42 protein-coding genes (2 of these 42 cut by a window edge) are annotated in these 57671 nt (G+C 67.0%); 32 read left to right on the forward strand and 10 right to left on the reverse strand.

All coding sequences use genetic code 11. From position 1 onward, the window contains the following. From ACXRVZ_RS09680 to ACXRVZ_RS09715, 8 genes are all read left to right on the forward strand, one after another. Positions 1 to 69: the final stretch of a hypothetical protein gene (locus ACXRVZ_RS09680; RefSeq protein ID WP_458232350.1), read on the forward strand. The gene continues 2106 nt to the left of window position 1, outside the view; 69 of the gene's 2175 nt are visible here — the last part of the coding sequence; its start codon lies beyond the left edge, outside the window; its stop codon occupies positions 67 to 69. A gap of 52 nt (positions 70 to 121) precedes the next feature. Continuing rightward, complete coding sequence (locus tag ACXRVZ_RS09685; RefSeq protein ID WP_457421175.1) at positions 122 to 346, forward strand: hypothetical protein; 225 nt, start codon at positions 122 to 124, stop codon at positions 344 to 346. Then, a complete protein-coding gene (locus tag ACXRVZ_RS09690; protein ID WP_457421173.1) occupies positions 343 to 2646 on the forward strand; it encodes a hypothetical protein in 2304 nt (767 codons plus the stop codon). The genes ACXRVZ_RS09685 and ACXRVZ_RS09690 overlap by 4 nt, the downstream gene beginning before the upstream one ends. 38 nt (positions 2647 to 2684) lie before the next feature. Further along, entirely contained in the window at positions 2685 to 3449 is a 765-nt protein-coding gene (locus tag ACXRVZ_RS09695; protein WP_457421171.1) for an ABC transporter ATP-binding protein, read from the forward strand. Beyond that, a complete protein-coding gene (locus ACXRVZ_RS09700; protein ID WP_458232351.1) occupies positions 3446 to 4966 on the forward strand; it encodes a hypothetical protein in 1521 nt (506 codons plus the stop codon). The genes ACXRVZ_RS09695 and ACXRVZ_RS09700 overlap by 4 nt, the downstream gene beginning before the upstream one ends. A 250-nt stretch (positions 4967 to 5216) precedes the next feature. After that, positions 5217 to 5345, forward strand: a complete 129-nt coding sequence (locus tag ACXRVZ_RS09705) for a hypothetical protein (RefSeq protein WP_457421167.1) — start codon at positions 5217 to 5219, stop codon at positions 5343 to 5345. Between the two features lie 47 nt (positions 5346 to 5392). After that, positions 5393 to 8263 carry a beta-galactosidase GalA gene (galA, locus tag ACXRVZ_RS09710; RefSeq protein ID WP_458232352.1) on the forward strand — a complete coding sequence of 957 codons (2871 nt, stop codon included), beginning with the start codon at positions 5393 to 5395 and terminating at the stop codon, positions 8261 to 8263. A gap of 46 nt (positions 8264 to 8309) precedes the next feature. Further along, positions 8310 to 9251 (forward strand): PA14 domain-containing protein, encoded by a 942-nt coding sequence (locus ACXRVZ_RS09715; protein WP_458232353.1) that lies wholly within the window; start codon positions 8310 to 8312, stop codon positions 9249 to 9251. Between the two features lie 210 nt (positions 9252 to 9461). Here the strand turns inward: ACXRVZ_RS09715 and ACXRVZ_RS09720 are convergent, their stop codons facing one another. The 3 genes from ACXRVZ_RS09720 to ACXRVZ_RS09730 form a co-directional block, all read right to left on the reverse strand. After that, positions 9462 to 10937 (reverse strand): tryptophan halogenase family protein, encoded by a 1476-nt coding sequence (locus tag ACXRVZ_RS09720; RefSeq protein ID WP_457421161.1) that lies wholly within the window; start codon positions 10935 to 10937, stop codon positions 9462 to 9464. A gap of 155 nt (positions 10938 to 11092) precedes the next feature. After that, a complete protein-coding gene (locus ACXRVZ_RS09725) occupies positions 11093 to 14182 on the reverse strand; it encodes a TonB-dependent receptor (RefSeq protein WP_458232354.1) in 3090 nt (1029 codons plus the stop codon). A 43-nt stretch (positions 14183 to 14225) separates the two neighbouring features. Further along, the gene (locus tag ACXRVZ_RS09730; protein WP_458232355.1) at positions 14226 to 15746 is read right to left on the reverse strand and encodes a hypothetical protein; all 1521 of its coding nucleotides are present in this window, start codon (positions 15744 to 15746) and stop codon (positions 14226 to 14228) included. Between the two features lie 380 nt (positions 15747 to 16126). Between ACXRVZ_RS09730 and ACXRVZ_RS09735 the strand changes: the two genes are divergently transcribed. From ACXRVZ_RS09735 to ACXRVZ_RS09815, 17 genes are all read left to right on the forward strand, one after another. Beyond that, positions 16127 to 17668: a tryptophan halogenase family protein gene (locus ACXRVZ_RS09735; protein WP_457421155.1), complete on the forward strand. Its 1542-nt coding sequence runs from the start codon at positions 16127 to 16129 to the stop codon at positions 17666 to 17668. A 170-nt stretch (positions 17669 to 17838) separates the two neighbouring features. Continuing rightward, positions 17839 to 18513: a hypothetical protein gene (locus tag ACXRVZ_RS09740; RefSeq protein WP_457421153.1), complete on the forward strand. Its 675-nt coding sequence runs from the start codon at positions 17839 to 17841 to the stop codon at positions 18511 to 18513. A 29-nt stretch (positions 18514 to 18542) separates the two neighbouring features. Then, complete coding sequence (locus ACXRVZ_RS09745) at positions 18543 to 19232, forward strand: hypothetical protein (RefSeq protein ID WP_457421151.1); 690 nt, start codon at positions 18543 to 18545, stop codon at positions 19230 to 19232. Continuing rightward, entirely contained in the window at positions 19216 to 20238 is a 1023-nt protein-coding gene (locus ACXRVZ_RS09750; RefSeq protein ID WP_457421149.1) for a sensor histidine kinase, read from the forward strand. The genes ACXRVZ_RS09745 and ACXRVZ_RS09750 overlap by 17 nt, the downstream gene beginning before the upstream one ends. Continuing rightward, positions 20235 to 21002 carry a LytR/AlgR family response regulator transcription factor gene (locus ACXRVZ_RS09755; RefSeq protein WP_457421147.1) on the forward strand — a complete coding sequence of 256 codons (768 nt, stop codon included), beginning with the start codon at positions 20235 to 20237 and terminating at the stop codon, positions 21000 to 21002. Before ACXRVZ_RS09750 ends, ACXRVZ_RS09755 begins: the two co-directional genes overlap by 4 nt. 330 nt (positions 21003 to 21332) lie before the next feature. Continuing rightward, complete coding sequence (locus ACXRVZ_RS09760; protein ID WP_457421145.1) at positions 21333 to 22994, forward strand: GH35 family beta-galactosidase; 1662 nt, start codon at positions 21333 to 21335, stop codon at positions 22992 to 22994. After that, the gene (locus tag ACXRVZ_RS09765) at positions 22991 to 24304 is read left to right on the forward strand and encodes a GDSL-type esterase/lipase family protein (RefSeq protein ID WP_458232356.1); all 1314 of its coding nucleotides are present in this window, start codon (positions 22991 to 22993) and stop codon (positions 24302 to 24304) included. Before ACXRVZ_RS09760 ends, ACXRVZ_RS09765 begins: the two co-directional genes overlap by 4 nt. 292 nt (positions 24305 to 24596) lie before the next feature. After that, positions 24597 to 26063 carry a nucleoside hydrolase-like domain-containing protein gene (locus ACXRVZ_RS09770; protein WP_458232357.1) on the forward strand — a complete coding sequence of 489 codons (1467 nt, stop codon included), beginning with the start codon at positions 24597 to 24599 and terminating at the stop codon, positions 26061 to 26063. Positions 26064 to 26091: 28 nt separating this feature from the next. Further along, positions 26092 to 27915, forward strand: a complete 1824-nt coding sequence (locus ACXRVZ_RS09775; protein WP_458232358.1) for a hypothetical protein — start codon at positions 26092 to 26094, stop codon at positions 27913 to 27915. A 142-nt stretch (positions 27916 to 28057) separates the two neighbouring features. Further along, the gene (locus ACXRVZ_RS09780) at positions 28058 to 29818 is read left to right on the forward strand and encodes a glycoside hydrolase family 9 protein (protein WP_457421137.1); all 1761 of its coding nucleotides are present in this window, start codon (positions 28058 to 28060) and stop codon (positions 29816 to 29818) included. A 60-nt stretch (positions 29819 to 29878) separates the two neighbouring features. Continuing rightward, positions 29879 to 31453 carry a GH39 family glycosyl hydrolase gene (locus ACXRVZ_RS09785; protein ID WP_457421135.1) on the forward strand — a complete coding sequence of 525 codons (1575 nt, stop codon included), beginning with the start codon at positions 29879 to 29881 and terminating at the stop codon, positions 31451 to 31453. Positions 31454 to 31463: 10 nt separating this feature from the next. Continuing rightward, positions 31464 to 32381 (forward strand): ThuA domain-containing protein, encoded by a 918-nt coding sequence (locus tag ACXRVZ_RS09790; protein ID WP_457421133.1) that lies wholly within the window; start codon positions 31464 to 31466, stop codon positions 32379 to 32381. A 372-nt stretch (positions 32382 to 32753) separates the two neighbouring features. After that, positions 32754 to 33074: a LacI family DNA-binding transcriptional regulator gene (locus ACXRVZ_RS09795; protein WP_457421131.1), complete on the forward strand. Its 321-nt coding sequence runs from the start codon at positions 32754 to 32756 to the stop codon at positions 33072 to 33074. Next, complete coding sequence (locus ACXRVZ_RS09800; protein ID WP_457421129.1) at positions 33035 to 33595, forward strand: substrate-binding domain-containing protein; 561 nt, start codon at positions 33035 to 33037, stop codon at positions 33593 to 33595. The genes ACXRVZ_RS09795 and ACXRVZ_RS09800 overlap by 40 nt, the downstream gene beginning before the upstream one ends. Before the next feature lie 764 nt (positions 33596 to 34359). Continuing rightward, a complete protein-coding gene (locus tag ACXRVZ_RS09805; protein WP_458232359.1) occupies positions 34360 to 37530 on the forward strand; it encodes a TonB-dependent receptor in 3171 nt (1056 codons plus the stop codon). Positions 37531 to 37644: 114 nt separating this feature from the next. Next, complete coding sequence (locus tag ACXRVZ_RS09810; RefSeq protein WP_457421125.1) at positions 37645 to 40530, forward strand: glycosyl hydrolase 115 family protein; 2886 nt, start codon at positions 37645 to 37647, stop codon at positions 40528 to 40530. Next, the gene (locus ACXRVZ_RS09815; RefSeq protein ID WP_458232360.1) at positions 40527 to 42119 is read left to right on the forward strand and encodes an alpha-N-arabinofuranosidase; all 1593 of its coding nucleotides are present in this window, start codon (positions 40527 to 40529) and stop codon (positions 42117 to 42119) included. The genes ACXRVZ_RS09810 and ACXRVZ_RS09815 overlap by 4 nt, the downstream gene beginning before the upstream one ends. Before the next feature lie 48 nt (positions 42120 to 42167). Here the strand turns inward: ACXRVZ_RS09815 and ACXRVZ_RS09820 are convergent, their stop codons facing one another. Beyond that, a complete protein-coding gene (locus ACXRVZ_RS09820; RefSeq protein WP_457421121.1) occupies positions 42168 to 43268 on the reverse strand; it encodes a LacI family DNA-binding transcriptional regulator in 1101 nt (366 codons plus the stop codon). 552 nt (positions 43269 to 43820) lie between these two features. Here ACXRVZ_RS09820 and ACXRVZ_RS09825 point away from each other — a divergent pair. Together ACXRVZ_RS09825 and ACXRVZ_RS09830 are read left to right on the forward strand one after the other, a co-directional pair. Next, a complete protein-coding gene (locus ACXRVZ_RS09825) occupies positions 43821 to 45365 on the forward strand; it encodes a glycoside hydrolase family 43 protein (protein WP_457421119.1) in 1545 nt (514 codons plus the stop codon). Between the two features lie 164 nt (positions 45366 to 45529). Beyond that, complete coding sequence (locus ACXRVZ_RS09830) at positions 45530 to 46108, forward strand: rhomboid family intramembrane serine protease (protein WP_457421117.1); 579 nt, start codon at positions 45530 to 45532, stop codon at positions 46106 to 46108. On the opposite strand, the gene ACXRVZ_RS09835 is transcribed toward ACXRVZ_RS09830, so the two are convergent. Next, the gene (locus tag ACXRVZ_RS09835; protein ID WP_457421115.1) at positions 46105 to 46965 is read right to left on the reverse strand and encodes an SDR family oxidoreductase; all 861 of its coding nucleotides are present in this window, start codon (positions 46963 to 46965) and stop codon (positions 46105 to 46107) included. The genes ACXRVZ_RS09830 and ACXRVZ_RS09835 overlap by 4 nt on opposite strands. A 73-nt stretch (positions 46966 to 47038) precedes the next feature. Between ACXRVZ_RS09835 and ACXRVZ_RS09840 the strand changes: the two genes are divergently transcribed. From ACXRVZ_RS09840 to ACXRVZ_RS09850, 3 genes are all read left to right on the forward strand, one after another. Beyond that, entirely contained in the window at positions 47039 to 48067 is a 1029-nt protein-coding gene (locus ACXRVZ_RS09840) for a CDP-6-deoxy-delta-3,4-glucoseen reductase (protein ID WP_457421113.1), read from the forward strand. A gap of 71 nt (positions 48068 to 48138) precedes the next feature. Further along, on the forward strand, positions 48139 to 48867 hold the full coding sequence (locus ACXRVZ_RS09845; RefSeq protein WP_457421111.1) for a 2OG-Fe dioxygenase family protein: 729 nt from the start codon (positions 48139 to 48141) through the stop codon (positions 48865 to 48867). A gap of 86 nt (positions 48868 to 48953) precedes the next feature. After that, positions 48954 to 50009 carry a Leu/Phe/Val dehydrogenase gene (locus tag ACXRVZ_RS09850; RefSeq protein WP_457421109.1) on the forward strand — a complete coding sequence of 352 codons (1056 nt, stop codon included), beginning with the start codon at positions 48954 to 48956 and terminating at the stop codon, positions 50007 to 50009. Between the two features lie 36 nt (positions 50010 to 50045). Here the strand turns inward: ACXRVZ_RS09850 and ACXRVZ_RS09855 are convergent, their stop codons facing one another. Genes ACXRVZ_RS09855 through ACXRVZ_RS09870 form a run of 4 tightly spaced genes read right to left on the reverse strand, consistent with a single transcriptional unit; the run spans position 50046 to position 53595 of the window. Next, the gene (locus tag ACXRVZ_RS09855) at positions 50046 to 50759 is read right to left on the reverse strand and encodes an ABC transporter ATP-binding protein (RefSeq protein WP_458232361.1); all 714 of its coding nucleotides are present in this window, start codon (positions 50757 to 50759) and stop codon (positions 50046 to 50048) included. A 14-nt stretch (positions 50760 to 50773) separates the two neighbouring features. Continuing rightward, a complete protein-coding gene (locus ACXRVZ_RS09860) occupies positions 50774 to 51559 on the reverse strand; it encodes an ABC transporter ATP-binding protein (RefSeq protein ID WP_457421105.1) in 786 nt (261 codons plus the stop codon). A gap of 13 nt (positions 51560 to 51572) precedes the next feature. Then, the gene (locus tag ACXRVZ_RS09865; protein ID WP_457421103.1) at positions 51573 to 52658 is read right to left on the reverse strand and encodes a branched-chain amino acid ABC transporter permease; all 1086 of its coding nucleotides are present in this window, start codon (positions 52656 to 52658) and stop codon (positions 51573 to 51575) included. A gap of 13 nt (positions 52659 to 52671) precedes the next feature. Further along, entirely contained in the window at positions 52672 to 53595 is a 924-nt protein-coding gene (locus ACXRVZ_RS09870) for a branched-chain amino acid ABC transporter permease (protein ID WP_457421101.1), read from the reverse strand. 300 nt (positions 53596 to 53895) lie between these two features. Between ACXRVZ_RS09870 and ACXRVZ_RS09875 the strand changes: the two genes are divergently transcribed. Next, positions 53896 to 55743, forward strand: a complete 1848-nt coding sequence (locus ACXRVZ_RS09875) for a sensor histidine kinase (RefSeq protein WP_458232362.1) — start codon at positions 53896 to 53898, stop codon at positions 55741 to 55743. Beyond that, positions 55736 to 57076 (forward strand): sigma-54-dependent transcriptional regulator, encoded by a 1341-nt coding sequence (locus tag ACXRVZ_RS09880; protein ID WP_457421097.1) that lies wholly within the window; start codon positions 55736 to 55738, stop codon positions 57074 to 57076. Before ACXRVZ_RS09875 ends, ACXRVZ_RS09880 begins: the two co-directional genes overlap by 8 nt. Here ACXRVZ_RS09880 and ACXRVZ_RS09885 read toward each other — a convergent pair. Next, a protein-coding gene (locus ACXRVZ_RS09885; RefSeq protein WP_457421095.1) for an amino acid ABC transporter substrate-binding protein crosses the window boundary here: on the reverse strand, positions 57073 to 57671 show its 3' portion. 301 nt of this gene lie beyond the right edge of the window; only the last 599 of its 900 coding nucleotides appear in the window; the start codon falls outside the window, past its right edge; its stop codon occupies positions 57073 to 57075. The genes ACXRVZ_RS09880 and ACXRVZ_RS09885 overlap by 4 nt on opposite strands.

The following is a 57671-nucleotide window of genomic DNA, read 5'->3' on the forward strand; positions in this document are numbered from 1 at the left end:
GGCAGTTTGCCTAAGCCAGCGACCGCCATCGCTGGACAGCGTTCGATTTATCCAAGCTCGGCGCGGTGAACTTATGCGGTCGATCATTTGCATTGGCAGTCCCGGCCGGCCCCCTGGAACCATGAAGCTCCAGCACATGGGCACCACCTGCGCCGTCGCGATCGTCACCTTCGCGCCGTTGGCCTCGCAGGCCCGCAGCGGCGACGGTCGCGCTGACTGGACGGGCGCCGGCCAGCTCTTCGTCGGCACCAACTGCCCCGCCATCACGCCTGAACACTCCGCCCGGCTCAACGAAGTAGCGCGGGCCGTCGTCTGGCAAGTGCTGGCAGAGAGAGGCGCGCCATGAGGGTGAAGTCACTGCTGGTCGCGCTGGCGATCCTGGCCTGCGGTGCGCAGGCCGAGACGCTGGCCGTGAAGGACGCGAGGTCTCTGGAGGCCGCCCTGCTGCAGGCGCGGACCGACAAACGCATCCACCGCATCGAGCTAGCAAGCGGCAGCTACGCGCTTGCCGCGCCCCTTGTCATCGACGAGGTGCTGTCAGGCACGGCCGACGAGCCCTTCGTTCTGGCAGCGGCGCCCGGCGCGCAGCCGATGCTGAGCGGCGCGGTGTCGTTGCCCCCGCTGCACTGGGAAGGATGGAAGGGCGGCGTCTGGCGGGCCCGATATGCCGGCCCGTCGTTCCAGCGCCTGTGGCTGGGCCAGGTCCCGCTGGTGCGTGCCCGTTACCCCAACTTCGACCCGACTCAGCCCGGCTTCGGCGGTGCGCAAGACGCCACCTCGCCAGAGCGCGTGGCGCGCTGGCACAACCCGCAAGCTGCTGTGCTGCATGCGCTGCACGGCTACCAGTGGGGCGGTTTGCAGGTGCCCATCCTCGGCAAGAAGCCCGATGGCAGCCTCGACTACGGCGAGCAGGTCGGCAACAACCGCGCAATGCCGCCCAGCGACAGGGACCGCTACGTCGAGAACGTGCTGGAAGAGCTGGACGCACCGGGCGAGTGGTTCCACGACCGCAAGGATGGCTGGCTGTACTTCAAGCCGCTGGCCGGGGCTAAGCCGTCGGCGCGTGGCTTTCGCGCCGGCGTGCACGAGGCGCTGATTCGCATCGAAGGCCGGGGCGAGGCCGTGAAGCATGTGCGCGTGCAGCACATCATCTTCCGCGAAACGGAGCCCACCTTCCTGAAGGCCACCGAGCCGCTGCTGCGCTCGGACTGGAAGTTCTACCGCGTCGGCGCGGTGACCATCGAGAACGCCGCCGACGTTCGCATTGAGGGCTCCGAGTTCGTCGACCTCGGCGGCCATGCCGTGGTCGTCAGCGGCCGCGCGCAGCGCGTGACCGTCTCGGGCAATCACATCCACGACATCGGCGGCACTGCCGTGGCTTTCGTCGGCCGGCCCGAGGCCGTGCGCTCACCGCTGTTCGAGTACCACGAGCGGCTGGAGGTCGCGGCCATCGACCGCACGCCCGGCCCGAAGTCCGACGCCTATCCCAAGGACTCCGAGGCCAGCGACAACCTCATCCACGACATCGGCCAGATCGACCGTCAGGCCACGGGCGTGCAGCTGTCGATGGCGGCGCGCATCACGGTCGACCACAACAGCATCTACCGCATGCCGCGTGCCGGCATCAACATCGGCGACGGCACCTGGGGCGGGCACCGCCTCACCCACAACGACGTGTTCGACACCGTGCGCCTGACCGGTGACCACGGCAGCTTCAACAGCTGGGGCCGCGACCGCTTCTGGCACCCCGACCGCGCCGAGATGGACAGACGCGCCGCGGCCCACCCCGAGCTGGCGCTGCTGGATGCCGTCGAGCCCATCCTCATGCGGCGCAACCGCTGGCGCTGCGACCACGGCTGGGACGTGGATCTGGACGACGGCGCCTCCAACTACGTCATCGAAGAGAACCTGATGCTGGCCGGCGGGCTGAAACTGCGCGAGGGCTTCCAGCGCATCGTGCGCAACAACATCCTCGTCAACGGCAGCTTCCATCCGCATGTGTGGTTCGACAACGGCGGCGACGTCTTCGAGTCCAACCTCGTCATGGCGGCACACCAGCCTGTCGAGATCAAGCGTTGGGGGCGCAGCGTCAACCGCAACTTCTTCGTCACCGAGGCGGACCTGCGGGCGGCCCAGGCGCGCGGCACCGACGCAGACTCGGTCGCTGGCGATCCACGCTTTGCCGCACCCGCGCGTGGCGACTACACGGTCACGAACGCAGCTCTCGCCGAGCGCGTCGGCTTCGTCAACTTCCCCATGGATGACTTCGGCGTGCGCCCAACGCGGCTGAAGGCGCTGGCGCAGCAACCCGCTTTCCCGCTGCCCAGACAGCTCAGCCAGGCCGCGCCGCTACAAGCCGTACAGCAGCTGCATGGCCTGAGCCTCAAGCCCGTCGAGACGCTGGGCGAGCAATCGGCCGCCGGTCTGGGCGACAAGGCCGGCGTCATCGTGCTAAGCGTCGAGGCAGGCAGCGCCGGCGATACGGCCGGCTTCAAGCCACGTGACGTCATCGTCGGTGTGGAGAAGGCGGGCGCCATCGCCGATGTGGCGGCGCTGCGGGTCTTGCTGGCCGAGGGGACAGACCTCGTCATCGTCCGCAACCAGGCCCGTATCCGCCTGCACTGGCCCGGCCCCGCAAAACCATAAAAGTCGAACACGCCCGTCATCGGGCAGGGAGAAAAAAGATGAGCCAACAATCTCCGCAGCGGGCATCCGCGCTGGAAATCAGCGGCCTGGTGAAGCGCTTCGGCGGCCTGCCCGCCGTGGACCAACTCAGCCTCAGCATCCCGCAGGGCGAGTTCCATGCGCTGCTTGGGCCCAACGGCGCCGGCAAGACGACCACGCTGCGCATGGTGGCCGGGCTGCTGCGACCCGACGAGGGCAGCGTGCACATCCTCGGGCACGACGTCGCGCTTGATCCCATCGAAGCCAAACGCCAGCTGGCCTTCCTGCCCGACGACCCGCTGCTTTACGGCAAGCTGCGCCCGCTGGAATACCTGGAGTTCGTGGCCGGCCTGTGGGGCATCGAGCCTGGCGTGGCCGCGCCGCGCGCCGAGGAGCTGCTGCGCTGGCTGGACCTGTGGACCCACACCGGCGAGATCACCGAAGGCTTCTCGCGTGGCATGCGCCAGAAGCTGGCGCTGGCCGGTGCGCTCATTCACGACCCGCAGCTGCTGATCCTGGACGAGCCGCTCACCGGGCTGGACGCGGCGGCGGCGCGCCAGGTGAAGGACCTGCTGGTCGAGCGAGTCAAGCAGGGTCACACGGTCATCCTCACCACGCACATCCTGGAGATCGCCGAGCGGCTGGCGCAGCGCATCAGCATCATCCATCGCGGCCGTATCACCGCCCAGGGCACGCTGGACGAACTGCGCGCCCGTGCGTCGACCGGCGGCGGGCCGGGCGGGACGCTGGAAGACGTGTTCCTGCAGCTCACGAGCGTGGCATGACGGCGCTGCTGGCGTTGCGTCCGGGCTCCGTGCTGTGGCTTCTCCGTCACGAGCTCCGGCTGGGCTGGCGCGGCACGGGCAAGCAGATGGCCCGTGGGCTGCTGGGGTTCGCCGTCGCACTGAGCGCGGCGCTGCACGTCGGCGCCTACTTGCTTCTGCGCATGTGGCCAGCCGGCAGCGGGCAGCTTGTGCTGACCATGTTGATCTGCGCGGCGGCCTGGATCACCATCAGCCTGATGCTCGCGCAGGCCATCCTGCAGTCCGTTGAGGCGCTGTTCGACCGCGGTGACCTGGACCTGCTGCTGTCGTCACCCGTGGCGACACACGTTGTCTTCATCGTGCGAGGCCTGGGCATCGTCGCCAACATCAGTGCGCTGTTCCTGTTCCTGCTGGCGCCGTTCGCGCACGTGGGCCTGTTCCTCGGGCACCCGCAGTTGCTCGGCATCTACCTGGCGGTGCCGGCACTGGCGCTGGCGACCACCGCGCTGGGCCTGGCACTCACGCTGGCGCTGGTCCGTGTGCTCGGCGCCCGCCGGGCCCGCATCGCGGCGCAGGTGCTGGTCACGCTGATGGGCGGGGCGTCGGTCGTGCTGTGGCAGTTGCCCAACGTGATCAGCGCTGCCGATCTGCAGCAACTGCTTGCCAGGCTGATCCGCTGGGTCGAGCCAGGCGGTCCGCTGGCGCCGGACAGTCCAGTCTGGTTTCCGGGCCGCGCGCTGGTCGGTGCGCCACTGCCGCTGCTGACGGTCGCGCTGGTCGGCGTCGTCGGCTTCGGGCTCGTCATCGGTCTGGCCCACCATCGTTTCCTGGCGGGCACGCAGGAGTCCGTCACCGGCAGCGCCAGGCGTATCGCGGCGGCGCCGCAGCGCGGCAGCGTCCGGTTCAAGGGCGGGCTGTGGCGCAGCGTGCTGGTCAAGGAGTGGCGCCTCATCGCACGCGACCCGCAGCTCATTGCCCAGACACTGATGCAGCTGCTGTACCTGCTGCCGGTGGTGCTGCTCGCGCTGCGCGGCGCAGGGCTGACCGTGCTGGCGTCTATGGCGGTGATGCTGGCATCGTCACTGGCGGGCAGCCTGGCCTGGATCACCGTCGCGGCCGAGGATGCGCCTGACCTGCTGGGCAGCGCACCGGTTCCACCGTCGCTGCTGCGCTGGCCAAAGGTGCTGGCCGCGCTGGTGCCAGCATGGTTGGTGGTGTTGCCGCTGCTGCTGGTCTTGCCGACGCACGGCCTCTGGCTGACGCTGACGTKTCTTTTCTGCCTCGCCGGCGGCACGGTCTCGGCCGGCGTGATGCGAGTGTGGTACCCCATCCAGGCCAAGCGCAAGGATCTGATGCGGCGCGCGAAGGGCAACGGACCGACAGTCCTGATCGAAGCATTCACAGGCCTTGCCTGGGCGGGCACGGCGTACTGCCTGAACGAGGCACCGCGCTACTCGCCATTGCCCTTGCTAGTCGCCTTGCTCGGCTGCAGCGTGGTGTGGTGGATGGGCCGTTCACGTCGGGCGGAGATGGCATGACCGGTGAGACCGCGGGTCTCCACCCATAGGTTTGGTCTGACCAATTTGTGAAAATTACCACCAGGGTATTACCAATGAAAGGCCGACCGAGCTGGCGGAACAAACGTCAACGAGGCCAGCCACCTGCCTGCGGCGAGCGGTGCCTCCCACCGTCATCTGACACCGATGCAGCCGCCATCGGTGGCTGGGGCACGTTCCGCATGAAGAGGGTCCTGGGACTCCGTGCGGCTCACCAATGAGGGCTCCATCCATGCTCAGACTCGCATTCGCCGCGCTGCTCGGCACGCTCATGCTGTCGGCCGGCGCGGCGACCGTTTCTGCCGCGCCCCGGCTGCGCCAGCACGAGCGCGCCTACCCGGACGCCGCGACGGCGCAATGAGCTCGGAGCCACGGCATGCACACACCCGCAACCTCACAAGAATACAAATGAGACAAGCTTCCCTCTTCGCCTGGGCCTCCTGGGCCCTCGCGCTGGCCGTCGCCGTCGGTAGCGCCAGCGCTGCCGACGGCGCGCGCCAACGCACTCGCATCGACGATGGCTGGCGCTTCGCGCTGGGCCACGCTTCAGATCCGGCGAAGGACTTCGACCACGGCGTGCGGCCGTTCTTCTTCGGCAAGGCCGGCTACGGCGACGGCCCGGCGGCGGCCGACTTCGAGGACCGCCCCTGGCGCCGCGTCGACCTGCCGCACGACTGGGCCGTGGAGCTGCCGTTCAGCTCACGCGGCAGCTCGCCGCACGGCGTGAAGGCCATCGGCCGCGGCTTTCCGGAGAACAGCGTCGGCTGGTATCGCCGTGAGCTGGCCGTGCCCGAGTCGGCGCGCGGCCAGCGCTTTACGCTGGAGTTCGACGGCGTGTTTCGCGACAGCGTCGTCTGGGTCAACGGCCACTACCTGCGCCGCGAGGCCAGCGGCTACTCGGGCTTCCAGGTCGACATCAGCGACTACCTGAACTTCGGCGGCCGCAACGTCGTCGCGGTGCGCGTGGACGCCACCACGCCGGAAGGCTGGTGGTACGAAGGCGCGGGCATCTACCGCCATGTGTGGCTGACGCAGACCGGGCCGCTGCACGTGGCGCCCCAGGGCAGCTTCGTGCGCGCCACGGTCAACGGCGACCGCGCCGACGTGGCCGTCGACACCACGGTGCGCAACGCCGGTAACGCCGCCGAGTCCTTCAGCCTGGAGCACGAGCTGCGCGACCCGGCCGGCCGCGTCGTCGCCAGCGCCAGCGTGCCGGCCCGCCAGGTGGGCGCCGATGCCACCCTGGACCTGACGGCCCAACTGAGCGTCAGCGCGCCGCAGCTGTGGTCGCTGGAAACGCCGCAGCGCTACACGCTGACGACCGTTGTCAAGCGCGGCGCCGAAGTCGTCGACCGCGTCGACACGCCCTTCGGCATCCGCACCCTCCGCTTCGATGCCAACGAGGGCTTCTTCCTCAACGGCCGTCACGTCGAGCTGCACGGCGTCAACAACCACCAGGACCATGCCGGCATCGGCGTGGCGCTGCCCGACGGCATGCACGAGGCGCGGCTGAAGATGCTCAAGGCAATGGGCGTGAACGCCATCCGCTCGGCCCACAACCCGGCCACGCCCGAGCTGCTGGAGGCCTGCGACCGCTTGGGGCTCCTCGTCCTCGACGAGCACCGCATGATGGGCACGGCGCCTCAGATCCGCGACGAGCTGGAGCGCATGGTGCGCGGTGGCCGCAACCATCCGTCAGTCATCCTGTGGTCGGTCGGCAATGAGGAGTGGGCCATTGAGAACAGCGAGATCGGCACCCGGCTGACACAGCAGATGACGGCCATCGTGAAGCGCCTGGACCCGACGCGGCCGGTGACGCAGGCCGCCTCCAGTTCGGGCCAGCCGCAAGGCACGTCGGCGGGCGCAGACGTCATCGGTTTCAACTACAAGGGCCAGCACGATATCGACGCCATGCACCGGCGCTTCCCCGAGCGGCCGATGCTCGTCACCGAGGAAGGCGCGACCCATGCGACGCGCGGCGTCTATGCCGACGATCCGGCGCGCGCGCACATCGCCGCCTACGACAAGCGCACGGGCGCCAGCTACACCTCTTCCATCGAGGAAGGCTGGCGCTTCGTCGCCGAGCGCCCTTTCCTGGCCGGCATGTTCGTCTGGACCGGCTTCGACTACCGCGGCGAGACCACGCCCTTCGGCTGGCCCGCCGTCTCGTCGCAGTTCGGCATGCTGGACACGACCGGCGCGCTGAAGGACAGCGGCCAGTACCTGAAGGCCGCGTGGACCACCGAGCCCATGGTGCACGTGCTGCCGCACTGGAACTGGCCGGGCCGCGAAGGCAAGCCCGTCGACGTGCGCGTCTACGCCAACACCGACGAGGTCGAGCTGCTGCTGAACGGCCGCTCACTCGGCCGCAAGGCGCTGCAACGCTACGGTCACCTGAAGTGGTCCGTGCCCTATGCACCGGGCAGCCTGACGGCGCGCGGCTACAAGGCCGGCAAGCTTGTCACCACGCAGACCGTGGCCACCACCGGCAACGGCACGGCAGTGCGGCTGACCGTGGACCGCGCGCGGCTGCGCGCCGGCAGCGACGATGTCGCGTTGGTCACGGTGAACGTCGTCAACCGCGAGGGCCGCGTCGTCCCGACCGCCGGCCACCGCGTCGCGTTCGAAACCAGCGGGCCGGTGCGGCTCATCGGCATGGGCAACGGTGACCCCAGCTCACACGAGGCCGACCGGCCGGCCGAGCTGCATCGCTACGCAGCCGCCACGGGCTGGCGCCACCACAGCATCGCCCGGGCGGAGGACGCGGCCGCGTTGATGGCCACGACAGGCGGCACCGGCTGGCGCGACCCCTTCGCCTGGGTTGCGCCCGAGCATCGGCCCGCCGACACCGCCTGGAACGTGGTGCAAGCCACCATCACGCGCACGGCGCCAGCCGGCGAACGCCAGGTGCTGCTGCTCGGCGAGGTTGCACCGGGCGTGCAGTTCCACCTGGACGGCCGCCCCGTCGCGCTGCGACAGGAAGCCGGCATGACGGCCATCGACCTCGACCCCGCCGCTGGGCCCGAGTCCACGCTGACCGCCGTCTTCCCGACGCCGGCCGGCGGCACGCGCGCGCTGTTCGACGGCGCACAGAGTGGCCGCCGCTGGGCGACGCTGCGCACCACCACGCCGGCCGCGCCATGGCAGCGCAGCGTGTTCAACGGCCAGGCGCAGGTGATCCTGCAATCCACCGGCAAGACCGGCGACAGCGGCCGCGCCACGCTGCGCGCCGTCAGCGAAGGCCTTGCGCCGGCCGCGACGGCAATCGAGATCTTCTGAAAACCCCATGGCTGCCAGACAACAGCCGCACGCCACAAAAGAAGCTATGACCCCGCCTTCTCACGACGCCGCCCCACCCACCGCCGAACCTGCACAGCAGCCGCAATGGGGCCGCCGATTCAACGTCTACGCGCTGACCATTGCGGTGGTCTTCCATCTGGTGCTTCTGGTGGCGGTGCTGTCATGGCGTTCGCGGGTGCCGCCGCCAAACAAGCCCCGCATATCGCAGATCAGCATCGTCGAGGTCAAGCAGCCACCCAAGCCCCCCGAACCCCCGCCGCCCCCGCCCAAGCTGCCAGACCCGCCGCCACCGAACATGCCGGCCATTCCCGAAATTCCGCCCGTCGAGGCGCCCAAGGTCGCGCCGGTGCCGCCCCCCGTCGCGCCGGTGGTGGCGCTGGCTCCGGCGCCGGCACCTCCTGCCGTCACGCCTCCGCCGCCACCGCCTCCGGCAGCCAGCAGCGCGGTGCCGCCCAAGCTGTTTGAAGAATGCGCCGACTCGCCGGACCGGCCGATGGTGGCCGAGGTCTACCGCCTCCGACCGGACACCAAGTCAGTGAACGAAATGCGCCGGCGCAAACCCATCAAGACCGTCTGCCTGGCGCAGCTCGACATCACGCCGCGCGACCACCGCGACGGTTTCCCCGGTCTGGACATGAACGAATGGTTCGGGCTGGACATCCGCTTCACCGTCAACATCCCGCAGGACATCACCATGGACCTCATGGTGCTGTCTGACGACGGCGCCATCCTCACCGTGGATGATGTGGAGGTGATCAACAACGACGGCATCCATGCCGCCAGCCCGTTGATGGAAACGGTCAAGCTGGCCAAGGGCCTGCGCAACTTCCGTGTGCGCTACTTTCAAGGGCCTGGCTTTGGTCTCGCGCTGATGCTGGCCTGGAAAAAGCCAGACGGCAAGGACTACCAGTACATCCCACGCCGGCTGCTCGGCCGCCCGCCGGCCGCTGCTTCAGCCCCTCAGTAGGCCGGACGACATCGGGCGGGCTCGATCCCGGGAGCGCCAAGATGGACAAGACGCCGTTGGACCGCAACCGCTGCCGCACCCGGCATGCGGTGGCGGCCACCGGCCTCTTCCATCCATGCCTCAGAAGGGTTCGGCAGGTACGGCAATGCGCAAGGTTGAGCTGGCGCTGGGCGGCGGCAGCGATCAACCGAACGCAGTGCAGTCTCGCAGTTACCCCAATGTCTTGCGCAGCGTGTGATGGTGCAGCGGCATGCGGTCCACCGATGCCTTGATGGCGTTGCGACGCGCTTGCAGTGCTGACCGCGCTCGTTCCTGTGGAATCTCGCCGACGACCGGGTCGTGGCGCTCGGGCCAGTGGTCCATGCCGGCGTGGATGGCCAGCCAACTGGTGGGAAGGAACCCTTCCTCGTCGTACTCATGCAGCACGCCGTAGCGCCGCCACACCTCCATGCGGAAGGCCAGCGTCTCGGGCAGCTCCATCGTCGCCACATAGCGCCACAGCTCGCTGTCGCGGCGGCGGGTCAGGCAGTAGTGAAGGATGACGAAATCACGGATGCGCTGGAAGCGCCGCACGGCGCCATCGTTGAACTGCGCGCGATCGTTCTCATCCAGCGGTCGGCCGGCAGTCAGCATTGTCATCAGGCGGCTGATGCCGTCCTGAATCAGGTAGATGCTGGTGGACTCCAGCGGTTCCAGAAAGCCCGAGGACAAGCCGATGGCGATGACGTTGTTGACCCAGAAGCGCTGGCGGTGGCCGGTGGTGAAACGCAGCAGCCGAGGCTCGCCAAGCGGCTTGCCGTCAAGGCGGGCCAGCAGTTGCTCGCGCGCGCGTTCCGGATCGATGAAGCGACTTGCGAATACGTGGCCATTCCCGGTGCGGTTCTGCAGCGGGATGCGCCACGCCCAACCGCCTTCAAGCGCAGTGGCCTGTGTATAGGGAGCGAGCTCCTCGTCGACACGCGCTGTCGTACAGGCCCACGCGCCATCGACCGGCAGCCAATGGCTGAAGTCGACAAAGGGCTCCTGCAGGGCGTCGCCCAGCAACAGCGAACGAAAGCCAGAGCAGTCGACGAAGACGTCGCCCTCGATGCGCCGACCATCGTCGAGCTGCACGGCCGCCACGCCGCCATCCGCGCGGCGGGTAACGTCGACGATGCGCCCCTGCGTGTGGCGGGCGCCGCGCAGCATCGCGAGCTTGCGCAGATAAGCCGCGTACTGCACGGCGTCGAAGTGATAGGCGTAGTTGAACTCGGCCTCCCTGGAGGGCTGCGCAAAGCGGCCCTGCATTGCCATCACAGTCGACACGCACTGCAGGCCCAAGGGTTCGGTCAGACCCATGCGCCGGTGCTGGGCCCAAGGCGCCTGCGAGCCGACCAGGTTGCCGAAATTGCCGAAGGTGTGGAAGTAGTCCTTACCTACCTCCAGCCAGTCGCAGAAGCGGGCACCGAGCTTGTAGGCGCCGTTCGTGGCGCGCAGGAAATCGCGCTCATCGATGCCGACCAAGTCGTTGTAGTTGCGGATGGATGGGAAGGTGGCCTCGCCGACGCCGATGATGCCGATCTCCTCGGACTCGACCACCTCGACGGTGATGCCGAGGCCCTTCAGCCCCGTGACCAGTGCCGTGGCCGTCATCCACCCCGCGCTGCCACCACCCACCACGACGATGCGATCAAACTTCTGCGTCATAGAGACCCTGCCAAGTTACTTGGCGCGTTGAACGACCTGCGTCGGCGCCAATCATTTCCATCTCTGGCCATGCGCGGCGCCGACCCACACAAGTAGGCATGCCGCCCGGACAACCCGTCCGGGCGGCATGCAGGTGACGCCGAATTAGGAGCGCGTCAGAACTCGTAGCGTGCGCTCATCGAATAGCTGCGGCCAGGGTAGAACCACGCACGTCCCATCACGCCGATGTGCTGCTGCTGCGTCTGCCGGACGATGACGTCGTTCAAGTTCGTCACGTTGAGCGACACACCGAGCTTGTCGCTGATCTTGTAGTTGAAGCCGGCGTCCCACTGGCCGAATGCCTCCTGCCAAACTGGCAGGCCCCAACCCACATCTTGGGCACCCGGGCGCGACGGGTCCGCGCTCGTCGCATCGGTGCCACGCGTGCCATTCGCGTCTGCCGACTGCAGGATCCGGCTGTGCCAGTTGTAGGCCAGCCGCGCCGAAAACGGGCCGCGGTCGTACATGAAGACGAGGTTGTACGCGTTCTTGGCCATGTAGGGCAGCGGCAGGTCACCAAACGGCAGGCCGTTGGTGTCGCAGCCGAACAGGTGCAGGGTGCCATTCACCGCCGTGTTGCCCGCATCGCAGTAGGGGTTGTAGATCTGCTTGTAAAGGCTTTGCTTGGCGTTGATGTAGGTGTAGTTGGCCGACACGCCGATGCCCTTGGCCCACTCCGGCAGCACACCTTCCAGGAACGCAAGCTTGTCCAGGTAGGTCATGCCCGCAACCTCGATGCCGTTGACCTTGGCCTTGCCCACGTTGGCGGGACCYGTGATGGGGAAAAGCTGCGGACTGCCGGCGTCACTGTTGTAGGCACGGGTGTAAGAGGAGTTCATGATGACGTTCTTGACGTCTTTATTGAACACCGTGCCCGTGAGGGACTGCCCGTCACGCGGGTACCACTCCAGCGCCAGGTCATAGCTGTTGGCCGTGATCGGCTTGAGCTTGACGTTGCCGGTGTTCTCTCCACGGTAGGTGAGCGTCCCTTTTTCGGTGTCGTAGTTCTGCCACAGCTTGATGTACTCGCCCAGCTGGTTGAAGCCGGGCCGGTTCATGCTCTGGGCCATCGCCAGGCGGGCCTGCAACCTGTCGGTGAAATTCATCTTCAGGTTGAGCGACGGCAGCACCTTGACGAATTGGTTCCGCACGTCGAGAGCTTCGGTGAGGTCTGTGAAACGCGGAATATGGGGCGGCGAATTCGTGTCGTATGTGTTCTGGAAAACCGAGTAGCCGTGCGAGACATCGCTGGTCAGCACGGCGCGCACGCCGACATTGCCTTCGATCGGGAACTTCAGGTCGTCGAAGCCGAAGCGCAGCGTGGCGTAGACCGCATTGGTCTGTTCGCTGTGCGTGCTGGTTTTGGACGGGTCGCCGTCGTAAACCAGCTCCTTGAAGTTATTGAAGTCCGCTGGATTGCACGTCACGCCCGGGTAACGCGCCTTGCCGTCCAGGCACTGCTGATAGCGGTAGTCGTTGAGCAGCGTCTTGTTCGAGTTCGGGTAGTCGCGCACGGCGCCGATCGTCGGCATGACGATGTTCGGCAGCGAGCCCGCCTTGCCCGCATAGAACTTGCCGAAGTTGAACACTTCGACCGGCACTGTTTGGTACTTCGGAACGTTCATGTAGGCAAAGCTTGCGCGCGACTGCCATGAGCCATCGTCTGGCGGGTACTGGCCGGGGACGACGTTCGGCTTGACTTCCCAGGGGTTCGCAACGGACCTCCAGCCATCGCCCGAGGCGTCGTAATGGCGCGCCACACGGTAGGTGGTTCTCACGCCGACACGGATGTCACGCAGGATGGGGTTGTCCTCGAAACGGTAACGCGCGTCAGCCTTCCAGGCGTAGAGGTCGGCATCGGCCTTGCTCATACCCGGCATGGCCAAGTTCCAGTAGTAGTGTTTCGGATCGGCCAGGAAATCCACGGCGGCCTGATCAAACCCGATGCGAACCGGCGCCTTTCCGGGGATGTCGATGTTCATGCTCGGCGCGAAAGTGCCCAGCTGCAGGTTGCGGCCGACGGAATCGTTCTTCGCGTGAACCCACTGCAGGTCATTCTCCAGCTGCCACCTGTCGTTGACGGTCCACTTGAACTTCCACGCCAGCTCATTGGTCTGCGACTTGCTCTGGTTCCAGCCGCGCGTGATTTGCAGGCCCAGGCCGCCGGCGACGAAGTCGTTCGCCCCCGCGCCAGTGGGATAGGTGTAGCGGCCAGAGAGCAGAACGTTATTGGCGTCGTACACCGCAGTCGCGGGGTCGATCTTCGACTTGTACGCGTTCTCCACACCGGAGTAGAAGCCCTGCTCGCTGCCCGTCTCACGCGCGCCCGACATGAAATAGGTCAGCGCCGATTCCATGCCCTCCTTCTTCCACTGCAGTGCACCGTAGAAGCCGGCGCGTTCGTTGTCGCCAGTGTTGTTGCGGAACGAGGCAGACTTCGGCGCCCAGGCCACCTTGCCAGCGATCAGGTCCGTGCGGGGGTAATAGGCATCCAGCTGGATGCTCTCGTTCTGGAAGCTGGAATGGTTGTAGGACAGGTCGACGAGAACGCCGACGCGACCGATGTCCGTATTCCATTGAGTCGTGTACAGCCCTGACACGCTGGGCGAATTCTTGCCCGAGCGCTGCGTGTAGTTGTTGCCCACGGACATGTATGCCTTGGTGCCCTTGAAATCAAAGGGCATGGCAGTGCGCAGATTCACCGTGCCGCTGACGCCGCCTTCGATGATCTCGCTGGAGGGATTCTTGTGGACATCCACACCGATCATCAGCTCGGGCGGCACATCGCCCCAGCTCAGCTCGCGGCCCGGCCAACCGGCCGAGAACGACTCGCGGCCATTCAGCAGCGACGAACCCCAGCTGAGGCCGCGCACGCTGATGCCCGAGCCTTCGACGGAGAAGTGCTCTGGGTCGCCACGCGACTTGTTGCGGTCGATGATGACGCCGACGACGCGCTGCAGCACTTCCGTGATCGACTTGTCCGGCAGCTTGCCGGCCTCTTCCGCGACAACCGAGTCAACGATCTCCTCGGCGTTCTGCTTGATCTTTTGAGCATTTTGCAGCGCCTGGCGCTGCCCGGTGACGACGACGGTGTCAAGGCTGGTCGGCTTGTCCGCTGTGGTCTGCGCCAAGGCAGCGCCGCCCACGGTGAGCAGCATCATGTGGACCATGCCGCGATGGATGGCGGTCGTTCTGAACTTTCTCATCGACTTGTCTCTCTCAATTGTTTGAAGTGAAGCCACGGTGTGCTCACTGCACGGTGATCTGGCCAAAGACGGTGATCTCGGTGCTCAGCGTGTAGTCGTCGTCCGTCGGCTTCGGAGTCGTACCGTCGGCCCTAGGCGTCGGCTTGGTGGAATTTGTCCTGCCAGGCTCGAATACCACCGAGCGGATGCCGTACGTCCGGATCTCGGCGAGCGCGGCCGTCTTCGATTCGGCAGACAGGCCCCAGTCGAACATCCACCCTTCGGTCTGCGGAAGAGCGGCGATGTCGCACTTGTCGGTCACCACGAAGTCCTTGAACGGAATCACGTAACTAGCCCATCCCGCAGATTTGGGAAGCACGTGCGCCGAGGCGGTCACATAGCAGCTGGAGCCGTCGGCCTTCTTGTTGAGGTGATTGGTCTTGACACGCACGTAAAAACCACGGGGAGGTTGATCAGGACCATCAGCCTCAGTGACGAGCGCGGTCGCGTTGATGCCCACCGACACCATGATGGATTCCTCGGTCTTCACGTCGAAAGGAAGCAATTCGAAGTTGGTGTCGACCTTCTTCATCGGTGCGCCGATCTCGCCCCTGAGGAAACCCCACCAGTCCTTGGAAGTACCGTCCCAGTCCGGATTCAACTTCTTGTTGGCCTCCAGAGTGAAGATCGCGGCAAAGCCCGGTATCCCTGTCAGTTTGCAATTCGTCCCCCCCGGTCCATCAGCGCACCAAGCGCGCGGGAAGCCAGCTGAGTATTTGATTTCACCCAACTGCGAAGTGCGCCTCGCCCCTGTGTCGAAGCCGCTTGCGAACACACGCGGATCAACGATCACCTGGTAGTTCTCGGAAGTGCCTCCTGCGCTGGACAGGGTCACCGCGCAGATGCCCTTGGCGTTCAGGCGAAGCTCATTGCCTGCTACCGCGCAAACTGCGGGAGTGGTGGTTGCATAGGTCAGGGCGTTGCCGGCAGCGTCGAGCGAACCCAGCGCGACCGTCCGAGTCAGACCGTCCAACTGAGCCACCACAGGGAAGTCTGGGGTGATTGCAACGAAGACCAGCGGCGCGTTCAGGGCGGCGTATGAGTCGTTGGCAGGCGCTGTCACCGCAAGCTGGCAGCTACCCAGGCTCAAAGCCTTCAGCGTCGTGCCGCTGACGGTGCAGACCGCTGGCGTCGACGACACGTAGGTCGCCGGAAGACCCGCGCTGGTCTTGTCTGGCAGCGTGACGCTTGCTGTAGCCGCCCGCAGAACAATACTCAGCGGCGTCATCGGGCTTTGTGCAGCTTTCAACACCACGAACAGCTGGCTCGCATCGTCTGCAGCAGCCCATACGGTGCCGTCCGCGCTAGTCCCACCGGGCTGGCTGGAGATGATCTGGCACTCGCCTGCGGCCACCAGCGTCACCAGCTTGTCCGCCACGGTGCAGGTGGTGGGAGTGCCACTGCGGAAGGTGACCGGCAGCCCGGAGGTAGCGGTGGCCGACAAGGTCGTCGGAGCACTGAACAATGCACCGCCGCCCGGGTACTTGAAGCTGATGGCCTGGAAGCGGCCCTCCGCCCCCACCACCCCCACCGCCTCCGCAGGCGGCCAAAAAAGCGCAAGCCGCTACAACGGTCAACTTCCGGGCCTGCGGAACCAACTTTTTCTTCACGTTCTGTCTCCTGTTTTTAAATGACTGAGGGAACCTGACCGCAGACCTTGTCTGCGGCGACGCCGCCCCCTCGAGATCGGGCTCGCCTGCTTCACTGACGACAAATTGGTTCGGTCACTGCACAAACTATTAGCATGCGAGAGAGCCGCCTTGTTACGTCGTTGGTCACCGTGTTCCAGGGCTGGCGTCAACCGCGCCGTGCGCCAGAGTTCATTCCGATGCCGTGCGACAAGCGTACAACTGGTAAGACCAAAGAGACATAGGGCAAACTCCTGGACTGACCAAATGTGTTTTTTTGGAGACTGCTTTGCGAAATCGTCCACTTCAGCGCATCGTCATCGTCGGCGGCGGCAGTGCCGGCTGGATCACCGCCGCGCCGCTGACACGCATGCTCTGCCGGCCTGACCAGCCGGATCAGCACTGCGAGGTGACGCTGGTGGAGTCGGCTGACATCGGCACCATCGGTGTCGGCGAAGCCACGTTGCCGACCATCCAGTTCTACAACCAGCTGCTCGGCATCGATGAAGCGGACTTCGTTCGCAAGACGAAAGCGACCTTCAAACTGGGCATCGAGTTCCAGGACTGGGGTCGGATCGGCAATCGCTTCTTCCACGGTTTCGGCGGCTTTGGCCCAGCCATCCACAACCGGCCGCTGTGGGCCTACTGGCTCAGGATGCGCGGCCAGGATCCCAAGCTGCCGTCATACGAAGAGTGGTCGACCGCGACGGTGATGGCCAGGCAGTTGCGCTTTGCTCCTCCGCAGCCCGGTGAGCCCTCACCTTCCAACGCCTTCAACTACGCGTTTCATTTCGATGCCTCGCTGTACGGCGCCTACCTGCGCGAGTACGCGCTCCGGCACGGCGCCAAGCGAGTCGAAGGGACGATCACCCGGGTCGAGACGCGCCCTGAAGACGGCTTCGTCACCACGCTGCACCTGAGCGACGGACGCAGGATCGAAGGAGATCTGTTCATCGACTGCTCGGGCTTTCGCGCCCTCCTGATCGACGGTGCGATGAAGTCGCCCTACGAGGACTGGAGCCGCTGGCTGCCCTGCGACCGCGCCCTGGCCGTACCTTGCGAGCGCGCAACGCCCATGACGCCCTACACCACATCGACCGCACGGTCTGCCGGGTGGCAGTGGCGCATTCCGCTGCAGCACCGCACGGGCAACGGGCTGGTCTATTGCAGCAGCTACCTTGACCAGGGCGAGGCGGAAAGGACGCTGCTCGCCCATCTGGACGGCAAGCCGCTGGACGACCCGCGCCCCCAGCGCTTCATCACCGGGCGACGAAAGAGCGCCTGGGTCAAGAACGTGGTCGCCATCGGGCTGTCGTCCGGCTTCCTTGAGCCGCTGGAATCGACCAGCCTTCACCTGATCATGGATGGCGTCAGCCGCCTGACGGCGATGCTGCCTGACATGAGCTTCGAGCCGGCGCTTGCCAATGAGTTCAACCGGCAGATGGCCTACCGCTACGAGTCCGTGCGCGACTTCATCATCCTTCACTACAAGCTGGGGGAGCGTCGCGACAGCGAGTTCTGGCGCTACTGCGCCGACATGTCGATACCTGATGACCTTGCGCATCAGATTGAACTCTTCCGCAAGACCGGTCGAGTCGCCGTCATCGAACCGGAAGGCTTTACCGAGCCGTCGTGGGCCTCGATCCTGATGGGCCTGGGCGTCTACCCCGAGCGGTACGACCCTTATGTCGACCTGGTGGACCCGCAGCTGATCAGCCGGCACCTCCACGCCGTGCACAGCTCGATCTCGCGCACGGTGGCAGCCATGCCGTCGCACGCGAACTTCCTGGACCGGATCACCGCGTCTCCAAGCGACTGATGACGCACGAGGCGCCCATCGACGAGGGTCTCTCCGGTCCCCGCGTCGAAGTCGCTTGTCGGTGCCGGACCTGCCTCGTCGGTGCCGACGCTGGCTCGTCGCTTCGCTCGGGCGGGGTTCGCCGCACCTGTCCACACTGCGTCTGCCTACTCAACTCCACGGACAAACACATGGACTATCGAACTCTCCTGACCGTGCCCCTGGCGGCGCTGGCCCTGAGCGCAAGCGGCGCCGACACGCTGCGCCAGCCGGACGGCTGGGCTTCGGGCGCCTCCTATCGGTGGCCCGACGGCAACACCCATGAAGCCGGCGTCGCCCCCGAGAGCGAAGCGAGCGGCCAACGCGCGCTGACGGTCAGATCCATTGGCAAGGGATCCATCAGCGACATCGGCGGCATCGGCCAGTTCGTCCAGGGCTATGCCGGCCAGCGCGTGCGCTTCACCGGCCAGGTCAAGGCCGCAGGCGTGGATGGCTGGGGCGGCCTGGTCGTGGCCTCCGGCTACAAGTTGCTCTACCTGGCCCACCTCGACCCGGACTTCGACAAGACACCGCCGCTCGGCGCAGCCGCCTGCCCGGACTGGTGCGAGGTCAGCGTGGTGGCCGACATCCCCGCCGACGGCCCTGGCGCAGTCAGCGTGGGCCTGGCCCTGGCCGGCAACGGCCAGGTCTGGGCGAGAAGCGTGCGGCTAGAGAAGGTGGGGCGGGACGTGCCTTTGAGCACACAACGCTTTGGCGTCGAGGCGGCCGTCGCCGCACGGGAGTTGCACGAGAAGGTGCAGCAGATGCTGAGGGCGCGGCAGCAAGACACGGCGCCCATGCAGCCGCAAAACCTGTCCCTGCAATAAACCCAACGACGTCACCAAGGACCTTCCACATGAACTACCGCATCCTCCTGCTCGCGCCGCTGGCCGCCGTCGTGTTCAGCGTCAGCGCCGCCAGCCTCCGCATGCCCCAGGGCTGGTTCACCTCCCAGAATTCTTATCCCACCGACCCCGCCAACATGACACCTGCGGCGGCGATGAATGGCTATGAGGTGGGCATCGATCCTTCTGCCGGTGGCGCGCCCACCCTGACGATCCGCTCGGTCTCTTCGAAGGCGCAAGGCCCTATCAGCGCCGGTTCGGCCTATCAATCGGTGCTGGGCTATGCCGGCAAGCGGGTTCGCTTCAGCGGCGAGCTGAGGGCAGAAGGCGTCCGCGGCTGGGCCGGCCTCTACCTCGGCGAGGGCTTCGGCCACTTGATGATCGACGTGACTGCCGCAAGAGGCCGGGAAACGCCGCTGCCCAAGGGCAGCGCCGTACCGGCAGATGGCAGCTGGCATGACATGAGCGTCGTGGTGGAAGTGCCGGCCGAGGCCACCCACCTCGGCCTGGGCGTGGGCCTGGCGGGCGAAGGGCAGGTGTGGGCGCGCGGCCTGCGCTTCGAGGTCGTCGGCCCTGAAGTGGCGCCAACGACAACGCCGATCGGCATCGACCTGGAGCAGGCGCGGCGCTTCTACGCAGCGTCGCTGGCAGAAACGGCAAAGTTGCCACCTTCGCCGCTGAGAAATGCCGCGCTGGACTGACGCGCTGCGCCGCGCCCTCCTCCCGGCCTTGCTGTTCTGGGCGGCCTGGGCCCTGCTGCACTGGACCTGGCCGCAGGCGCGCTGGCTGCCMCTGGCCGCTCAGCTGTGGCTGGCCTACAGCGCCGCGTGGTTCACGCTCAATTGGCGCTGGTGGCCCCTGGCCGTGCCGCTGGCCGCGGCCCTGGGCGCGGCGGCGGGGACGCTGCTGCTGCCCGGCATCGGCCTGGCGCAATGGCTGAGCCCGCTCGCGCTGTGGAAGCCTTGGCTGCCGGCCTTCGCCTTCGCGCTGCTGATGCATCTGCCGCTGCGCTGGTGGCGCTGGCGCGAGGAGCAGGCCTTGGCGCTGCGCCTGGCGCGCGCCGAGCAGACGGCGGCGATGGCCGAGCTGTCGCGACAGGTCAGCCTGACCGAATTGAAGGCGTTGCAGGCCCAGGTCGAACCGCACTTCCTGTTCAACGCGCTGGCCAGCCTGCAGCAGCTCATCCGCAGCCAGCCGGCGACGGCCGAGCGATTTCTCGGCGAGCTTCACAACTATCTGCGCCTGGCCCTGCCCTCGCTGCGCCAGCCCATGAGCACGCTGGACCGCGAGTTCGAGCTGGCGAGCGCCTACCTCACCGTGATGGCCACGCGGCTGGGCACACGCCTGCGCTTCGGGCTGCAAGTGCGGGCCGGCTGCAACGACCACAAGCTGCCGCCGCTGATGCTGCTGACGCTGGTGGAGAACGCCGTGCGCCACGGCATCGAGCCCAAGCCGCAGGGTGGACGCATCGATCTCGAGGCGCGGCGCGAGGGCGAACGCTTCGTGCTGGAAGTGCGCGACGACGGCATCGGGCTGCAGGCAGCCATGGCATCGCCCACTCAGGGCCAAGGCCTGGGCCTGGCCAACGTTCGCGACCGTTTGGCCGGGCTGTATGGCGAGGCCGCACGCCTGAGTGTTCAACAGCGCCCCACAGGCGGCGTGTGCGCGCGCATCGAGCTGGCCTGGGACAGCTCCGAATCCCGATGAAGAACCCCACTGCCCTTCTGATCGAAGACGAAGCCCTGCCACGCCAGCGCCTGCGCGAGGGGCTCGCCGAGCTGTGGCCGCAATTGCAAGTCCTCGGCGAGGCCGAGGACGGCGAACACGGCCTGGCTCTGGTGCTGGAACTGCGGCCGGACATCGTCTTCGTCGACATCCGCTTGCCAGGCCTGGATGGCCTGCAGTTGGCGCGGCGCATCAAAGGCCTGTGCCACGTCGTCTTCGTCACCGCCTACGACGCGCATGCGGTGACCGCCTTCGATCAGGGCGCGGTCGATTACCTCCTCAAGCCGCTGTCCAGCGAACGCCTGCGCGAAACGGTGCAGCGCCTGCAGCAGCGTCTGCAATTGCCGCCGGCCGAGCTAGCACGCTGGTTGCAGCAGTGGACGCCGCCACCCTTGCCACCCGAGGAACCGGTCGCACCCATCGCGCCGCTGCGCTGGCTCCAGGCCTCTCAGGGCGAACGCCTGCACCTGGTGATGGTGGCGGATGTGAGCCATTTCCGCAGCGACAACAAATACACCTGCGCCGTCACCGCGGACGGCGAATACCTGCTGCGCCTGTCCTTGCGCGAGTTGCTGCTGCAACTCGACCCGGAGCAGTTCTGGCAGATCCACCGCGCCGTCGTCATCAACCTCACCCATGTCGGGCGCGTCGATCGAAGCCTCGGCGGCATGGAGGTGCTGCTCAAAGACGGGCGTACGAGGCTGCCGGTCAGCCAGAGCTTCCAGCAGCGCTTCAAGCCGATGTAGCTGGCACCGAAACCTCTCTGGCCCAAACCCTCGCCAATCCAGCTATTTCGGATCAATCCGGGTATTATCTGGTAAGACCAAAACAATAATATATCAAAGTGGCATTACCAAAATTTTGCTCAGGCTGCGCTCGCATTCCGTTCGCCTGGCTGCCACTCAGACAGCGCGCGGCCTGATCCTGAGGTCGGCGCTTCTCACGCGAATCAACGTCAAGTTCTGAATTTGTGCCGGCGAGATCGGTGCGCTCGTCTTGGCGCCAAGCCAACGGAATGCGCTGCCGCCCTTACCTGAAGTCTCACCAAACCGGCACTCGCCCACCTCCCCTTCGCCATGCTCCCACTCCCCTTTGGATCCCTTCGACGACCCGCGCTAGCCAGCTTGTGCCTGTTCGCCTGTGCGGCAGCGTTCGCCGCCGAGTTGCCTCGCCTCGTGCAGCGTGACGGCCGCCACGCATTGCTGGTTGACGGCGCGCCATTCACCATCCTCGGCGCCCAGGTTCACAACTCAAGCAGCTACCCCGAGGCGCTGAAAAAGGTCTGGCCCGCCGTGGCCGACATCAACGCCAACACCGTCGAGGTGCCGGTGGCCTGGGAACAGGTCGAACCAGTCGAGGGTCGCTTCGACTTCTCCTTCGTCGACACCCTCCTCAAGCAGGCACGCGAGCACAAGGTGCGCGTGGTGCTGCTGTGGTTCGGCACCTGGAAGAACACCAGCCCGCAGTACACGCCGGCCTGGGTGAAGTTCGACAACCAACGCTTCCCGCGCATGGTCGACCAGGACGGCAAGGACAGCTACTGCCTGTCGCCCTTGGGCGAGCACACGCTCAACGCCGACAAGAAGGCCTTCACCGCGCTGATGGCCCACCTGAAGAAGGTCGACGAGAAGCAGCGCACCGTGCTGATGGTGCAGGTGGAAAACGAGGTCGGCACCTTCGGCCTGGTGCGCGACTTCGGCAAGCGGGCGCAGGGCCTGTTCGAGCAGGACGTGCCGCCCGCCGTGCTGGCGCGCAAGAAGGCGCCGGTGCCTGGCGCCGCGAGCGGCTCATGGCGAGCCGTCTATGGCGACTACGCCGACGAGTACTTCCACGCCTGGGCCAAGGCCCGCTACATCGGCGAGATCGCCAAGGCCGGCCGTGCCGTCTACGACCTGCCGATGTATGTGAACAACGCGCTGCGCGACCCGCTGGAGCAGCCGCCCAAACCCTGGAACAAGAACTTCGCGAGCGGCGGCCCAACCTACGACGTCATCGACATCTACAAGGTCGCCGCGCCCGCCATCGACATCGTCGGCCCCGACATCTACAACCCGGAGTCGGCCAAGCTCAATGCCAACCTGGACAAGTTCAAGCGCCCCGACAACGCGCTGTTCGTGCCCGAGATCGGCAATGCCGAGCTCTATGCGCGCTACCTGTATCAAATCCTCGGCAGCGGGGCCATCGGCGTCTCGCCCTTTGGCATCGACTACTTCGACTACGCCAACTATCCGCTCGGAGCCAAGACCAACGACAAGGCGACGCTGGAGCCCTTCGCGAAGATCTTTGCCGCTTTCCGCCCCATGCAGCGCCAATGGGCGCAATGGGCCTTCGAAGGCCGCACGCACGGCGTTGCCGAGCCCGATGACCATGCCGACCAGTTCATCACGATGAAGGGCTGGAAGGCCCACGTCACCTTCGGCCAATGGCAGTTCGGCGAGCGCGAGTGGCCGGGCAACCAGAAGGAGGCGCCGGCGCATGCCGCCAGGCTCGTCGGCGGCGTGTCCATCGCACAGATCGGCGACGACGAATTCCTGCTGGTGGGCCAGCAGGCTCGCGTGCGCATCGACGACATCGAAGGCAGCGGCCGCGCGCTGATCGAGTCCGCCGAGGAAGGTCGTTATGACGCGAATGGAAAATGGGTGATGGAGCGGCGCTGGAACGGCGACCAGGTCGACTGGGGCCTGAACTTCGTCGCCAACCCGCGCGTGCTCAAGGTCAAGATAGGGCGCTACAAATGAGCGCTTTTCGCAAGATCCTCCTCGGCACGCTGCTGACCGCCTCGGCCTTCGGTGCCCTGGCGCAGACCGGCCCGGACATCACCATATTGCCGGCCCCGCCAAGTGCCTGGCGCACCGTCGTCGGCCACTGGGAGACGCAGGCCGAGCTGAGCGGCGACAGCGTCGTCGTGCCCGCGCCCACGGCCGAGTACGCCCGCGCCAGCACGCTAGGTGCCAGCGCGCGCAGCAGCGCCGGCCAGCGCGAGGCCGTGCTGCTGGACTGGAAAAACCTCTGGTCGGCCACGTTGCGCTTCGAGTCGCGCCAGCCGCTGGACCTGCGCCCCTACCTCGGCGGCACGCTGGAATTCGACCTCGATGTTGGCGACCTGGCCCAGGGCGGCGTGCGCGCCAAGCTCGCCTGCGGTGACGGCTGCGAGCGCAGCGTCAACCTCATCGCACCCGCACGCGCCGCCGCAGGCAAAGGCTGGCAGCACATCGCCCTGCCGCTGAGCTGCTTCGCGCGCGAGGGCGCCGACTTCTCAAAGGTCAAGCTGCCCTTTGCGCTGGACAGCACCGGCAGCGGCCGCGTCAGCGTGGCGAATGTGCGCATCACCCGCGAGGCCAGGCCAGGTCTTGCCTGCCCGGACTACCGCACGGAGTCCGTCACACCGGCCATGCTGGACGAGTCCTGGGCCGTCGACTGGTGGCTGCCCCGCCACCAGGAAAAGCTCGAAGAGAAGCGCAAGCTCGTCGATGCCGGCACGCCGCCGCAGATCGTCTTCATCGGCGACTCCATCACCCAGGGCTGGGAGAAGGACGGCCGCGAGGTCTGGCAACGCCACTTCGCTCGGCTCAATGGCCTGGCGCTGGGCTTCGGCGGCGACCGCACGGAGAACGTGTTGTGGCGACTCCAGCATGGCGAGATCGACGGCATCGCGCCCAAGGTCACCGTGCTGATGATAGGCACCAACAACACCGGCCACCGCRCCGAGAGCCCGGCCACCACGGCGGCCGGCATCAAGCGGCTGGTCGACGAGATTCGGCAACGGCTGCCCAAGACGAAGGTGCTGCTGCTGGCCATCTTCCCGCGCGGCGAGAAGCCTGACGACTTCCAGCGCGGCATCAACGAGCGTGTGAACAAGCTCATCGAGGGTTACGCAGACGGCCGCAACGTCCACTTCCTGAACATCAACGCCGCGCTGCTGAATGCCGACGGCACGCTGGGCAAAGACGTCATGCCCGACCTGTTGCATCCCAACGAGAAAGGCTACGGACTCTGGCAGCGCGCTATGGCGCCGACGCTGGACAAGCTGTTGGCGGAGCGCCCCTGACACGTTTTTCAGCAGAAGTCGACCGACGCCAAATTCGTTGACTTCCCACGCAGGCTGATCGGGCGCCCTGCGCCCGCGAAGTTCAGGGCTCCTGAGCCTGACCTTCAACGCTCAGAATTGGTCAGGTCACTATTAACCTGAGCGGCAAAAATCCAAGGCGAATTGATGCGGCCGCCCCTGCGTAGCCTACAGTTGGTCATACCAATTTTTGCGCCGCCGGTAAGGCCGACATGAACGCTCCTGAATCCCAGATCACGCCTGCTCACTTTGCGCAACGACTGTTCCGCTGAGCGTGGCCCGCAGCACCTTCATGCCCAGGCTGATCCTCGCTGCGCTGCTCGGCACGCTGATGCTGTCGGCCGCCGCTTCTGCCGCGCCTGAAGCGCCGTTCGTCAAGCCGCGCCTCGTCGTCCTCACCGACATAGAGAACGAGCCCGACGACACACAGTCCCTGGTGCGGCTGCTGCTCTACGCCAACGACATCGAGCTGCGCGGCCTCGTGGCCACGACCTCGGTGCACATGAAGCAGGGCGTGCATCCCGAGTCGATCAAACGGGTGATCCAGCGCTATGCCCAAGTGCTGCCCCGGCTGCGCCAGCACGACCGCGCCTACCCCGATGCCGCACAGCTGCTGGCCCGCGTGGCCTCAGGCCAGCCCGGCTATGGCTTGCAGGCGATTGGCGACGGGCGCGACACGCCCGGCTCCGAACTGCTGCTGCGTGAGCTCGAACGCCCCGACGCGCGCCCGCTGTGGGTCAGCGTCTGGGGTGGGGCCAACACGTTGGCGCAGGCCCTGCACAGCCTGCGCCGCACGCGCACGAAAGAAGTTGTCGACACGGCGGTCAGCCGCCTGCGCGTCTACACCATCTCCGACCAGGACGACAGCGGCGCCTGGCTGCGCCGCGAATTCCCGAACCTCTTCTACATCGTCAGCCCCGGCAGCTATGCGCGCCCCACCTGGACCGCGATACACCGCGAGGTCGAGGGCATCGACAACCAGCACGTCAGCAACGCCTGGATCGCGCGCCACATCCAGCAAGGCCACGGCCCGCTCGGCGCCGCCTATCCTGACATTGCCTACGGCATGGAAGGCGACACGCCCTCCTTCCTCGGCATCATTCCCAACGGCCTGAACGCGCCCGAGCACCCGAACTGGGGTGGCTGGGGCGGGCGCTACGAGCTGTACACGCCGCGCCGCGAGGACACCGACCCGGACGGCTTCACCGGTGGCGTACCCGTCGAGCAGGAGACGCGCCCGATCTGGACCAACGCCGTGGATCGCTACCGGCCCGTGGTTCCTGCAGCCTACGGTCGCCCCGTCAAGGCCGGAGAGCGTGAGTTCAACGATGCGGCCGTGACGCTGTGGCGCTGGCGCGAGGCCATTCAGAACGACTTCGCCGCCCGCATGCTGTGGACGACGCGCGCACCCGCCGAGGCCAACCACGCACCCGTCGTGCGCCTGGCACACGCCACCGAGCTGCATGTACGCGGCGGCGACTGGGTCACCCTCGACGCCAGCCCCAGCAGCGACCCCGACGGCGACAGCCTGAGCTTCCTGTGGATCCCTTATCCCGAGGCCGGCACGCTGAAAGCGCCGCTGCCGCTGGGCACCGAGGTCCAGGCCCGCATCGGCCTGCGGACACCCGAGGTCGACGCGCCTGCCACCGCCCACGTCATCGTGCAGGTCACCGACAAGGGCACGCCTGCCCTCACCCGCTACCAACGCGTGATCCTGCACATCGAGCCGCAGGCCCGTTGAAGTCACCCTAACATCGAGAAGCAACACCATGCACAACCAATCCTGGGCAAGCGCGCTCGCCGCCGCACTCTGCCTGCTGTCCGCCTGCTCCGCCAGCGCCCAGCAGGCCGGCCCGTCGAATCTGGAGCGCGTCGAGGTCGCCGGCAAGAAGCGCGAGGTCTCCAAATGGTTCCGCGCCGAGAGCGAGCACTTCGTCGTGTATTCGGACGCGAGCGAAGAAGACGTCAGCCCGCTGCTGGACAACCTGGAAAAGCTCGACCACGTGCTGCGCATCTACACCGTGCCTGGCGATCAAACCGAGCGCCAGGCCGCGCAGTCGGACCCCAAGCTGACGCTGTACTACCACAGCCGCGTCTCTGACCTGAGCGAGATCGACAACGCCCGGCCGGCCGATGCCGTCGGCCTGTACAGCAGCTGCGCCTCCGGCGTCCAAGGGTTCGGGGTCCATGTGGAGCGCATCCCCAGCCTCGGCGACGAGCAGCTCGACAAATCGCCGCTGAACGACAGCCTGTCCCATGTCTTCGAGGCGTATGCGCGGCACTTCCTCTACCGGCATACGGACATACGCATGCCCACGTCGTACATCGACGGCTTCGCGCAGTACTTCTCCAGCGTGCGTTTTTCGCAAGGACAGATGGTGGTGGGCCGGGCGCCAAAGGCCATCGCGGGCTACCTGAATTTCATCGGCGAGGGTCGGCAGTACAGCCTCGAATACGACGACGTCCTGCAGGAGAGCCTGGCCAACGCTCGCAACGCCGCCGGTGCCGCCGGCGTGCGGCTCGAGTTCGAGGCGAAGTCCTGGCTGATGACGCACTACATGCTGTCATCGGAGGACAAGCGCAAGCGCCTGAACCAGTATCTGGTGCTCGTCGGCCGAGGGGTGTCTCCGACGATGGCGTTCGAACGCGCCTTCGACATGAAGACATCCGATATCAGCGAGGTGCTGTGGCGGTATGGCCTTCGGGGAACGCAAGCCCTGCGGGTGTCACATCCGTCCCTGCCTGCCGCCCGGGTGGCGTTCCGTACCCTGCCCCGCGCGACGGGCGAGTTCGTGCTGGCAGATGCCGCCTTGAAGTCGTGCCCGAGCCGGCAGGCCGGCGAGGCGCTGCTGAAGAAGGTCGGAGCTCTGGCAGCGCGATTCCCGGGCGACGATCTGGCTCGCCTCACCTTGAGCCGGGCACAGATCGACTGGGGGAATCCGCAGGATGCCTTGTCTGCGCTGGATGCCATCCTGCAAGACGACGACGCCAACTTCGAGGCTCGCTATCTGCTGGGCATGGCGAACCTGCGTCTTGCGGAGCGCAGCGAGGGCGAGGCCAGGCGTTCCCAGCTGCAGGCCGCGCAAGGCCATCTTCAGCGCGCGCGCGGGTTGAATCCGCAATCTTCGGAAGCAGCCTTCGCAGCCTTCAAGGCCGAAGTGGCTGCARCGGATGCGCCGGGCAGCGCAGCGCTGGAAGGTGTCATATCGGCCTGGCAGACCTCACGCGAAGTCGACGCGTTCGGCCGCTCCGCGGCGCTGGCCTACGCCTTTGCCGGCAATGCGGACAAGGCATACCAAACGCTCGGCTCGCTGGCACAGAACGCGCGGGCCGAGCCAATGGCCCGGTGGGCGAAGCAGTGGCAGACGCGCCTCCAAGCTGGCGTGACCCGTGGCGAGATCCTGGCGGAAATGCGCCGCAGCCCGGAGCCTGATGCGTCGTTCAAGGAATGGACCATCGACAAGGACCGCGTGATGCAGATCGTGGCGTTCAACTACAACCTGAAGGCCGCGCAAGATTTCATCAAGACAGCGCAAGGGCAGCAGCCGCCGCAACCGACAACCGACATGGGCGGAAGCAGGCAGAAACAGTAGCGCTCTCAGCCCCTCAGTCAGCCCCTGCGCTCGGAGCCATCCACCGCAAGCCAAGCTGCTCGCCGATATGCAGCCTTGAGGTCACCCTGCGCGTGCGCGATGAGCGCGGCGCCACCGACAACATCGAATGGGACATCCAACCTTGAACGCCATCCCGCGCCGCTCCTTCGTCGCACTTGTCGCAGCCAGCGGCCTCGGCCTGACCGGCTGCAACACAGCACCGGCCACGATGGCCGGCGCCGGGCCCGACACCACAGCCATCCAGTTGAACCAGCTCGGCTTCCTGCCGGGCGGCGCGAAGTGGGCCGCGCTGCGAGGCGCGTCGGCCGACAGCTTCGCCATCGTCGACGCGGCCACCGGCCAGGAAGTCTGGCGAGGACCACTCGGCCCGGCACAACGCTGGGAACCGGCGCAAGAAGACGTCCGCCTCGCCGACTTTTCCGCCTTGCGCCGGCCGGGCCGCTACCACCTGCAGCTGGCGGGCCTGGCGCCGTCCGCGCCCTTCGTCGTTGCAGGGGACGCCTATGCGGCGCTCAACGCGGCGGCGATCAAGTTCTTCTACTTCAACCGGGCCAGCCTTGCGCTCGACCCCGCCCATGCCGGCGTCTGGGCGCGGCCCGCAGGTCATGCAGACGACCGCGTCTTCGTGCACGCCTCGGCGGCCGGCCCGGGTCGCCCCGCGGGCGCGACCATCAGCGCACCCAAGGGCTGGTACGACGCCGGCGACTACAACAAGTACGTCGTCAATTCCGGCATCACCATCTACTCGCTGCTGGCGGCCTGGGAGCATTTCCCCGCGCTGTTCATGGCGCAGAACCTCAACATCCCCGAGAGCGGCAACGGCATGCCCGACCTGCTCAACGAGGCGCTGTGGAACCTGGACTGGATGCTCTCCATGCAGGACCCAGCGGACGGCGGCGTTTATCACAAGCTCACCAACAAGGGCTTCGACGGCATCGTCATGCCCCACGAGGCCCGCAGCGAGCGCTACGTCGTCATGAAGACGACCGCGGCCACGCTCGACTTTGCCGCGGTGATGGCGCAGGCCAGCCGCGTGTTTGCGCCCTTCGAGGCGCAACGCCCCGGCTTGTCCGCCCGCATGCTGGCGGCGGCGCGGCGCGCCTGGGCCTGGGCCGGCGCCCATCCGGCGGTCTACTACCAGCAGCCCGCCGACATCCACACCGGCGGCTACGACGATGCGCATGTCTCCGACGAGCTCAGCTGGGCCGCGGCCGAGCTGTACATCACGACGCGTGACGACGCTTTCTGGCAGGCGCTGCCGCAGCCGCTGCCCAAGATGGAGTCGCCAGGCTGGGCGACCGTCGGCGCGCTGGCCTGGATCAGCCTAGCCCACCACCGCGAGCGCCTGACACCGGCCGCCGACCGCAAGCTCATCGAGCGGCAGATCCTCGGCACGGCGGACACGCTGGCCCTGCGATGGGCGCAGTCACCCTATCGCCTGGCCATGCAGCGCCAGGACTTCGAGTGGGGCAGCAACGCCGTCGCGCTGAACCAGGCGTTGATGCTGGTCCAGGGCTACCGCCTGACCGGAGATCGCCTGCATCTCGACGCCGCGCAGGCGGCCCTCGACTTCGTGCTCGGCCGCCACCCGACGGGCTACACCATGGTCACGGGCTTCGGCACCCGCTCGCCCCTGCTTCCCCATCACCGCCCCAGCGGCGCCGCCCCGAAGCTGCCGCCCGTGCCCGGAATGATCGTCGGTGGCTCACGCCCGGGCGGCGACGACTGCAAGAAGGCCTATCCATCGCAGGCGCCTGCCAAGGCCTACCTGGATGACTTCTGCAGCTTCACCACCAACGAGATCGCGATCAACTGGAACGCGCCTCTCGTCTACGTGTCGGCCGCCCTACAGGCGCTGACACCCGTTGCAGCCCTGCCCTGAGCAGCGGTGGCGGATTTCCCAACAGCGACCTTCGAGCGCCATCACCACAACGAGACACCCATGATCAAACGCCTGACTTCCCTATCTGCCGCCGTGCTGGCCCTCAGCCTCAGCGCCCAGGCTGGCGCCGCCAGCCCGGCCGAACGCAAGGTCGACCTCGACATCGCCGCCGCCAAGGCGCCGGTCGATCGCTTCTTCGATCTGGCGATCGGCTCCGACTATGTCGGCACCACGGGTCGCCCCGAGAACCTGGCTCAGCTCAAGACCGCCGCCGACGAGCTGGGCTTTCGCTCCGTGCGCTTCCACGATGTCTTCCACGACGTCTACGGCACCGTGAAGAAGGAAGGCGACAAGCTGGTGTTCGACTGGACGGGCATCGACCGCCTCTACGACGCCATGCTGGCACGCGGCATCAAGCCTTTCATCGAACTGGGCTTTTCGCCCAAGGTGATGACCACTTCCAACCTCACCATCTTCCACTGGAAGGGCAACACCTCGCACCCGCAGCCGGGCCCCTGGTCGGAGCTGATCGACGCCTTTGCGCGCCACCTGATCCAGCGCTACGGCGCCGAGGAAGTGCGCAAGTGGCCCTTCGAGGTGTGGAACGAACCCAATCTGGACGGCTTCTGGGAAAAGGCCGACCAGAAGGCCTACTTCGAGCTCTACGCCAACACGGCGCGCACCCTGAAGAAGGTCGACCCGGCGCTGAAGGTGGGCGGCCCGTCCACCGCCGGTGCGGCCTGGGTGCCGGAACTGCTGGCGTATGCCAAGAAGGAAGGCGTGGCGGTGGACTTCGTCACCACGCACACCTATGGCGTGACCGAGGGCTTCCTTGACGAGTATGGCCAGTCCGACCGCATCCTGGCGCCCGACTCCAACTCCATCATTGGCGACGTGCGCCGCAACCGCAGCGAGATCGAGGCGTCGGCCTTCCCGGGCATCCCGCTGTACATCACGGAGTGGAGCACCAGCTACAACCCGCGCGACAAGGTGCACGACAGCTACATCAGCGCACCGTGGATCCTGACCAAGCTGCGCGGCACGCGCGGCTATGCCCAGGCCATGAGCTACTGGACCTACAGCGACCTGTTCGAGGAGCCGGGCCCGCCGGACCGCGCCTTCCACGGCGGCTTCGGCCTGATGACGCGCGACGGCGTGCGCAAGCCGGCGTGGTTCGCCTACAAATACCTCAATGCCTTGCGCGGCAACGAGGTGCCCAGCAAGGATGACAAGGTGCTGGCTGCGGTGGACGGCGGCAAGACGGCCGTGCTGGTCTGGGACTGGCAGCATCCGGATCAGAAGACGAGCAGCAACGGCGTCTTCTTCGGCAAGCCCGTGCCCAACGGCCCGGCACCCGCTGTCACGCTGAACCTGCACAACGTCAGCGCCGGCAGCTACCGCGTGCTGGTGCGCCGCACGGGCCACAAGGTCAACGACGCCTACACCGCCTACCTTGAAATGGGCGCACCCAAGGACCTCGACCCGCAGCAGCTGACCCAGTTGCAGGGCCTGACCGAGGACAAGCCGGAGACTGACCGCATCGTCAAGGTGGGCAAGGACGGCAAGCTGCAGTGGAAGCTGACCATGCGCAGCAACGACATTGCATTGGTGACGGTCGAGCCGCTCAGGCCCTGATCGCCTGCGCATGGCATCGCGGCGCGGCATCTTCGTAGCGGTCGCACTGTCATGGGCGGCCCGCTGCCTGCCGCTGCCAGGGCAGGCGGAAACCCCGCACAAGATTCGGCTGCTCATCATCGAAGGCATCAGCAACCATGACTGGCCACGCCGGCTGGCACGGGTGCGGGAGATCCTCGCCCGCGATGGCTCCTTCGACGTGGACGTGTCCATCACACCGCCGGATGCAGGCGACCCCGCAGCCTGGGCGCGCTGGCGGCCCGACTTCGCGCGCTACGACGTGGTGCTGTCGGGCTACAACAACCTCGGTGGAAAGCCCGGCTGGCCGGCTGAGGTGCAGCGCGCCTTCGAGGCCTTCGTGAGCGGCGGCGGTGGCTTCTACGCCTATCACGAGGCCAACAACGCCTTCGCCGAGTGGCCGCAGTACAACGAGATGATCGGCCTGGGCTGGCGCGACAAGCACTTCGGTACGGCCCTGCTGGTGCGCGAAGGCGAATCACTTCAGACCGTCCCCGCCGGCGAAGGCGACGACACCTGGCACGGTGACCGCACCGATGCCCTCGTGCACCAACGCGGCCAGCACCCCATCCATGCCGGGCTGCCGCGCAGCTGGCGGGCTGCCGACGTGGAGGTCTACCGCTACGCCCGCGGCCCGGCCCGCAACGTCGACGTGATCGCCTATGCGCACGACGGCGTGGACGACCGCCAGTTCCCGGTCGAATGGACGGTTCAGTACGGCGGGGGGCGGGTGTTCGTGTCCGCCTATGGCCATCTTTGGTTCGGGCAGGAGACGCCGCCCAGCATGCGCTGCGCGGCCTTCCAGACGCTGATGCCACGGGCACTGAAGTGGCTGGCGCGCCGCGACCCCGACCGCCGTCTGCCCGCTGACTTCCCCGGCCCGGACGCCATCTCACTGCGCCAGCCTTGAGCACCGCCTCAACTCACGCCCGAGCCCGTCATGCTCAAGGTCAGGATGGCGCGCACGCGCTGAACGCAGACGCGGCCGAACGCAGCGCCTGCCCGGGCGCTCAGCCCAGCATCTTTTGCAGCGTGAGAGGGTGCAGCGGCATGCGCTCCACCGCTGCGGCGATGGCCTGCTGCCGGCCGCGCAGCGCTCGTCATGCCGCGGCACGCATCGAACTGAACGACCCGCGGAACCACGCAGGCCCCGAACACCACCAACGAGCGCCGTCAGCGCAAGCACTGGCCTGGCGCCTCTCAATGGCCGGAGTCGTAGAAACACCAAGGCATGTTAGCTATCAATTAATATGATAGCGATAACAACAGTCCGGAGACGAGCGTGCATTTTCAATCCGCCCCCCTGGATGACGCCGGCATCCGATCACCCTCGCCCAGACATGAACATCGCGCCCGACTGAACGACATCGCCCGCGAGGCGGGCGTCAGCCTCGCCACTGTTGATCGCGCGCTGCACCACCGTTCCGGCGTCAGTGATCGCACGCTGCTACGCGTGCAACAAGCCCAGCAGCGGCTGTCCACCGTGCACACGCGCGCACCGACCGGAAATCGCGCCTTGCTCCTGTGCTTCCTACTGCCCGCGGGTGACAACAGTTCGTCGCCATGCTGCGCAGCGAGTTGGAGACGCTCACTCCCTGGCTGATCGAGCAAGGAGCTCGCATCGACATCCGCACCACCGATGCCTTCGAGCCCGCCGCTGCGGCATATGCGGTTAAACGCCTGCGCGGGCAGTACGACGCGATCGTGCTGATGCTGCAGGACCATCCGCTCGTGCGCGAAGCCGTCGAACGCGCAGCGGCGGACGGCACCTGTGTGGTGACCTTGGTGTCGCAGATCGCGACGCGCCAGAGAACACCCTTTGTGGGCATAGACAACGCGGCTGCCGGCCGCACAGCCGGCACCCTGCTCGGCCGCTTCACCGGCGACCGTAGCGGGCGCGTCGGCATCGTCATGGGCTCTCGAAGCCTGCAGGACCATGCCGAGCGCCTGCGCGGCTTCAGTGAGCTGATGGCAGCACAGCATCCTCGGCTGGCCTTGCTGGAACCCCTGGAATGCAACGATCGCGACGAGTTCACACAGCCCGCAGTAACCAAGTTGCTGGCCGCACACCCTGACCTGGGTCGGCTTCCCAGGAAGCGCGAGCCTCCTGCCATCTTGCGCTGAACCTGTTGGCCCGGCAGTCGGCGCTGTATGACGTCGAGTCCATCCGCACCGAGATCTACCTCAAGGACACCTGCCCTAGGGCACGCATGACCCCGGATGGCAGTACCGCACGGATGGCCTCCATTGCCCGCCGACGCGCCCCTGATGAGCAACTGAAAGCACGCTGTGCGCCCCGCGTGATATCGCAATCATGTCCGGCAGAACGCTGGTTTCGCCCGTACGACACAGGAGCGATCTGGAACCCAGGGCTTCGCAAATTTGGGCTCCGCACAAAAAACTTCACACGGCGGAGCGTGGGCGCATTGCACACGCCGCAGCACCGCCCGTACCAAGCCAAAGCCTGTTCTTCTGGACAACTTTGCCTATGAAAAGCAGGCTGTCGCAGGCCACGTTTCGCCGAAGCCAGTTGTTGCCCCAAAAGGAACCGGTCAACCAAATTAGGCTAAATCACAACATAACGGAATTTGGTCTGATCACTTTTTTCTGTCTTTCGATGCTGATATTCGTATCACCTGACGGGCTTGCCCACGAGGGACCACCTCAAAGTCAGGTTCGTCTCGAAGTGCCAAGGGGAAACCTTGGTTCAACACGATTGGTAGCGCCTAACAATCTGTTTTCTGAGTGATTTTTCAGGGCTTAGCGCGCTGGCGACAGCACACAGAACCTGCTTCAACGTTGCACGGCCCTGCGGTTGGGGTCTGTGCATCAAGGGGCCTTGCAGGCCCTACAACGATCCGGCCCTCGACGGCCTTCAGGAGACAAAAATGAACAAACCCCCACAGGTCAGTACCTACCGGCGGAGCTTGCCGGCCGCTCGTGGCGCGCTGACGCTCACCGTGTTGGCGGGGCTGGTCAGCCAAGCCTATGCGCAACAAGCCGCCGTACCCGCGGAGAAGCAGCTACTCGACACGGTGGTAGTCAGCGGCTTCCGCAGCTCACTCGCAGCCTCGGCCCGCGAGAAGCGCGACACCGTCGGGCTGTCCGACTCCATCCATGCCGAGGACATCGGCAAGTTCCCCGACAACAACCTGGCCGAGTCCATTTCTCGCGTGCCAGGCGTGCAGGTCAACCGCGACTTCACGGGTGAGGGCCTGAACATCCAGGTGCGCGGCCTTGGCTCCAACTTCACGCGCATCCTGCTGAACGGCGCGCCCATCGCGTCCGCTGGCACCAGCGGCGGCAGCGCGTCCAACGCGAACCGCGAGGTTGACCTGGACTTCCTGCCCGGCGACCTGTTCTCGCGCGTGACCGTGTCCAAGAGCCCGACGGCGCAGACGCTGGAAGGCGCCATCGCCGGCGTGGTGGACATGCGTACCGCCCGCCCCTTCGACAAGGCCGGCACACGCGGCGTTCTGAAGCTGCAAATGGCCAAGAACGACCCGTCGCCGCACGCCAGCACGCGTGGCACGGCGCTCTACAGCACCACGTTTGGCGACACCTTCGGCGTGCTCGTCGGCGCGTCCTTCGCTCGCAATCGCGTGGCGACGCGAGGCTTCGAGGTCGGTTATGTGCAGGACTGGATCACGCCCCGCCTGGCCATCCCCTCGCAGTCCACGGCTGGCACGGCCGGCACGACCGCCGGCGCCTGGAACATCCCGACCACCGTGCCCGCCGCTGCGGCCGGCACCTACACCGTCGGCGGCGTGACGCAGACGCTGACCGCCGGCCAGGCCATCGACGCTGCGCTGCTCAAGACAATGAACCCCGGCGCGACAAACCAGCAACTGGACAACGGCTACGTGCCCCGCCTGCCGCGCCCCGTGTACTTCGAGGGCCAGCGCGACCGCCTGAACGGCCTGCTGAGCGTAGAGTTCCGCCCGACGGAAGACTTCGACGCCTACGTCGACGTGCTGCTGGGCAGCAAGACGAACAAGCAGGAGCGCTCCGACTTCAACATCAGCATGCGCAACGGCGCCGCCATCCCGATGGGGATGACGTACGACCGCACCGACTGCGCCAACTACTGTTTCGCCACGGGCGGCACGTTCCTGAACACCGTCGGCTTCCTCGAATGGCGCCGCCAGGACGAGAAGACGCACTTCACGTCGCTGACCCCCGGCATGGAGTGGCGCCTCACGGACAAGTGGACGCTCACCGGCCAGGTCAACATGGCTCGCAGCGGCTTCAAGCGCCTGGCGCCGACGCTGCTGGTGCCAACCAACGCGGCCAAGCCCTTCACCACCAACATCAGCCACAACGGCGACTTCCCGGTCTACACGCCCAGCAGCGACCCGAACGACCCGAAGACCTTCGGCTGGTACACCGGCGGCCCGACCGGCGTCACGGCCACCATCAACGGCGAAGGCCGCGAAATCCGCACCCGCGGCGCGCGCTGGAACCTGGCGTGGGGTGACGAGAAGCTCACGGTCAAGGGCGGCATGGCCTACGACACCTACAACCGCAGCATCACCGGCATGGGCGACGACGGCCGCTGGGCCAACATCGCCTGCGGCGGCAATCTGAACTATCAGATGCTGGCGCCCAACAACACCGGCCCCAACCCCTGCAACGGCAGCATCACGGCGGCCAATGCAGCCGCGACGAACCCCCTGACGCAGTACCCCGGCTACGGCAGCGGCTGGACCGCCGGCAAGCCGCCGCTGGCCTACCTGGGCTCGGCCGTGCCCGACATGTCCCAATACCTGTCGCCCGGGCGCGCCGGCTTCGTGACGTTGGACTGGGCCCGTTTTGCCGAAGCGACGCAGTACAACCAGCTGGCCAGCAACTTGATCCCCGCTACCGGCAACGGCTTCAGCGGCGTGTCGGCCCAGCGCTTTGGCGAGAACGTCTTCGGCAGCTACCTCGAGGTGTCGGGCCAGGCGCGCATCTTCGACCGCCTGCTGCGCTATGACCTGGGCCTGCGCCACACGCATGCCATGCAGACCATCGGCATCTTCGCCAGCRTGCCTGACCCGCGCACGACCGCCCTGCCCGACGGCGGCACGACCAACGCGAGCCAGGGCGCGCGCTACCCGGCCCAGGTGGTGGAAACACAGGGCCGCACGTCGTACAACACCAACCTGCCGAGCGGCACGCTGGCCTACAGCATCGCCGACGACATGATCGTGCGCGCGGCCGCCTCCAAGTCCATCACCCGGGCCAACCCGAGCGACCTGCGTCCCCTCACGCTCACCGTCAACGACGTGGCCTTCCAGCTCGTGTCGGCGACCAACCCCAACCTCAAGCCGTTCGAAGCCAAGAACCTGGACCTGGGCTGGGAGTGGTACACCGACAAGAAGGGCAGCTACCTCGCCGCGGCGTTCTTCAAGAAGGACATCAAGAACTTCCCGCGCACGGTGACGCAGCAGCTGACGCTTTCGCAGATTCGTCAGATCTATGGGGACAACTCCATCACCTACGCTGCTGGCAGCCAGGCCGAAACGGCGGTCAACGCCAGCGGCGGCCCGGACAAGCACCTGATGACGCTGAGCCAGCCGGTCAACACGTCAGACGTCATGAAGCTCAAGGGCGTGGAGCTGACGTGGTCGCAGTCGCTGGACCGCTGGCTGCCGTGGAACGGCTTCGGCTTCGTCACCAACTACACCCGCACCATGCAGGACGCCGGCACCAGCGGCCAGGTGCCGATCGGTGTGTCGCCCTACACGGCCAACCTGACGGTGTATTTCGAGAACAGCCGCGGCTCCATCCGCCTGAGCAACAGCTATCAGGCGCAGAGCTCGTTCGACACGATGGCCTCGGACGGCAACAACGCCTTCCGGCTCATCAAGGCCAACCGGGCCTACTTCGTGATGGACCTCTCCACGCGCCTGGAAATCGGCGACTGGGTGGGCTGGAAGAAGGGCGTGTCGGTCAACTTCGACGTTGCCAACCTGGGCGCGGCCAAGCAGAAGTCGTTCGTGCAGGAAGAGTACGCGACGCGCACCTACTGGGATCCGGGTCGCACCTACCAGCTGACGGCGCAGGCAAAGTTCTGATCCTCGCCAACCGGGCGCCAACATTGGCGCCCATCGCAGGGCCGGCTCGCGCCGGCCTTGTTCCTTTGTGTGGCGCGGCAGGAGCAACCCGTGGTATCGCGTAGACAGCTGTTGATGACCCCGCTGCTCGCCGGTCTGACGGGCAGCGTCCTGGCCTCGGCCGTGCGCTTCGAGCGCCGCGGCGGCGGATTCACCATTGCGACACCCGATGGCGCGACGCCGATCTGGGTAGACGCTGCCGACCACAAGGGCGTGGCCCGTGTCGCGGCAGACCTGGCTGCCGACGTGGCGCGCGTGACCGGCAGCGCTGCGCCCACCGTCGGCAGCCGCAGCGCTGCCGCACGGCGCGTCATCGTCGTTGGCTCGCTCGACCGCAGCCCGCTTGTGCAGGACCTCGTGCGGCGCGGCAAGCTGGACGTGACCGGCGTGGCGGGGCAGTGGGAAGCCTATGTCGTGCAGACCGTCAGCCAGCCCTTCCCCGGCGTCGACGAAGCGCTGGTGATTGCCGGCGCCGACAAGCGCGGCACCATCTACGGCGCCTACGACCTGTCGCGCAGCATGGGCGTCTCGCCCTGGTACTGGTGGGCCGACGTGCCTGTGCAGCAGCGCGCCGAGATCTGGATAGCCGCCGGCCGACGCGTGCAGCGCTCACCCGCCGTCAAGTTCCGCGGCATCTTCCTGAACAACGAGGCGCCCTGCCTGTCTGGCTGGACAGCCGAGAAATTCGGCGGCATGAACTCGGCCTTCTACACCAAGGTGTTCGAGCTGCTGCTGCGCCTGCGCGCCAACTACCTCTGGCCAGCGATGTGGAACAACGCCTTCGTCGAGGACGACCCGCTCAACGCGGTGCTGGCCGACGAATACGGCATCGTCATGGGCACGTCCCATCACGAGCCGATGAACCGCGCCCACAAGGAGTTCACCAACCGCCGCGAGCAGCTCGGCAACGGGCAGTGGAACTACCAGAGCAACCGCCCCGCCATCCGCGAGTTCTTCCGCGAGGGCGCCGCACGCAGCAAGCAGCATGAGCTGCTGGTGACGCTGGGCATGCGCGGCGACGGCGACGTGGCGCTGGAGGGCACGGGCGGCCTGCAATCCGACATCCGGCTGCTGGAGGAAGTCATCACCGACCAGCGCCAATTGCTCGTCGAGCAGACCGGGCGGCGCATAGCGGACATCCCGCAGGTCTGGGTGCTGTTCACCGAGGTGCTCAAGTATTACGACGGCGGGCTCAAGCTGCCGCCGGACGTGACGCTGATGTTCTCCGACGACAACGTCGGCTACCTGCGCCGCCTGCCCACGGCCGCCGAGCGCGCCACGCGCACCGGCGGCTTCGGCATCTACCACCACATGGACATGAACGGTGGGCCCTACTCGTACAAGTGGACCAACACCAACCCGCTGCCCAAGCTGTGGGAGCAGCTCAACCAGGCCTTGCACCACGGCGCCGACCGCATCTGGATCACCAACGTCGGCGACCTCAAGCCGCTGGAGCTGCCGATCGAATTCTTCCTGGCCATGGCCTGGGACCCGGCCTCGGTGGGCCGCGACAAGATCCAGGCCTGGACCGAAGCCTGGGCCGAGCGCGACTTCGGCCCGGCGAACGCGCGCGACATCGCATCCATCGTGTCGCGCTATGCCAAGTACAACGCCTGGCGCAAGCCCGAGGTGCTCAAGCCCGACACTTACAGCCTCGAACATCACAACGAAGCCGCGCGCATCGCCGCGCTGTGGGCCGACCTGCGGCGCCAGGCCGAGGCCGTCAATGCCAAGCTGCCGGCCGAACAGCGCGCCGCCTACTACCAGTTCGCGCTGCACCCGGCGCGGGCCTGCGCCAACCTGAACGAGCTGCTGCTGGCCGCCGCACGCAACCAGCGGTTTTCGCGCCAGGGCCGCGCCAGCACGAATGACGAAGCGGCGCTGGTGCGGCGCCTGTTCGCCGACTCGCGCCGCATCCGCGACACCTACAACCACGAGCTGTCCGGCGGCAAGTGGAACCACCTGATGGACCAGACCTACCTGGGCTATTTCGACTGGTACCAGCCGACCTACGACATCCCGCCGCCCACCACCGAACTGGGCCTGCCCGACGTTGCCCGTTTCGGCGTCTGCGTGGACGGCGCCGCGCAGGCCTGGCCGGGCTACTACCTGCCGCCCACACTGCCCACCTTCGACGGCCTGGTGCGCGGCACAAGCTGGTTCGAGGTCTTCCCGCGCGGCCAGCGAGCCGTGAAGGCGGATGTGAAGGCCGACCAGCCGTGGATCAAGCTGCGCGCCGTGCCCGCTTTCTCGGCCGGCAGCCAGGATGTGCGCCACGAGGTCGACATCGACTGGGCCCAGGTGCCCGAAGGCAACCCCACCGGGGCGATCACGGTGTCGGACGGCAGCGAGCACGTCGTCATCGCGGTTCGTGTGGCCGGCGCGTCTGTGCAGCAGCGCCAGGACGCGCGCAACGCCTGGGGCAGCCTGGCCGGCGCCTTCAGCATCCCGGCGGACGGCTTCGAGCGCAACACCGAGGCGGCCGGCGTGCGCTGGCAGCCGCTGCCGGACTACGGCCGCGTCGAGGTGGCGATGACGCCGGTGCCCGTCAATGCCGCGTCCGTGCGCGACCCGCGTCAGGCGCCACGCCTGCAATACCCGATCTATGTCGGCCGGGCCGGCGACTACCAGTTCGACGTCATCACCGCGCCCACGATGCGCACCGATCCCGCGCACGAGCTGTCGCTCGCCCTCTGGGTCGACGACGGCGCGCCGCAGGTGAAGAGCGTCTTCAACGCCGACGAGCGCGAGTCGCAGGAGTTCCTCGGCCGGGCCTACGACATCAACGCCCGCACCGACATGCGGGTCATGAAGTTCCGCTTGCGCATAGCCTCGCCCGGCCGCCATGTACTGACCGTGGCGATGGTCGACCCGGGCCTCGTGCTGCAGCAGATCCAGGTCTACCGCGACCGCCTGCCGCCCTCCTACTTTGGCCCGCTGCCCAAACGCATCGCTGCATGACCATGCCAACCGCACTCAAGTCCCTGCTCCTCGCCCTGTCCCTCGCTGCCGTCTCTCTCGCGCAGGCGGCCACACTCACGGCGACCCTCGTCGTCGAGGCCGACAAGCCCGGCCCGCGCATCGACCCGAACATCTACGGCCAGTTCGTCGAGCACCTCGGGCGCGGCGTGCACGAGGGCATCTGGGTTGGCGAGGGCTCGCCCATTCCCAACGTGCGCGGCATCCGCAGCGACGTGGTGGCGGCGCTCAAGCGCATCAAGGTGCCGGTCGTGCGCTGGCCGGGCGGCTGCTTCGCCGAGCTCTACCACTGGCGCGACGGCATCGGCCCGCGCGAGCAGCGCCCGCGTGGGGTGAACGCCGCCTGGGGMGACGAGCCTGAAACAAATGCCTTCGGCTCGCACGAGTTCATGGACTTGATCGAGCAAATCGGCGCCAAGCCCTTCCTGTCCGTCAACCTGGCCAGTGGCTCCCCGGCCGAGGCGCAAAGCTGGCTGCACTACCTGACCGACCCGGCCAGCTCGGGTGCCGGCGCCGAGCGCGCGCGCAACGGCCGCAAAGAGCCCTACAACATTCCCTACATCGGCATCGGCAACGAGAACTGGGGCTGCGGCGGCAACATGACGGCCGAGTACTACGCCGACCAATACCGCCAGTACCTCAGCGTGCTGCGCCCCTTCGGCACCTTGATCGCCACCGACGCCAACGCCGACGACTACGCCTGGACCGAAACCGTCCTCAAGCGGGCGCTGTTCCGGCATTCACAGTCGACACCGCTGGCCTGGATCAACAAGACACCGCAGCTGTCCATGATGTCGCTGCACTTCTACACCTTTGCTGGCGACGACTGGGGCAACAAGAGTCCGGCGCTGGGGTTCACCGAACTCGACTGGGCCAGGTCGCTGCTGCGCACGCAAAAGATGGACGAGCTCATCACGCGGCACACCGCCATCATGGACAGGCACGACCCCGAGCGTCGCGTGGGCCTGGCGGTCTCGGAGTGGGGCACCTGGTGGGCTGAAGACAAGACCCGGCCCTCCAACCTCTACCAGGTCGGCACGCTGCGCGACGCCGTCATCGCCGGGTTGACACTGAACATCTTCCAGGACCACGCCGAGCGCGTGCGCATGGCCAACCTCGCGCAGATGGTGAACGTGCTGCAATCCCTCGTCCTGACAAAGGGCGAGAAGATGATCGTCACGCCGACGTATCACGTCTTCGACCTTTACCAGGGCCATCAGGGCGCGATGCGCCTGCCTGTCAGCGTGAGCGTGCCGAGCTATCGCGTGGGAGATGTCGACCTGCCCAGCCTGAGCGTCTCGGCGTCGCGCAGCGAGGGCGGCAAGCTCACGCTCTCCATCGTGAACCTTCGTGCGAGCGACGACATCCGCCTGGCGGTTGAACTACAAGGCGCCAGCTTTCGCAGCGTGCGGGGCCGCACAGTCACGGCAGGCAGCCTCGATGCCCATCCAGGCTTCGAAGGGCCGGACCCCCTTCAGCCAAGGCCGCTGTCGGGCATCAGTCTCAGGCCGGGGCGACTCGAAGCAACGGTGCCGTCAAGGTCGGTGAGCGTCATCGAAGTCAGCCCCTGAACAACCTGCTTCCATTGATCAGAGCACCGAATCGCCGGACAGGCCCGTTCAACCCCGGGTCACGACGCGTACCTTCGGCAAAGGCGTCACTGAGGATCGTTTGCGAGGAGCGGCATCGGACTGTCGGCGGATGAGCTCGCAGTCCATGTGCACCACCTGCGGCTCGAATTCCTGCGCCGCGCGCCTCGCCTTCACCTGCCGCACCAGGAGACTGACCGAAGCGGCAGCCATCATCCTGATCGGCTGGCGAATCGTCGTCAGCTCCGGCCGGCCACTGGTCGCAATCGGCGTGTCGTCACAGCCCACCACCGTCAGGTCGCCCGGGACGTCCAGCCCAAGCTGGTGCGCCACCGTCACCGTGGCTGCCGCCATGTCGTCATTGCTGGCAAAGACTGCCGTGGGGCGCGGCGCCCTAGCCAGCAGGGCTTCAGCAGCCACCAAGCCTGAGTTGTAGGTGAACAGACCGGGCACCACAAAGTCGTCCGGCGTGGTCAAGCGCGCGTTCCGCATGGCGCTTCGGAACCCGTTCAAGCGGCATTCCGTGGCGCTGTGGGTCGCACTGCCGGTGATGAAGCCGATGCGTTCGTGTCCAAGCGCAATCAGATGCTGCGTCATCTTCATCGCAGCGCCGTAGTGATCCACACCCACTGAACTCACCCTTGCGTCGGGCCTGCCCGGCGCGACCAGCATGGCGGCGAGGCCTCTCTCAAGGACGTTGTCGATCAGCGCACCGCAGTCGCTCAGCGGCGGCGCGATGATGACGGCATCGAGTCCGCTGCCCAGGAATGAATCCACACTGCCGGCGCCACGATGCTGGTCGACCCATTCGACGGCGAGTTGCACGCTGCTGGAACTGGCTTCGTTGATGAGCCCGATCAGAAACTCGCTCAGGTAGCCTGCACTCGGGTTGCTGTAGAGCACGCCGACCCGAATGGGTCCGATTTCGACGATGCGCCGGATCTCCTGACTCGAGACGTATTTCAGGTCGGATATTGCAGCCAGGACCCGCTCACGCGTCGAGGCCCTGACTGCCTGCTCGCCATTGACGACGCGCGACACCGTCATTGCCGAGACTCCGGCACGCTGCGCGACATCCGCCAGTGTCACCGGTTTGTTCCGCTGGGCTTGGTTGGCTGCCAGGTTTTCCATATTCCGTAGTATTAACGAAAGCGTTGATGCAATGTGACGCCAACAAATCAACCGAGGCACTCGATATCAAATTCGATATTGATCTTGGTAAATTCAATATTGGTTCTTACTGCACCCTCCGATTAATATCAATGCGCATCAAGCAATTGCATGGCGTCGGGACGACGCCATCGAGAGCTGATCTGCGCATTCAAGCTCGGACGGGGTGCTCCGACACGATCAGCTGCAACATTACCACCAATTGGTTGCGTCACCATTTCCGAACGGTAAGCGCAATCAAAGCGCGTTAAAGCCGCTCGCGAAAGCACTGCGACACGACGCGCAAGCGGCGCTAACCTCTCAAGCCCTGCGCGCAAACCCCAAGAGTCACGTGCCACATGATATCGCTATCATTCGTCGTTATAAAAACGCTGGAGACCGTGCGTGACATCCTTCCCATCAACCATGGGTTTTGTGGCGGCCGCCCTGCTGACCTTGGCCTGCTCGCAGAGCGGCGCCCAGAGTACGTCGCCAAACGGTACTCCGCGCCAGGGCGCCAACAGCGCTGCACCAATGCCCGCCACCTTCAGCAATCCGGTCGTCAGCGGGTTTGCCTCCGACCCGAGCGTCTGTCGCGCTGGCAGCGATTTCTATCTCGTGACCAGCACCTTCGAGTACCTCCCGGGGCTGCCGATCTATCACAGCCGTGATCTCGTGCATTGGCGGCTGATCGGCAATGCCCTGTCTCGCGAGACGCAGATCAGCTTCGTCGGCCGCAAGAGTTCTCAAGCGATCTTTGCGCCGACCATCCGCTGCGAGAGCGGCCGCTTCTACATCGTGACGACCGACGTGGACGGGATTGGCAACTTCTACATCACTGCGACCGACCCTGCCGGCGAGTGGTCCGACCCGGTCCGCCTGCCCGAGCCGGTCTTCGGCATGGATCCGTCCTTCTTCTTCGACGATGACGGTACCGTCTACTACACACGCCATGGCGGTGGCCGCAACGGCGGCGTCTATCAGGCTCGCGTCGACCTCAAGGCCGGCAAGCTGCTGGAAGAGCCACGGCTGGTGTGGAGCGGCATGGGCGGCATCTGGCCCGAGGGCCCGCACCTCTACAAGCGAAACGGGTGGTACTACCTGATGATCGCCGAGGGTGGCACGTCCTACGACCACCGCATCACGATGGCGCGCTCCCGCTCGCCCTGGGGCCCCTTCGAACCCCACCCCGACAACCCGGTGCTGACCCACCGCAACCTGCCCAAGCATCCGCTGCAGGCGCTGGGCCACGCCGACCTCGTAACCACGCCGGAGGGCGAATGGTGGGCCACGCTGCTGGCCATCCGCCCGCAGGAGGCGGCTGGCGGCCGTCACCATCACATCGGCCGCGAGACGCTGCTTGCCCCCGTGCACTGGCGCAAGGACGACTGGCCCGATTTCGGCCAGAACGGCGTGCTGGCCGAAGCCCAGCCCACGCGCGGCCTGCCCGGCTGGGCGCCCTGGCCGCAGGTGCCGGTGCGCGAGACCTTTGCGCCCGAACGCAAGCTGCCGCCGCACTGGGCCTTCCTGCGCACACTGGCCAAGGACCGCTGGTCGTTGACCGAGCGGCCTGGCCGGCTGCGGCTGGTCGGCGGGCGCACCGACCTGGATGTCATCGGCACGCCTGCCTTCGTGGGGCGCCGCCAGGAGCACTTGAACCAGCGCTTTGCAACGGAGCTGGACTTTAGTCCTGCCGCCGATGGCGACGCCGCAGGTCTGGCGCTGCGGATGAATGAATCGCACCACGTGCTGCTGCGAGTTACCGGCCTGCAGGAACGACGCGTTGAATGCCTGCAGCGCCTGGGCAACAAGCCGCAGGTGCTGGCGTCAGCGCCCGTCAAGTCAGCAGCGCTTCAGCTCCAGGTGGTGGCAACCCCTACCCAGTACACCCTGTCCTGGAGAGCGGCCGGCAAGCCGCAGGACTGGCAGACTCTGTGCAGCGTGCCGACCTACCAGCTATCCACCGAGACGTCGAGCGGCTTCACGGGTGTCTACATGGGGCTGTATACGTTCAGCGAAACGGCCAAGCCCGCGACCGCCGACTTTGCTTGGGTCGACTTCGAGGCGCTTGGCCCCTAGGGAAGGTCTGCAAAACCCCTCGTCAATCCGAGTGGTGACGGGGGTGAACGCGAGGGCCGATGCGAGGCCCGGAAGAAGCAGCTTTATTTCCCCTGGCATACTCAAAACGGTAAGCACCGGCGTCTCCGGTGCAGACGCCCTCCCCGGGCGCACAGCCGCGACTCATGCCGCCTCTGCCCACGGTCACCAAAGCCTTCCTGCTGGCTTGTGTCGGCTTCTTCTGCTTCTTCGAGATCTTTCCCGGTCTCGCCGTCCTGTTCGAGCTGTGGCCGCTAAGCACGGGCCTGTTCTGGCCCTGGCAGCCGATCAGCTACGCCTTCCTGCATGGCAGCTTCATGCATCTGCTGTTCAACATGTTGGGGCTGTGGATGTTCGGCGGCGAGCTGGAGCGGGTCTGGGGCCCGAAGCGCTACACGCAGATCCTCGTTGCCAGCACGCTGACCGCAGCCGCCGTGCAGTTGCTCTTCACCTGGGCCATCGGTGCAAACTCGCCGACGGTGGGCGCGTCGGGCGCGATCTTCGGCCTGCTGCTGTCCTTCGGCATGCTGTTTCCCAACCGCATCATCGTGCCGCTGATTCCGCCCATCCCGATGAAGGCCAAGTACTTCGTCGCGATCTTCGGCGGGCTGGAGCTCATCCTCGGGTTCAACAGCTCCAGCGGCGTGGCCCACTTCGCCCACCTCGGCGGCATGCTGGGCGCGTGGCTGCTGATTCGCCACTGGCGCTCGGCCAGGCGGCGCTAAAGCCCTTCGTGGGGCGTCGGGTAGCGCAGGGCCAGTCTCAGTTCGCGCTTGAGGCGCGCATTGCTCAGCCGTCGTGATTCGCTCCAGAAGCTCAGCTGCATCGCGCCCATGCGCCCGGCGGCCTCTGCGCGCGTGATGCGCTCGGGCCGTGGCAGGCCGGCCAGATCGGCCGCCAGGTCGAAGTAATCACCTATCTGCAACTGACTGTCGTCGCAGACGTTCACTGCCCGCTGCGGCAGGCCGCGCAGCAACGCGAGCACGCAGGCGCGGGCCAGGTCGTCGGCATGGATGTGGTTGGTGAAGACGTCGTCCTCACGCCTGAGCACGGGCGTGCCGCGCGCCAGGCGCTCGCGCGGGTGGCCGCCCTCGCGGTCGCGGGCGTAGATGCCGGGGATGCGCAGCAGGCTCACGCGCGTGCCATGGCGCAGGCCGAAGGCGCGCAACTGGCCTTCGGCATCGACACGGCGGCGGGCGCGGTCGGTGGCGGGGTTCAGGGCGCGCGTCTCGTCAATGAAGGCGCCGCCGCAGTCGCCATAGACGCCGGTCGTGCTTGCGTAGACGAGCGTGCGCGGTGGCTTGGGCGCCAGCGCGGCGAGCAGGTTGCGTGTGCGCTGGTCGATCTCACCGTCACGCGCCGGCGGAGCGAGATGCAGCACGAGGTCGGCCAGGCCGGCCAGCCGCGCCAGCGTCGCGGGCTCGTCGAGATTGCCGACCAGCGGCACGGCGCCAGCCGCCCGCAGCGCAGTGGCGCGCGCCGGACTGGACGTCAGCGCGAACACTCGCCAGCGGCCGGCCAGCACCTTCAGCACGCGCAGGCCGACGTCGCCACAGCCAATGATCAGCAATCGAGGGGTCATGCCAGGGTCGGGCAAAATGCGGCGCAGTCTACGGCCCCGGACTCCTCAGCGGGGCCGCTTGCTTTTTGAGCCCATGTCCTACCAGATCACCATCCAGCCCGCCGGCCGTGTCTATCACACCGAGGGCGACGACACCCTGCTTGCCGCCGCCATCCGCAACGGCGTSGGCCTGCCCTATGGCTGCAAGGACGGCGCMTGCGGCTCSTGCAAGAGCAAGCTGCTGGAAGGCGCCGTCATCCACGGCAACCACCAGCCCAAGGCTTTGTCGGCCGAGGAGGAAGCGTCCGGGCTCGTGCTGACCTGTTGCGCGCGGCCCCAGACGGATTGCACCATCGAGGCTCGCACGGTGCCGGGCGCCGGCGAGTTCCCGGTGCTGAAGCTGCCGACGCGCGTGGCCGCCATGCTCAAGCCCGCGCCCGATGTCGCCGTGCTGACGATGCAGCTCGCCGCCAACCAGAACTTCCAGTTCCGCGCCGGCCAGTACGTCGAGTTCATCCTGCGCGACGGCTCGCGCCGCAGCTACTCGATGGCCAACGCGCCGCATTCGCTGCCCGGCCAGATCGAGCTGCACATCCGGCACATGCCCGGCGGCAAGTTCACCGATCACGTCTTCGGCGCGCTCAAGGAGAAGGACATCCTGCGCATGGAAGGCCCCTTCGGCAGCTTCTTCCTGCGCGAGGACAGCGAGAAGCCTATCGTGCTGCTGGCCAGCGGCACCGGCTTCGCGCCCATCAAGGCCATCGTCGAGCGGGCACGGCACATCGGCTCGCAGCGACCGATGGTGCTGTACTGGGGCGCGCGCAAGCAGGCCGACCTCTACCTGAACGACTGGGTGGCGCAGATCGCTGCTGACTGGCCGCAGCTGACCTACGTGCCGGTGCTGTCCGAGCCGGACGAGGGCTGGACGGGCCGCACCGGCTTCGTCCATCGCGCCGTCATGCAGGACCTCCCCGACATGAGCGGCCACCAAGTCTACGCCTGCGGCGCGCCCATCGTGGTCGACTCGGCACACAAGGACTTCGTCGCGCAGTGCCAGTTGCCGGAGGGCGAGTTCTACGCCGACGCGTTTACCTCTGAAGCTGACAAACATGGCAACGCGTAGCGTGGCCATGTTTGCAGTGAAGACTCATATTTGCCGCCAGGCAAATGTGAGTCGCAACTACAAGCACTGAAATGTTCGAGCCGCCCTGGACCGATCCTGCCGACCTGGTCGGCTCGCTCAAGAGAGAAGGCGAGGCCGTCATTGCGCCGGCTTCGCTGGGCGCGCTGGGCGTGTCGGCGGCCGAGCTCGACACCCTCAAGCCCTGCTGGGACGACCTGCCGCCCGACGGCTATCTGCGCGACGGCGGCCGCTACCGCTTCCGCCGCCACGGCTGCTTCGTCGCCGAGGGCGGCTCGCTGACGCTGACACCGCACCGCGCCCACTGGCAGCCGCTGGACTACAACGCGCTGCATGGCGGCATCCAGCGCTGGTATGTGCCGCTGGCGCAGGAGATGGCCACGTCGCCCGCCTGGGCCGCGCTGCTGCTGGGCCTGGCCCGGGCCGCATCGGCATTGAAGGGCGAGCAGCCCTGGTTCATCGAGTCCCACCCGTTTCGCATCGACACCAGCGACGGCATCGGCCGGCCCACGCCGGAAGGCGCGCACCGCGACGGCGTCGACCTCGTGGCCGTGCTGCTGGTGTCCCGCCACGCCATCAAGGGCGGCGAGTCACGCGTCTTCCAGGCCGCCGGCCCGGCCGGCCAGCGCTTCACGATGACCCAGCCCTGGACGCTGCTGCTGCTGGACGACGCCCGCGTCATCCACGAGACGACGCCCATCCAGCCCGTGGCGGCGGGCGAGCGGGGCTGGCGGGACACGCTGGTCATCACCCTGCGCAGCGGCGGCTTCCAGGGCCCCTGACGCCTCGCCGCCTACACTGACAACGGCCATGCCAAAAGCGTGGCCGTTCTCATATCCACTGCCGCGCTTACCAAGCGCCGAATGTCATGACCCCGACCTCCCTCTTCGGCCTGCCTGAGCAGCCCGCCCACGAGCGCGTGTTGCTCGCCACCGACCCGGCCACCGGCCTCAAGGCCATCCTCGCCGTGCACAGCACCGCGCGCGGCCCGGCCTTCGGCGGCTGCCGCCTCTGGCACTACGACTCCGACGCCGCCGCGCTGAACGACGCGCTGCGCCTGTCCCAGGGCATGAGCCTGAAGAACGCGCTGGCCGACCTGCCCTTCGGCGGCGGCAAGGCCGTCATCCTCAAGCCACCCGGCGCCTTCGACCGCCCTGCCCTGTTCGCCGCCTTCGGCCGCGCCGTGCAATCGCTGAATGGCGCCTACATCACCGCCGAAGACGTCGGCACGACGACGGCCGACATGCGCGGCATGCAGGCCCACACGCCTTTCGTCAGCGGCATCCCGCGCGACGGCGCCTTCGGTGGCGACCCCAGCCCCAAGACGGCCTGGGGCGTGTTCGTGTCCATCCAGGCCGGCGCCCGCCTGGTGCTGGGCCGCTCCTCACTTGAGGGCGTGCGCGTCGCGCTGCAGGGCCTGGGCGCGGTGGGCTGGCATCTGGCCGAGTTCCTGCACGCGGCCGGCGCCAAGCTCATGGTGGCGGACGTGGACACGACCAAGGTCGAGCGCGCGGTGGCGCAGTTCGGCGCGGTCGCCGTCAGCGTGGCCGACATCCTGGCAGCCGACGTCGATGTGCTGGCACCCTGCGCCTTGGGCGCCTCGCTGAACGAGCACACCGTGCCCGCCGTGCGTGCCCTCCTCATCGCCGGCGCCGCCAACAACCAGCTCGCCACACCCGCCGACGGCGACGCCCTGCACACGCGCGGCATCTGCTACCTGCCCGACTACCTGGTCAACGCCGGCGGCATCATCAGCGTGGCTCGGGAGTACCGCGGCGAGGGCGAGGAGACGGCCGTGATGGCCGAGGTCGGCCGCATTGCCGAGCGTGTGGAAGAACTGCTGCAGCGCGTGCAGACGGCCGACTCGACGCCGGCCCGCGTGGCGGATGACTGGGCGCGCAGCAAGCTCGTTCGCCAGCCCTAAGCAAAACGCCCGGCACTGCCGGGCGTCTTTATTGGTTCATTCGCCGAGGTAGGCCGCTCGGACCTTGGGGTCGTTCAGCAGCGCCTTGCCTTCGCCCTCCATCGTCACCTCGCCCGACTCCATCACATAGCCACGATTGGCCAGCTGCAGCGCGCGGCTGGCGTTCTGCTCGACGAGCAGCACCGTCACGCCCTGCTGGTGGATGTCGTTCACGACCTCGAAGATCTTGTCCACCATGATGGGCGACAAGCCCATGGACGGCTCGTCCAGCAGCAGCACCTTGGGCCGGGCCATCAGCGCGCGGCCCATGGCCAGCATCTGCTGCTCGCCGCCAGACATGGTGCCGGCCAGCTGCTTGGCGCGTTCCTTCAAGCGCGGGAAGAGCGCGAAGACCTTGTCGATGTCGGCATCGATCTCGGCGTCGCGGCGGTTGTAGGCGCCCATCTGCAGGTTCTCGACGATGGTCATGCGCGTGAAGGTGCCGCGACCCTCGGGCACCATGACCAGGCCTTGCTTGGCCAGGTCCCAGGCGCCCTGGCCCTTGATGGCCTTGCCGAGGTATTCGATGCTGCCGGCGGCCGGTGGCTGCAGGCCGGTGATGGCCTTCAGCGTGGTCGTCTTGCCAGCGCCGTTGGCGCCGATCAGCGACACCAGTTCGCCTTCGCGCACCTCGAAGCTGACGCCCTTGACGGCCTGGATTCCGCCGTAGGCGACCTTGAGGCCGCTGACTTTGAGAAGAGTTTGTGCCATGTCGTTCGTCCCTCTCAATGCGCTTTGTGACCAGCGCCGAGATAGGCCTCGATCACCTTCTCGTTGTTCTGTACCTCGGCCGGCGTGCCCTCGGCGATCTGCTTGCCGTAGTCCAGCACGGTCACGCGGTCGCACAGGCCCATGACCAGCTTCACGTCGTGCTCGATGAGCAGGATGGTGCGGCCGTCGTTGCGGATGCGGTCGATGAGCTCGCGCAGCACGACCTTCTCGGTCGCGTTCATGCCGGCGGCGGGTTCGTCCAGCGCGATGAGCTGCGGGTCGGTGGCCAAGGCGCGGGCGATCTCCAGGCGGCGCTGGTCGCCGTAGCTCAGCGTGCGCGCCTTGAACTCCGCGTACTTGCCGATGCCGACGTAGTCCAGCAGCTCCTGCGCCCGCGCCTTGATGGCAGCCTCCTCGGCCTTGAAGCCGGGCGTGCGGAAGATCGCGCCGACGAGGCCGGACTTGGTGCGGATGTGGCGGCCGACCATGACGTTCTCCAGCGCCGTCATGTCGGCGAAGAGGCGGATGTTCTGGAAGGTTCGCGCAATGCCGGCCTTGGCGACCTGGTGCACGGCCTGCGGCTTGTACGGCGTGCCGCCGAGCGTGAAGCTGCCGCCGTCCGGCACGTAGAGGCCGGTGATGACATTGAAGAAGGTCGTCTTGCCGGCGCCGTTGGGGCCGATGAGGCCGTAGACCTGGCCGCGCTGGATCTGGATGCCGACGTCGGACAGGGCTTGCACGCCGCCAAAGCGCTTGGACGCGCCGCTGACGTTGAGAACGATGTTGTCGTGGGTGGTCATGTTGTCGTCCTCCTCACTTCGCCGCAGGTGGCGGTGCCACCTTGCCGTGTTCAGGCGAAGGCCACAGGCCACGCGGGCGGACCAGCATGATGATGATCATGGCCGAGGCCACCAGCAGCTGGCGCAGGATGGACGCGTCGATGCGGCCATCGGTCATGTTCTGGATGTCGCCCGCCACATAGCGCAGCACCTCGGGCAGGGCCGACAGCATCAGCGCGCCGAGGATGACGCCGGGGATGTGGCCGATGCCGCCCAGCACCACCATCGCGACGATCATGATGGACTCCTGCAGGCTGAAGGACTCGGGCGACACGAAGCCCTGGAAGCTCGCGAACATCGTGCCGGCCACGCCGCCAAAGGTGGCGCCCATGCCGAAGGCCAGCAGCTTCAGGTTGCGGGTGTTGATGCCCATGGCCTTGGCAGCGATCTCATCCTCACGGATGGCCATCCAGGCGCGGCCGATGCGCGAGTTCTCCAGCCGATAGCAGATCATCACGCTGGCCACGACGAGGGCCAGGAACAGGTAGTAGTACAGCGTCACCGACGGCAGCGTGAAACCGAACACCTCCCAGGGCTTGCCGAGATCGACGCCGAAGAAGTGGAAGGAGTCGATCTGGCCGATGCCGCGCGGGCCGTTGGTCAGGTTGACCGGGTCCTCCAGGTTGTTCAGGAAGACGCGGATGATTTCGCCGAAGCCGAGCGTGACGATGGCGAGGTAGTCGCCGCGCAGCTTCAGCGTGGGCGCGCCGAGCACGACGCCGAACAGCGCCGCGATGCCCGCTCCCACCGGGATGACCAGCCAGATCGGCGAGTGCAGGCCATCCGGGAAGGCGGCCATGATGGCCTCGAAGTTCTGGCTCAGGTGCGGGCTGGCCATCAGCGCGAACACATAGGAGCCGACCGCGTAGAAGGCCACGTAGCCCAGATCCAGCAGGCCGGCGTAGCCGACGACGATGTTCAGGCCGAGCGCCAGCAGCACGTAGAGCAGGGCCAGGTCGATGATGCGAACGGGGCCGTTGCCGAGTTGCTGCGCGAACAGCGGCACAAGCAGCAGCCCGATGGCGGCGGCGAGAAAGGTGACGAGTTTCTTGGATTGCATGTCTTGGCTCCCTTCAGGCTCGGTCGGCCACACGCTCGCCGAGCAGGCCCGAGGGCCGCAGCGTCAGCACGAGGATGAGGGCCACGAAGGCAAAGATGTCGGCGTAGTGGCTGCCCAGCACGCCGCCGGTCAGGTCGCCCAGGTAGCCCGCGCCGATGGACTCGATGAGCCCCAGCAGCACGCCGCCCAGCACGGCGCCGGCCAGGTTGCCGATGCCGCCCAGCACCGCCGCCGTGAAGGCCTTGAGCCCAGGCATGAAGCCCATGGTGTGCTGCACGGTGCCGAAGTTGGCGGCCCACATGATGCCGGCCACGGCGGCCAGCGCGGCGCCGATGACGAAGGTGGTGGAGATGATGAAGTCGGGCTTCACGCCCATCAGGCCGGCCACGCGCGGGTTTTCGGCGGTGGCGCGCATCGCGCGGCCCAGGCGGGTGAAGTTCACCAGGTACATCAGGCCCGAAAGGATGACCACCGTGAGGCCCAGGATGAGGCACTGCGTGACCGTGATGACCGGGCCGCCCAGGTCGAAGGGCGTGGTGGGCAACAGCAGCGGGAAGGGCTTGGGATTCGGCTTCCAGATGATCATGGCGAGCACCTGCAACAGCAGCGACATGCCCATGGCCGTGATCAGCGGCGCCAGGCGCGGCGCGTTGCGCAGCGGCCGGTAGGCGATCTTCTCGACCGCGTAGTTCAGCGTTGCGCAGATGACGATGGCCGCGGACAGCCCGACCAGCATCAGCAGCCAGCCGGGCATGCCCGTGTCGGCCAGCAGGGTCACCAGCGTCCAGCTGACCATGGCCCCCACCATCAGGATCTCGCCGTGGGCGAAATTGATGAGGTTGATGATGCCGTAGACCATCGTGTAGCCCAGCGCGACGAGGGCGTACATGGCCCCCAGCACCAGGCCGTTGATGATCTGTTGAATGAGAGTCTCCATGGAGGGTCCCTGCTATTTGGTTGGGCGCAGCATGCGCCAAGCGAACTGGACAAATCGCAACCCTCGTGCCAAAACGCGGCGGCGAGCTGGCTTTCAAGGGTATTCACCGACCGGTTGAAACAGCCTGTCGTTTGATCCGTCCCACGGCTGCGGYCAAGGTCTGATTTCACGAGTGTCGGCCCGCATGTGGTGGGCGGAAATCCGCACAAACCGCACGCGTCGCGGGCGGTTCTCCGCCAGGCCTTAAAAAACCGCCACGAGCGTCGCTTCGACCGCCTTGGCGTGGGCAAACTAGTGCCCGTGTCCGACGCCCTACGCCCGCGCGCGCTGCGCCTCATCCGGCTGCTCAGCCGGCCAGGCTTTCACCTCTTCCTGACCGGTGCGCTGATCGTGCTCGGTTTCGTGCTCGCGCACCGCTTCAGTGAACGCAGCGGCCGCGAGGAGTTGTCGGCGCTCAGCACCGAGCGGCTGGAGCTCTACGCCTCCAACCTTGCCGCCGAGTTGGCGCGGCACGCGTCGTTGCCCAGCCTGCTCGCTATCGCGCCCACGCTGCAGGCGCTGATGCAGGCGCCCGACGATGAGCAAGCCCGCCGCGCCGCGAGCCAGATGCTGGCCCGCGTCAACGTGCGTGCCGGCACGCATCAGATCTTTGTCGCCAGCCCGCAGGGCCAGGTCTTGTCCGCCAGCGAGCCGCTGACGCCACCGGCCCGGCTCGCCGAGGCGCTGGCCCAGGGCCGCACCCACTTCTTCGCCGCCGACGCCAACACCGGCAGCACAGACTTCTACCTGTTGCACACGCTGCGCCAGGCCGGCCGCCCGGCGGGCGTCATCGTCGTGCGCTTCAACCTCGCGCCGCTGGAGGCCACCTGGGTGGACCTGGGCGCTCGCTCGCAGGGCGAACGCATCCTCGTCGCCGACGACCAGGACGTCGTCATCATGAGCTCGGTGCAGGCCTGGAAGTACACCGTGCTGGGCCACGCCGACCCCTCGCGCCGCCAGGCCCTGCAGGCCAGCGCGCGCTACCCGCAGGCGATAGGCGCTGACCTGGAGCTGCCGGCGTCGCTGGAGGTACACCAGGGCCAGCAGGTGTTGCTGCCTCCGCTCATCGCCTCAGGCGCCAAACCCATGCTGGCCCAGCAGCGCCAGATCGTGCCGCTGGGCCTGCGCCTGGTCGCGCTGTCGGACCTGAGCGAGGTACGCCAGCGCGCCCAGCTCGCAGCCTGGGGCGGTGCGGCCTTTGGCGCCAGCATCGGCCTGCTGGTGCTGTACTTGTCGTCACGCCGGCGTGCGCTGCGCCAGCTGACGCAAGCCCAGGCCGACTTGCGCCAGGCCCACGCCCAGCTGGAGCAACTGGTAGACAGCCGCACGGCCGAGCTGCGCCAGACCAATGAGGCGCTGAAGACTCAGATCGCCCAGCGCCTGCAGACCGAGGGCGAGCTGCTGCAAGCCAGCAAGCTGGCGGTGCTGGGGCAGATGTCGGCCGGGCTGTCGCACGAGGTCAACCAGCCGCTGACGGCCCTGCGCGCGCTGGCACGCAACTCCATGCGGCTGTTGGAGAGCGGCCGGCAGGATGCGGTGGCCACCAACCTGCAGCTGATGGACGACATGGTCGAGCGCATGAGCCAGATCACGCGCCAGCTGAAGAGCTTTGCGCGCAAGGCCGACGAGCAGGTCGCGGGCAGCACGCCCTTGCTCGCCTGTGTGCGCAACGCGCTGCTGCTGCTGGAACACCGCAGCCGGGCGCTGGACGTGCAGGCGCAGATCGACCTGCCCGCCGGCCTGCGCGTGCGGGCCGAGGCCAACCGGCTGGAGCAGGTGCTGGTGAACCTGTTCGGCAACGCCATCGATGCGATGCAGGGCGAGAACCAGCGCCTGCTGCGCGTGCAGGCTCAGTCGCTGGAGGCGGGCCGGCGCGTGCTGGTCCAGGTGCAGGACAGCGGCGCGGGCGTCAGCGACGAGCAGCTGCACCACCTCTTCGAGCCCTTCTTCACGACCAAGCCGGYCGGCRAAGGCCTGGGGCTGGGCCTGGTCATTTCCGCCAAGATCGTGCATGAGTTCGGCGGCACACTGCGCGCGGAACGGTTGGAGCACGGCATGAGTTTCGAGTTCGACCTGAGTGTGGACTCGTGGGAGCACCTAGATGTTTGAAGGCTACAAGGTCGTGTTCGTGGAGGACGACATGCCCGTGCGCGTCAGCCTCACGCAGACGCTGGAGCTGGAAGGCTTCGCCGTCCTGCCCTGCCGCAGCGCCGAGGAGGCCCTGCCCCACCTCCAGCCCGGTGCACCCGTCATCCTCATCACCGACGTGCGCCTGCCCGGCATGGACGGCCGCGCGCTGCTGGCCCATGTGCAGGCCACGGATTCCAGCATCCCCACCATCCTCATCACCGCCCACGGCGACGTGGCCATGGCCGTGCAGTCCATGCGCGCGGGCGCCTACGACTTCATCGAGAAGCCCTTTGCACCCGAGCGCCTGATCGACGTGGCCCGCCGCGCGCTGGACCTGCGCACGCTGCGCCACTCGGCCGACGAGCTGCGTGCCCAGCTGCAAAGCGCCAGCGGCATCGAGGCGGCGCTGCTGGGCCAGTCGCCCGGCATGCAGCAGCTGCGCCGCCAGGTGCTCAACCTCGCCGGCACGTCGGCCGACGTCCTGATCGTTGGCGAGACCGGCACCGGCAAAGAGCTGGTGGCGCGCTGCCTGCACGACCAGAGCGCACGGCGCGACCGCCATTTCGTCGCCATCAACTGCGGCGGCCTGCCTGAGGCGCTGTTCGAGAGCGAGCTGTTCGGCCACGAGGCCGGCTCGTTCACCAGTGCCGCCAAGCGCCGCATCGGCAAGATCGAGCATGCCAACGGCGGCACGCTGCTGCTGGACGAGATCGAGACCATGCCCGTCGCGCTGCAGATCAAGCTGCTGCGGGTGCTGCAGGAGCGGCGCATCGAGCGGCTGGGGTCCAACGAGGAGCTGCCGATCAACGTGCGCTTCATCGCCGCCAGCAAGTCGGACCTGCGCGAGCAGGCGGCCAGGAACGAGTTCCGCAACGACCTCTACTACCGCCTCAACATCGCCACGCTCAAGCTGCCACCGCTGCGCGAACGGCGCGATGACATCCCGCTGCTGTTCGAGCACTTCGTCGCCCAGGCCTGCATCCGCTACGAGCGTGCATCACCCGAGCTGACGCCCGAGAAGCTGCGCGAGCTGATGGCCCACGACTGGCCGGGCAATGTGCGCGAGATCCGCAATGCCGCCGACCGCTTCGTGCTCGCGCTGGACGACCTGGACCCGCAAGCCGCGCTGCAGGCCGTGCCCGCGCTGAACCTGGCGCGGCAGATGGACCTGGTCGAGAAGACGCTGATCGAGCAGGCTCTGCGCAGAACCCAGGGCAAGGTGCCCGCAGCGATGGAGCTGCTGGGTACGCCGCGCAAGACGCTGTATGACAAGCTGACCCGGCACGGCATCGTGCTGGACGACTTCCGCTAGCGGTATTTGTCGGGCTCGGGCGAATCTGTTGGCGCGGCGATGACGCGGCGGAAAGCCGCACTCATGGGCAGCTTGAGGTTCAGGCCCGAGGCCGGCAACGGCGACTCGAACCAGCGGCGGTAGATGGCATGGATCTCGCCGCTGCGGTAGAGGCCTTGTAACACCTCGTCGACCAGCGCCTTGAACTGCGGGTCGTTCTTGCGCAAGCCGATGGCGTAGGGCTCCACGGTCAGCGCCTGATCGGAGATGCGGTAATCGTCCGCGCCCGGGCCTTGCTGGGCCAGCAGCGCGCGCAGCAGCACGTCGTCCATCAGGAAGGCCGAGGCGCGGCCGCTGCGCAGCATCTGGAAGCCCTCGGGGTCGTCCAGGCCGCCGAGGATGCGGATGCCCAAGGCCTGCTGCTCGTTGACCTTGGCCAGGTGCTGGATGCTGGTCGTGCCAATGGTGGACGCGACCGTCTGGCCGCGCAGGTCGGCCAGGCCTTGCACACGCTCGGCGGCCCGCGTCATCAATCGCGTCTCGGCCACGAAGATGGTCAGCGAGAAGGCCTGGCTCCGCGCCCGTTCGGCCGTGTGCGTCGTGATGCCGCACTCCA

The sequence above is a fragment of the Roseateles sp. P5_E8 genome (genome assembly GCF_054177665.1).

Bases quoted from the DNA above. Each gene is read 5' to 3' on its own strand.
- ACXRVZ_RS09685 (WP_457421175.1), top strand. From the start codon at position 122: ATGAAGCTCCAGCACATGGGCACCACCTGCGCCGTCGCGATCGTCACC.
- ACXRVZ_RS09690 (WP_457421173.1), top strand. From the start codon at position 343: ATGAGGGTGAAGTCACTGCTGGTCGCGCTGGCGATCCTGGCCTGCGGT.
- ACXRVZ_RS09695 (WP_457421171.1), top strand. From the start codon at position 2,685: ATGAGCCAACAATCTCCGCAGCGGGCATCCGCGCTGGAAATCAGCGGC.
- ACXRVZ_RS09705 (WP_457421167.1), top strand. From the start codon at position 5,217: ATGCTCAGACTCGCATTCGCCGCGCTGCTCGGCACGCTCATGCTGTCG.
- galA (WP_458232352.1), top strand. From the start codon at position 5,393: ATGAGACAAGCTTCCCTCTTCGCCTGGGCCTCCTGGGCCCTCGCGCTG.
- ACXRVZ_RS09715 (WP_458232353.1), top strand. From the start codon at position 8,310: ATGACCCCGCCTTCTCACGACGCCGCCCCACCCACCGCCGAACCTGCA.
- ACXRVZ_RS09720 (WP_457421161.1), bottom strand. From the start codon at position 10,937: ATGACGCAGAAGTTTGATCGCATCGTCGTGGTGGGTGGTGGCAGCGCG.
- ACXRVZ_RS09740 (WP_457421153.1), top strand. From the start codon at position 17,839: ATGGACTATCGAACTCTCCTGACCGTGCCCCTGGCGGCGCTGGCCCTG.
- ACXRVZ_RS09745 (WP_457421151.1), top strand. From the start codon at position 18,543: ATGAACTACCGCATCCTCCTGCTCGCGCCGCTGGCCGCCGTCGTGTTC.
- ACXRVZ_RS09755 (WP_457421147.1), top strand. From the start codon at position 20,235: ATGAAGAACCCCACTGCCCTTCTGATCGAAGACGAAGCCCTGCCACGC.
- ACXRVZ_RS09760 (WP_457421145.1), top strand. From the start codon at position 21,333: ATGCTCCCACTCCCCTTTGGATCCCTTCGACGACCCGCGCTAGCCAGC.
- ACXRVZ_RS09785 (WP_457421135.1), top strand. From the start codon at position 29,879: ATGATCAAACGCCTGACTTCCCTATCTGCCGCCGTGCTGGCCCTCAGC.
- ACXRVZ_RS09790 (WP_457421133.1), top strand. From the start codon at position 31,464: ATGGCATCGCGGCGCGGCATCTTCGTAGCGGTCGCACTGTCATGGGCG.
- ACXRVZ_RS09800 (WP_457421129.1), top strand. From the start codon at position 33,035: ATGCTGCGCAGCGAGTTGGAGACGCTCACTCCCTGGCTGATCGAGCAA.
- ACXRVZ_RS09810 (WP_457421125.1), top strand. From the start codon at position 37,645: ATGACCCCGCTGCTCGCCGGTCTGACGGGCAGCGTCCTGGCCTCGGCC.
- ACXRVZ_RS09820 (WP_457421121.1), bottom strand. From the start codon at position 43,268: ATGGAAAACCTGGCAGCCAACCAAGCCCAGCGGAACAAACCGGTGACA.
- ACXRVZ_RS09825 (WP_457421119.1), top strand. From the start codon at position 43,821: ATGCCCGCCACCTTCAGCAATCCGGTCGTCAGCGGGTTTGCCTCCGAC.
- ACXRVZ_RS09830 (WP_457421117.1), top strand. From the start codon at position 45,530: ATGCCGCCTCTGCCCACGGTCACCAAAGCCTTCCTGCTGGCTTGTGTC.
- ACXRVZ_RS09835 (WP_457421115.1), bottom strand. From the start codon at position 46,965: ATGACCCCTCGATTGCTGATCATTGGCTGTGGCGACGTCGGCCTGCGC.
- ACXRVZ_RS09845 (WP_457421111.1), top strand. From the start codon at position 48,139: ATGTTCGAGCCGCCCTGGACCGATCCTGCCGACCTGGTCGGCTCGCTC.
- ACXRVZ_RS09850 (WP_457421109.1), top strand. From the start codon at position 48,954: ATGACCCCGACCTCCCTCTTCGGCCTGCCTGAGCAGCCCGCCCACGAG.
- ACXRVZ_RS09855 (WP_458232361.1), bottom strand. From the start codon at position 50,759: ATGGCACAAACTCTTCTCAAAGTCAGCGGCCTCAAGGTCGCCTACGGC.
- ACXRVZ_RS09860 (WP_457421105.1), bottom strand. From the start codon at position 51,559: ATGACCACCCACGACAACATCGTTCTCAACGTCAGCGGCGCGTCCAAG.
- ACXRVZ_RS09865 (WP_457421103.1), bottom strand. From the start codon at position 52,658: ATGCAATCCAAGAAACTCGTCACCTTTCTCGCCGCCGCCATCGGGCTG.
- ACXRVZ_RS09870 (WP_457421101.1), bottom strand. From the start codon at position 53,595: ATGGAGACTCTCATTCAACAGATCATCAACGGCCTGGTGCTGGGGGCC.
- ACXRVZ_RS09880 (WP_457421097.1), top strand. From the start codon at position 55,736: ATGTTTGAAGGCTACAAGGTCGTGTTCGTGGAGGACGACATGCCCGTG.